Source organism: Streptomyces sp. NPDC056452, from assembly GCF_042796085.1.
Classification (GTDB): domain Bacteria; phylum Actinomycetota; class Actinomycetes; order Streptomycetales; family Streptomycetaceae; genus Streptomyces.
In genome coordinates, this window is sequence record NZ_JBHTRI010000030.1 from 1 (window position 1) to 56,192 (window position 56,192).

Genomic DNA, 56,192 nt, shown 5'->3' on the forward strand with positions numbered 1-56,192 from the left:
GCCCCCGGCAGCACATGCTGCCGGGGGCGCCTCCTCATGTCCGGGTTCAGCGGCCGCGCAGCCGTTCCGCGAGGTCGCGCACCGCGTCGGCGGCCCGTCGCTGGAGCAGGGGACCGAAGGTGATCCGTGCGGCGCCGAGCTCGCCCAGCCGACGGGCGTCGGACGGCCCGTCGGGTGTGCCGTTGGCGTTGAGCGGAACCGGGACGGCGGCGGCAAGACGGGGAAGGTCGCCGGCCGGGGCGGTGATCGGGTAGACGCAGTCCGCGCCGGCGGCCGCGTAGAGCCGGGCGCGGGCGATCGTCTCGGCGACCACGTCCGTACCGGCCGGAACACCCCTGATGTACGTGTCGACGCGGGCGTTGACGAAGAGACGGCCCTCCGCCGCGGAGCGCACCTCCGCGAGTCGGTCCGCGTGCCGCTGCGGGTCGAGGAGGATCCCGTCGGCCGAGTCCTCCAGGTTGCAGCCGACCGCACCCGTCTCCAGCAGGCGTTCCACGAGTTCCGCCGGGGCCAGACCGTAACCGGCCTCGATGTCCGCAGACACGGGAACGGACACGGCGCGCACGATCCGGGCCACCGCCGCGAACATCTCGGCGGCGGGCGTGTGCCCGTCCTCGTGTCCGAGTGAGGCGGCGACGCCGGCGCTCGGTGTCGCCAGCGCCGGAAAGCCGGCGTCGGCGAAGGCGCGGGCACTCGCGGCGTCCCACGGACCGGGGAGGACCAACGGGTCGCCCGGCGGGCGGTTGTGGTGCAGGGCGCGGAAGACGGACACCGGTTCGCTCATGGGGATCACCGCCGTCTCAGTGCTTGATGTCGCCGGGCGTGTAGTGGCCGGGTACCTGACGGGTGGACACCCCGAACCGGTTCCACGCGTTGATCACCGTGATGGCCGCGATCAGCTGGCTGAGCTCGGCCTCCTCGAACTGCTTGGCGGCCTTCGCGTACACCTCGTCCGGTACGAACCCGTCGGTCAGGACCGTCACGGCCTCCGTCAGTTCGATCGCCGCCAGCTCCTTCTCCGTGTAGAAGTGCTGCGACTCCTCCCAGGCGCTGAGCTGGAGGATCCGCTCGACGGACTCGCCCGCGGCGAGAGCGTCCTTCGAGTGCATGTCCAGGCAGAGGGCGCAGCGGTTGAGCTGCGAGGCCCGGATCTTCACCAGTTCGAGCAGCGTCGGGTCGAGCCCCTTACGCGAGGCGGCGTCCAGCCGGACCATGGCCTTGTAGACATCGGGGGAGAGTGTGGCCCACTGCAGTCGGGCGGGGTGCTCGGGGGCGTGGCTGTGTTCGTTCGTCGTCATGCCTACGACGCTACGGCTCCGGTGGCGCACCGGTATGGTCCATTTCCATGACGGATTCCTGGGCCGCTTTCGGGGCCGACCTGCACATCGAACCGGTCGGCGCGGGGTTGCGGAGCGGGCTGATGAACGCACTGCGGGAGGCTGTCCGCACGGGGCGGCTGGCCCCCGGCACGCGGCTGCCCTCGTCCCGTACGCTCGCCGTCGATCTCGGGATCGCCCGCAACACCGTCGCCGACGCCTATGCCGAACTCGTCGCCGAGGGCTGGCTCACCGCGAAGCAGGGTTCGGGGACGAGGGTCGCGCAGCGGGCCGCCCCGCGCCGCCCGACCGCGCGGACGGCGAGATCCCCGCAGGTACGGCGCCGGCCCGCCTACAACCTCATGCCCGGATCCCCCGATCTGTCGGCGTTCCCCCGCACCGAGTGGCTCAAGGCTTCCCGGCGCGCCCTGACCGCCGCGCCCAACGAGGCCTTCGGCTACGCGGATGCCCAGGGGCGCATCGAACTGCGCACCGTGCTGGCGGACTACCTGGCGCGGGTGCGCGGTGTGGACGCCGACCCGGAACGCATCGTGATCTGCTCCGGGTTCGTCCACGGGCTGATGCTGATGGGGAAGGTGCTGCGGAAGCGGCGGGTCAAGGAGACCGCGGTCGAGTCGTACGGTCTCGACATCCACTGGAACCTCCTGTCCGAAGCGGGACTGCGCACCCCGTGCCTGCCGGTGGACGGGCTCGGGGCCAGGACCGGGGAACTGGGCGGGATGCGAGGCGTCGGCGCTGTGCTGATGACGCCCGCGCACCAGTTCCCGACGGGGACGCCCCTCCACCCCGACCGGCGGGCCGCGGCGGTCGACTGGGCGCGGTCCGCGTCGGGCCTGATCCTGGAGGACGACTACGACGGGGAGTTCCGCTACGACCGCCAGCCGGTGGGCGCACTCCAGGGGCTGGACCCGGAACGGGTCGTCTATCTGGGGACGTCCAGCAAGTCCCTGGCACCGGGGCTGAGGCTGGCCTGGATGGTTCTGCCGGAGGGGCTCGTGGGAGAGGTGTGCGAGGCGAAGGGGGGCTTCGACTGGATGTCCGGGACGCTGGACCAGCTGACACTCGCCCAGTTCATGGAGTCGGGGGCCTACGACCGCCATGTGCGCGCGATGCGGCTGCGCTACCGGCGCCGCCGCGACCAGCTCGTCGAGGCGCTCGCCGAGCGCGCCCCGGACATCCGCGTGAGCGGCATCGCCGCCGGACTGCACGCGGTGCTCGAACTCCCCGAAGGCACCGAGCGGTCGGTGGTCCAGGCGGCGGCCTGGCAGGGACTCGCGATCGAGGGACTGTCGCGCTTCCGGCACCGGGACGCGGCGGCGGGCCGGGACGGACTGGTGATCGGCTACGGATCTCCGCCGGAGAGCGCCTGGGCCGGCTCGCTGGACGCGCTCTGCCGGGTGCTGCCGTAGGCGTGGATGTCCGGACAAACGGGAGTGCGTGAGCACCTGATTTCAGTCGAGCCGGTCGGGCATCTAATCTGACTGCGTCCAGTGGCTCGTGGGTACGACGGGGGAGAACAGAAAATGGTCAGGCGCAGGCTCAGGTCGGGCACCGTGGTGCTCGGCGGCATGGGGGTGCTCGCGGCGACGCTCACCTCCTGTGGTTCGGAACCGGACCGGCGGTGCGTCGACCCGGTGACCCAGGAAATACTGCCGAGTTACGAGTGCAGTGACAGCAACGGCAGCGGTTCGTACTACTACGGCGGCAGCAGCTCCCACAACAAGGTCTCCGGCGGCAGTTTCAACAAGTCCGCGGTCGAGCGCAGCGGATTCGGATCCTCCGGCTCCGGCGGCGGCTGAGCCGTCATGGAGCGCCGCACCATCGAGCCGCGTCCCGGCTGGCAGGAGACCGTGGAGGAGCAGGGGCTGATCTACCCCCTGACCCGCTACCCGGACGGATCCCTGCGCCCGTACTGGGACGAGAGCGCCTACTACGTCTTCTCGCTGCCCGAGGTCGAGGCGCTCGAAGAGGTCGTGGAGGAGCTGCACACGATGTGCCTGGCCGCCGCCGGGCACATCGTCGAACAGAACCGCTTCGCCGATCTGGGCATCACCGACCCGCGGCTGGCGGGCCTGATCGCCGAGTCGTGGCGCCGCCGCGCCGAACTCCCCTCCCTGTACGGCCGGTTCGACCTGCGGTACGACGGGACCGGTCCGGCGAAGATGCTCGAGTACAACGCGGACACCCCGACCTCGTTGGTGGAGGCCGCCAGCCCCCAGTGGTTCTGGATGGAGGACCGCTTCCCGGGCGCGGACCAGTGGAACTCCCTTCATGAGCGCCTCGTCGACGCGTGGAAGCGGCAGGCCCCGCTGCTGCCGCCCGGACCGCTGTACTTCGCCCACTCCGACGGGGACGAACTGGGCGAGGACCTGATGACGGTCGCCTATCTGCGGGAGACCGCCGCGCAGGCCGGGTTGGAGACCGAGGCACTCTCCGTAGAACAGATCGGCTGGGACCGGCTGGCCGGCCGGTTCGTGGACGAGCGGCTCCGCTTCATCCGCAGCTGCTTCAAGCTCTACCCGTGGGAGTGGCTGGCGACCGACCGGTTCGGGCCGCATGTGCTGGACACCCTCGACAACGGGGGCGGAACCGGCACCACCTGCTGGATCGAGCCCGCCTGGAAGATGCTCCTCTCCAACAAGGCGCTCCTGGCCGTCCTGTGGGAGCTGTACCCCGGTCACCCCAATCTGCTGCCCTCCTATCTCGACGGACCCCGCGAGCTGGCCGGGCCCGGGGGAGCGGGCTATGTCGCCAAGCCCCTGCTCGGCCGGGAGGGTGCCGGAGTCACCATCCACGAGCCGGGCAGCGAACCCGTGCTGCGCGACGAACCCTGCTGCTACCAGGAACTGGCGCCGCTGGCCGACTTCGCGGGCAACCGTGTCGTCCTCGGAGCCTGGGTGGTCGAGAACGAGGCAGCCGGGCTCGGCATCCGGGAATCGGCGGGGCTGGTCACGGACGAATACGCCCGCTTCCTGCCCCACGTCATCCTCTGACAGCCCACAAGCAGCCGACGGTCCCCGCTGACCGGAAGCCCCCCCCCGCTGAGCGGAAGCCCTCCCCGGGCGGCCGGGCCCCGCCCGACCGGAGCCTTCCCCGGGCGGCTGTGCCCCGGTCGGCTCGGTCGGGCGCTCAGCACACCGCAGACGCGGACGCGGACCTCAGGCGCTCAGCACGCCGCGGAGCTGGTCCAGGCCCCAGTTCAGATCCTCCTTGCTGATCACCAGGGGAGGGGCGATCCGGATCGTCGAACCATGGGTGTCCTTGACCAGCACCCCGCGATCCATCAGCTTCTCCGAGATCTCCCTGCCCGTCCCGAGCCTCGGGGAGATGTCGATCCCCGCCCACAGTCCGCGGCCCCGGACGGCTTCCACCGCCCCCTCGCCGGCCAGCAGCCCCAGCTCGTGGTGAAGGTGGTCACCCAGCTCCGCCGCCCGCTGCTGGAACTCACCGGTGCGCAGCATCGCCACCACCTCCAGCGCGACCGCGCAGGCCAGAGGATTCCCGCCGAACGTCGATCCGTGCTCACCCGGCCGAAAGACACCGAGCACCGCCGCCGACGAGACCACGGCCGACACCGGCACGACACCACCGCCCAGCGCCTTGCCCAGCACATACATGTCGGGTACCACGCCCTCGTGCTCACACGCGAAGGTCTTGCCGGTGCGGCCGAGCCCCGACTGGATCTCGTCCGCGATGAACAGAACGTTCCGCTCCCGGGTCAGCTCCCTGACCCCGGGCAGATAGCCCGGCGGCGGCACCAGCACCCCGGCCTCGCCCTGGATCGGCTCGATCAGCACCGCCACGGTGTTCTCGGTCATCGCCTCACTGAGCGCGGTCAGGTCCCCGTACGGCACGATCTCGAACCCCGGCGTGTACGGGCCGAAGTCCGCCCGCGCCTCCTGGTCCGTGGAGAAGCTGACGATCGTCGTCGTCCTGCCGTGGAAGTTGTCGGCGGCAACGATGATCTTCGCCATGCCGTCCGGGACACCCTTGACGCGGTATCCCCACTTGCGCGCGGTCTTCACCGCGGTCTCCACCGCCTCCGCTCCGGTGTTCATGGGCAGCACCATCTCCATGCCGCACAGCTCGGCGAGCTGCGTACAGAAGTCGGCGAACCTGTCGTGGTGGAAGGCGCGCGAGGTCAGGGTCACGCGCTCCAGCTGGGCCTTGGCCGCGTCGATGAGGCGCCTGTTGCCGTGTCCGAAGTTGAGGGCGGAGTAACCGGCGAGCATGTCGAGGTAGCGGCGGCCCTCGACATCGGTCATCCAGGCTCCGTCCGCGGAGGCGACGACGACCGGCAACGGGTGGTAGTTGTGCGCGCTGTGCGCCTCGGCGGAGGCGATGGCAGTTTCCGTGGTCGACACGGGATCTCCGTTCGTCGTGCGGCGTGGGCGGGGTGTGCCCACTTTGTATCGTCGGTCGGATCCGGGACGAGGAAACCTTTACTGCGCGGCGCGCCTTGGAACCCCGGTGCACCGCTTCCTGCCGCTGTCCACGCCGCTCAGCGGTCGAGCAGCTCCTGACGCCGCCCCGGCTCGCGTCGACCGCCCCTCGGACGCAGGGCCAGGGTGAGCACCGCGCCCGTCGCGAGCCCGGGTATCGCCCACCACCAGTGGTCGAGGCGCTCGTACGGCCCCGCGTCCCCTGCCGCGGCAGCGGCCGCGAGAGCCGTCCCGCCGGGGGAGGTCACGCCGTCCGGTGACGGCGCGTCGCCGGCCGGGGCCCCTGCGGCGGGCGCCTGGGCGCTCTCGCTCTCCCAGGGACGGGGATACAGCGCGGGTCCCGCCTTGTCCGGGCTCGTCCTGCCCATCAGACCGAGTGCGTCCAGGAGGGCGACCAGCTTCCTCGGCTCGGCGGCGCGGTGCCAGAGACCCCGGTAGGTGGCCGGCACCTGCGCGGCCGTGTGTATCCAGACGGTGTCGGGGTCGGCCCCGGGGAACACCCGGTCCGTCCGGGTCGGCTGCAGGTCGAGCGCCATCCATGTCACGTTGATCTGCCGGGTCGCCACGGAGCCGTCCAGCGACGGAGGCTGGAGACGGTCGCCCTTGTCCGGTGGGCCCAGCAGACCGGACAGCCGGCCGAACCTCGGATCCGATACGTAGAGGGCGGCGGCCTCGCCGCTCGACGGTGAGGTGACCAGCACGCTCGTCTGCCCGCCCGCCACCGCGCTCGGCGCGAGCAGCACGCCCAGCCCGAGGACCGTCACCAGAACGGCGAGACGCCGCACCCACCCCCGCCACTCCTGTCGCTGTCGCATGTGTCGTCCCCCTGCCTGTGGCCGGTGCGGACCCTCCGGACCGGACACTTCTGATACACCGCCGGGCCCTTCGAGGTTCCGTCCGGAAGCCGGTTGATTTTCCGGTCCGTCCAGAGGCCGTCCAGGGTTCAGAGCGTGGACTCGGCGACCGCGCGCGCCCGCTCCTGCGAGTCGACGCCTTCCAGCCGCAGCGTCATCCGACCGTCCCGCACCCACAACAGCGTCGGCCCTGCGGTCCGTTCGGACCGGACCCACCGCAGACCGTCCTTCCCGACCATCCCGAAGTCCAGCTGATGGGGCTGCGCAAACCACAGAGCCTTCGTCCGGGGACCGGTGTCGTCCGTGCCCAGCTCCAGCCACTTCGGCTGTATGCGGACCTGCTTGGTGAAGTACGGATCGAGACCGGACGCGAACTCGTCGAGCCGAACGGTCCGCCCCCGCTCGTGCCAGCACAGGGTGACCATCCACCGGCCCTCCGGCAGGCCTGTCACGGCCACCGCGTCCGGTGCGCCGAGCTCGCCGGGGACGACCGGCCGGAAGCCCGCTCGCCGGGCCGCCTCGGCGATCGGCACCGACGCGGTGCAGTCCGGGGCATCCGGCTCCCCGGCCGCATCCGGCGCGCCGCTGCTGCCGGCGTCCGGTGCCCGTGACGCCTCGGCCGGACCGGGGGGCTCAGCCGTCGGTGCGTACCGCACCTGGACCCCGCCGAAGTCGAACCACTCCACGACCGCCGCTCTGACGGGGGGCGTGAGCACCAGCACGACGAGCAGACCCGAGAGGGCGGCAGTCAGCATCCGTGCGTGCCTGCGGGCCCACGCCCCGGTCCGCTCCCGCAGACCCGGTGGCTCGCGCACCGGTGTGGGCGCCGCTTCGGCGACGATCTGCGCCAGCACGCGCTCGGCCATCGTGCGGCCGTCGGTCGCCGGCACGTCCAGGCCGCGGCCCAGGGCCAGCAGCTCCGCCCGCAGCCGCGCCCGGTCTCCGTCGGGCTCCGGCCCCGGGCGATCGCGCTCCGGCCCCGGGCGATCGCGCTCCGGCCCCGAGCGCACCGGATCGTCCATCTCAGCCATCCCTCTCACCTCCTTCGGTTCCCGGTCCCGGTCCCAGCTGCCCGCCGAGCCGCTGTTCCAGCTTCTTCAGTCCGCGGTTCAGACGGGACTTCACCGTCCCGCGCGGCCAGCCCAGCGCCAGCGCGGTCTCCGCCTCGTCCATTTCGAGCAGATAGCGGCAGGTCACCACCTGCCGCTGCTCCTCCGTGAGCTCTTCCAGCGCGGCCGACAGCAGGGTCCGCCGCTCCTCCGCCAGCGCCGCCACCGCGGGATCCGCCGCATCGGGTATCAACGGGTCGGCACCCTGAAATCTGGCCTCGCGCCCGGCCACCGCCCGTGCGCGCCCCGCCGACCGGACTGTGTTTCTCGTCTCATTCACCACGATCCGCAGCAGCCACGGACGGAAGGACGCACCGTCCCGGAAACGCCCGAGCGCTCGGTACGCCTTGAAGAACGCGGACTGCACCACGTCCTCCGCGTCGGCCCCCGCGCCGAAGGCCACGGCCGCCCGCAGTGCGACACCTGTGTGGGCGCGCACGAGCTGCGCGTATGCCTCCGCCTCGCCGGCGCGCACACGAGCGATCACCGCAGCCTCGCCGTCGGCCGTGTCCCCTGGCGGCCCACCGGACTGTCCTCCGGCACGCCCGACGACACCGCTCCCGGCCCTGTCGTCGACGGTGCGGCCCCCCTCCGGCCCTGGCTGCAGGGCCCCCTCCCGCGTCCTCACACCTTTCATACACCGGCTGCCGGAGATCGGTTCCATACCTGAGACAATGAGTTCATGGCCTCTGATCGACCCCGTGTGCTCTCCGGAATCCAGCCCACCGCAGGCTCGTTCCACCTCGGCAACTACCTCGGCGCGGTCCGCCAGTGGGTGGCGCTGCAGGAGTCCCACGACGCCTTCTACATGGTGGTGGACCTGCACGCGATCACCGTCCCGCAGGACCCCGCGGAGCTGCGTGCCAACACCCGGCTCGCCGCCGCCCAGCTGCTGGCGGCGGGGCTCGACCCCGAGCGGTGCACGCTCTTCGTCCAGAGCCATGTGCCCGAACACGCCCAGCTCGGCTGGATCATGAACTGCCTCACCGGCTTCGGCGAGGCGTCCCGCATGACGCAGTTCAAGGACAAGTCCGCCAAGCAGGGCGCCGACCGGGCGACCGTGGGCCTCTTCACCTACCCGGTGCTGCAGGTGGCCGACATCCTGCTCTACCAGGCCAACCAGGTCCCGGTCGGCGAGGACCAGCGCCAGCACATCGAGCTCACGCGCGACCTCGCCGAGCGCTTCAACGGCCGCTACGGACAGACGTTCACCATCCCGGCGCCGTACATCCTCAAGGAGACGGCGAAGATCTTCGACCTCCAGGACCCGGCGGTCAAGATGAGCAAGTCGGCGTCCACGCCGAAGGGCCTGATCAACCTGCTGGACGAGCCGAAGGTCACCGCCAAGAAGGTCAGGAGCGCGGTCACCGACACGGACACCGTCATCCGCTTCGACGCGGAGAAGAAGCCCGGCGTCAGCAACCTCCTGACCATCTACTCCACCCTCACCGGGACCGCCGTCGCCGACCTCGAACAGAAGTACGAGGGCAAGGGCTACGGCGCGCTGAAGACGGACCTCGCGGACGTCATGGTGGAGTTCGTCACCCCGTTCCGGACCCGCACCCAGGAATATCTGGACGACCCGGAGACGCTGGACTCCATCCTGGCCAAGGGCGCGGAGAAGGCCAGGGCCGTCGCCGCCGAGACGCTGGCGCAGACGTACGACCGTATGGGCCTTCTGCCGGCGAAGCACTGAGTCCAAGGACCCTGGCGAGATCACGGCCCGAGGGTTCACACTGGCGTCGGCACGACCGAAAACCGACCATCGACGATTGAGGAGAACGATGTGGGGACCGTAACGCTTGGCGTTTCGATCGCGGTCCCGGAGCCCTACGGCAGCCTGCTCCAGGAGCGGCGCGCGAGCTTCGGGGACCCTGCCGCGTACGGCATTCCCACCCACGTCACCCTTCTCCCGCCGACGGAGGCCGAGGCGGCCGACCTGTCGGCGATCGAGGCACACCTCGCCCAGATCGCCACGGCCGGCCGCGCCTTCCCGATGAGGCTGTCCGGTACGGGTACCTTCCGCCCGCTGTCACCGGTCGTCTTCGTCCAGGTCGTCGAAGGCGCCTCGGCCTGTTCCTGGCTCCAGAAGCGGATCCGGGAGGCCTCGGGGCCGCTGGTGCGCGAGCTCCAGTTCCCGTACCACCCGCATGTGACCGTGGCGCACGGTATCGCGGAGGACGCGATGGACCGCGCGTACGAGGAGCTCTCCTCGTACGAGGCGGCGTGGACCTGCGGTTCCTTCGCGCTGTACGAGCAGGGCGCGGACAGCGTCTGGCGCAAGATCAACGAGTTCCCGTTCGGGGCCGGCGGCGGCGCACCCGCCGTGCCGGCCCAGGGCGGCTGCTCCGTGGACCAGCCGTCCCTGCACCCCTGAGCGGCCGACCGCCGCGGTCCCCGCAGTCCTGACACAGCGCCGGTCCCGCCCCGCCGGACCGGCTGCCCCGGTGCGCTGTCAGACCGGCAGCCGCCGGAACAGCGGGCGCGGGACATGCCGCAGCGCCGACATCACCACCCGCAGGGCGCCGGGCACCCACACCGTCTCCGAGCGCCGCCTCAGGCCCGTCACGATCGCGTCGGCGACCGCGCCCGGAGTCGTCGCGAGCGGAGCCTCCTGACGGCCTGCGGTCATCTTCGACCGTACGAAGCCGGGGCGTACGACCATCACATGCACCCCCGTACCGTGCAGCGCGTCCCCGAGTCCCTGCGCGAAGGCGTCCAGGCCCGCCTTGCTCGACCCGTAGATGAAGTCGGCGCGCCGGGCGCGCTCGCCCGACACCGAGGAGAGCACCACCAGCGATCCGTGGCCCTGCGCCTGGAGTGCGCCGGCGCACACCAGGCCGGCGGAAACCGCCCCCGTGTAGTTGGTCTGGGCGACCCGGACCGCGGAGAGCGGATCCTCCTCGTCGCGCGCCTGATCGCCGAGGATGCCGAAAGCCAGCAGCACCGCGTCGATGTCACCCTCGGTGAAGAGCTTTCCGAGCACCTCCTCGTGCGACTCCGTGTCGAGCGCGTCGAAGGCGACGGTACGCACGTCCGCCCCCAGCTCCCGCAGATCGGCGGCGGCCCTCTCCAGGGCGGGGGAAGGCCGGCCGGCCAGCCGGACCGTGCGGGTACGGCGGGAGATCAGGCGGCGCGCGGTGGCCAGGCCGATCTCCGAGGTGCCGCCGAGGACGAGCAGGGACTGCGGGGCACCGAAGGCGTCCTTCACGAGAAATCTCCTAGCAACGGCAGAGCGGACGGCAGGGGGGCGGACGACGGAGCGGACGGCAGGGGGGCGGACGGCAGAGCGAGCGGCGGAACGGACTGTGCGGCAGACGTGCGGAGAGCGGTGGACGCGGCGAGAGCGACAGACGTGCAGAGCGGTAGACGGACAGGCAGCGGTCAGAGCGCGAGACGGCGGGACAGGTCCGACCGGAAAGCCCCCCGCGGGTCCAGCTCCGCCCGCAGGGCGCGGAATTCGGGCAGCCGGGGGTACATCGCGGCCAGCGTTTCCGGCCGCAGCCGTGCGTCCTTCGCCAGGCAGACCCGGCCGCCGGCCGCCGCCACCTCGTCGTCGAGGCCGTCCAGGAGGCGCGCCAGGCCGGGCAGCCCGGCGGGCAGGCCGAAGGAGAGCGTCCAGCCGGGTACGGGGAACGACAGCCAGCCCGGACCGCCTTCGCCGAACCGCCCGAGCACGGCGTCGAACGCGGGACACCGGCGCGCCGAGATCCGCCCGACGATGCGGTGCAGGGTCTCCTCCTGGCCGTACCCGACAGCGAACTGGTACTGCACGAAGCCGTTGCGGCCGTAGAGGCGGTTCCACTGCGGGACGGCGTCCATGGGGTGGAGGAAGGCGGAGATCTTCTGCAGCTCCCCGGAGCGGAACACCCGTGCGCTGCGGTAGCGGAGCTCGTTGAAGAGCGCTGCGGAGGTCCGGCCGAGCAGTCCATCCGGTACGAGGGCGGGCGGTGTGGCGGACAGCTGTCCCGGGCGGAACACCAGCGGTGTGCGCCGGGCGCGCGCCGGGAGCGCACTGAGTGGTGCGTGCTCCCCCCGGGTGATGATGGCGCGCCCCCTCGCCTTCCCGCGCGCCAGAAGGTCGATCCAGGCCGTCGCATACGGCGCGCTGTGTCCGCAGGACGCGAGGCGGGCCAGTGTCTCGTCCAGATCGGCGGCCCGCTCGGTGTCGACCGTCATGAGCGAGGTCGCGACGGGACGGAACCGGAGCGTCGCGGAGAGGATGACCCCGGTCAGGCCCAGGCCACCCGCTGTCGCGTCGAACAGCTCGGTGCCGGGCAGCACCGTGTGTACCTCGCCGTCGGCGGTCAGGAGTTCCAGCGAGCTCACATGCCGGGTGAAGGAGCCGGCGGCCGGGTGGTTGCTGCCGTGGATGTCTCCGCCGATCGCCCCGCCGACGGTGACATGGCGGGTCCGGGGGGTGACCGGCACGAACCGGCCGAGCGGCAGCAGGACGGTCATCAGCCGGTGCAGGCTCACCCCGGCATCGCAGACCACGGTGCCGGTGTCGGCGTCGAACGTGCGGATCCGGTCCAACGCGGTCATGTCGACGACCGAGCCGCCCGCATTCTGGGCCGCGTCGCCGTGGGCGCGGCCCAGCCCGCGGGCGACGACACCGCGGGGCCCGCAACCGCGCACGGCGGCGACGGCCTCTTCGTAGGTACGGGGGCGAAACCGCAGAGCGGTCGTCGGGGCGGTGCGGCCCCAGCCGGTCATGGACACCGTGTCGACGGACATGAGGGTGACCGTATCGCCCGAGAAAACCCATTTGAGGGATTTGTTACAGCGCTCACCGAAATGGGTGATTGGTGGCTCGGGAGGACCCTGACGCCGGTTTTCTCCGCCCAGGGGGGTACGCGTACGTCATGGACTGGCTGAAAAAACTCCCCGTCATCGGGCCGCTCGTCACACGGCTGATGATGACGCACGCCTGGCGCTCCTACGAGACGCTGGACCGGGTCCACTGGACGAGGCTGGCCGCGGCCATCACCTTCATCAGCTTCCTCGCGCTCTTCCCGCTCATCGCGGTCGGCGCGGCGATCGGTGCCGCGCTGCTCTCCGACGAGCAACTGGACAAGATCAAGGACAAGGTGGCCGAGCAGGTGCCGGGCATCTCGGACCAGCTCGGCATCGACAATCTGGTGGCCCACGCGGGCACGGTCGGGCTCGTCGCCGGTGTGCTGCTGCTCTTCACCGGCATCGGCTGGGTCGGCGCGATGCGGGACTGTCTGCGTGCCGTCTGGGAGAAGGACGACGTGGACGAGGGCAACCCGGTCGTCCGCAAGCTCAAGGACGCCGGCCTGCTGTTCGGCCTCGGAGGCGCTGCGCTCGTGACGCTCGCCGCCTCGACCGTCGGCTCGACGGCCATCGGCTGGACGGCCGATCTGCTGGGCATTCCCGAGGGCGGCGCCGGCGGCGTGCTGCTCCAGGTGGCCGCCGTGGCGGTCGCGGTGTTCGCGGACTTCCTGCTGCTGATCTACCTGCTGACCCTGCTGCCCGGCGTGGAGCCGCCGCGCCGTCGGCTGATCGTCGCGGGGCTCGTCGGAGCAATCGGCTTCGAGCTGCTCAAGCTGCTGCTGGGCAGCTACATGAAGGGCGTCGCGGCGAAGAGCATGTACGGCGCCTTCGGCGTGCCGGTCGCGCTCCTCCTCTGGATCAACTTCACGGCGAAGCTGCTCCTGCTCTGCGCCGCCTGGACGGCGACGCCGAGCAAGGACGAGGGCGCGACCCGTTCCGTCAGCGACGGGGGAGACGACGCACCAGATCGGGCAGCGGCCAGCGCCGGTTGACCAGGAACACGCCTGCCCCGAGGACCACCAGCAGCCCGCCGACGATCGACAGCGCCGTCCACACCCCGCTGGTGCCGGTGGCAGCGGTGGTCGCCGCGTGCTTCTTCCCGGCACCGGTCCCGGTCCCCGACCCGGCCTTGCCCGCGTCCGCGGCGCCTTCCTGCTGGGCTCCCTTGCCGGTCCCGGTGGCGGCGGACTTCGGAGGGACCAGTTCGCCGACCGGGGTCACCTTGCCGCTCGACGCGAAGCCCCAGTCGAGCAGACTCGCGGCCTCCTTGTAGACGGCGTGGCTCTCGTCGGACGACGGGTTCATGACGGTGACGAGCAGGACCTTGCCGTTGCGCTCGGCGACTCCGGTGAAGGTGTTGCCCGCGTGCGTGGTGTAGCCGTTCTTGACGCCCGCGATGCCCTTGTACGGCTCCACACCGATGTCACCGGTGATCAGCCGGTTGGTGTTCTGGATCTCGAAGGACTTCCGCTTCTTGCCCTTCTTCTGCTCACCGGGGAACTCGGCGGTCGCCGTCGCGCTGTACTCCCGGAAGTCGGCCTTCTGGAGACCGCTGCGGGCGAACAGCGTCAGGTCGTACGCGCTGGAGACCTGGTTCGGGGCGTCGTAGCCGTCCGGCGAGACGACCGTCGTGTCGAGCGCCTGCAGTTCTTCGGCGTGCCTCTGCATGGCCGCGACCGTCGCGGGCACGCCGCCGTACATCGAGGACAGCACGTGCACCGCGTCGTTGCCGGAGCGCAGGAACACGCCGAGCCACAGGTCGTGGACGGTGTAGGCGTGGTCCTCCTTGATGCCCACCAGGCTGCTGCCCTGGCCGACACCCGCGAGCTCCTCCTCCGTCACCATGTGCGTCATGGTCTTGGGCTGGAGCGCGGGCAGGACCGTGTCGGCGAAGAGCATCTTCAGGGTGGAGGCGGGCGGCAGCCGCCAGTGGGAGTTGTGGGCTGCGAGTACCTGGCCGTTCTCCGCGTCCGCGACGATCCACGAGCGTGCGGTGAGGTCCTTGGGCAGGACCGGCGCGCCGCCGCCCAGGTTGACCTGGGTACCGACCTCCCCGAGCTGCTTGCCGCCGACCGTCGACATCGGCCCGGTCGGCTTCGGCTGTTTGTCGTCGGTCTTGTCCTTATCGGCCGCGACCGCGGGACTGACGACACATACGGACAGCAACGCGGCGGAGAGGACCGTCAATACGGTCTTTTTCAGAGCAGGCACGGTCGGAAACGTACATGGCGAAGCTGAGGATGGGGACCCGGATGCTCTGACCCGCCGTGCATACCGCCGGGACAGCCCACCCCGGGCGACCGCGCCGGAGGGCGGCGGCGATACTGAATCCATGAAGCTCAGCCGCCCCGTCTCCTGGTTCCTGCTCGCGTTCGGGGTGTGGAGCTGGTTCATCTGGATCACTTTCGCCAAGAACTTGTGGAAGGACGGCAGCGGACTGGCGTTCGATGACGCGGGTGACCCGACTGCGTACTTCTGGGTCCATCTCCTGCTCACCATCACGTCGTTTCTTCTGGGGACGGCCGTCGGAGTCATCGGGTTCCGTGGTGTCAGGGCTTTGCGCCGCGAACGCACATGACAAGCCGGGCAAAGGCGAAGGTCCGGGCACGGTCGGGAGCGGGCACACAGGTGGGCGGGGGAGCGTAAGTGGTTCTGGTCTTCGCAGGGGTGGCCGTCGCGGTCCTCGCGCTGCTCGTAGGCGTGCACCGTTACGTGTGGCGCCGGTTCGTCGGTGACACGACGGCGAAGGGCGGTGCGGCGCGCCGCGTCGGCACGGTCGCACTGTTCGTGCTGCCGATGCTGAGCGTCGGCGCTCTGGTCTCGAGCCGTGCCGGCGTCCCCTTCTGGGTGCAGCAGGTGCTGGCCTGGCCGGGCTATCTGTGGCTGGCCGCGCTGCTGTATCTGACGCTGGCTCTGCTGGTGGGCGAGGCCGTACGTCCTGTCCTGCGCCGGGTGCTCGCTCGCCGGGACGCCAGGAGCGCGGCTGCGGAAGTCACTGCCGCGGGGACCGGCGATGCGCGTGCCGAGCCGGGCACGGCTTCCCGCACCGAAGCCGCCCCCGCCTCCGCCTCCTCCTCCGGTCCCGCTTCCACTTCCGCGTCCGGAACCCGTACGGAAGCCGAGCCCCGTACGGAAGCCGAGCCCCGCACCGAACCCGAACCCCGCACCGAACCCGAACCCCGCACCGAAGCCGAGGCTCCCGCCTCCCCGCCCGTCGCCGACCCCTCGCGGCGGCTGTTCGTCGCCCGCGCCGTCGGTGGCGCCGCCGCCCTCGCCGGGCTGGGCACCGTCGGATACGGGACCTACGGCGTGCTGCGCGGCCCCCGGGTCAAGCGGATCACCGTGCCCCTGGCCAAGCTGCCGCGCTCCGCCCACGGCTTCCGGATCGCCGTCGTCAGCGACATCCATCTCGGTCCCGTCCTGGGCCGGGCGCACACCCGGCGCATCGTCGACTCGATCAACGCGACCCGGCCCGATCTGGTCGCTGTCGTCGGCGACCTCGTTGACGGATCGGTCGCCGACCTGGGCCGCGCGGCCGAGCCGCTGGCCGGGCTCGAGGCACGGCACGGCAGCTACTTCGTCACCGGCAACCACGAGTACTTCTCCGGTGCCGCCGAGTGGGTCGACCACGTCCGTGAGCTGGGCCTGCACCCGCTCGAGAACGCCCGGGTCGAGATCGGCGGCTTCGACCTCGCCGGCGTCAACGACGTCGCGGGCGAAAGCGAGGGTCAGGGCCCCGACTTCGCCGCCGCGCTCGGTGACCGTGACCGCGGCCGCGCCTCCGTCCTGCTCGCACACCAGCCCGTCGTCATCCACGACGCCGTCGAGCACGGCGTCGACCTCCAGCTCTCCGGCCACACGCACGGTGGTCAGCTCTGGCCCGGCAATTTCCTCGCCGAGCTGGCCAATCCCACCGTTGCGGGGCTGGAGCGCTACGGCGACACCCAGCTCTACGTCTCGCGCGGTGCGGGCGCCTGGGGCCCGCCGGTACGCGTCGGCGCCCCCTCCGACATCACCGTGGTGGAGCTCGCTTCCAAGCAGGCCTGAGCGACGCACAGTCGGACGCGCAGGCCGACGCGCAGGCGGACGTACAGAACGACGCACAGGCCGACGACGTACAGAGCCGTGCCTCCGATCAACGGCCCCCGAGCCGTGCCTCCGAGCGGCGCCCCCGACCGACTTCCGGGGCGCCGCCCGAGCAACTGCCGTGCCCGAACACGGAAATCACACGGCACCCTCACGCGCAGCAACGAAAGTGCCTGATGGGAGGCTGTGGCGCGCCCCTTTCGGCCCGTATCTCGGCGTATATCGAGCAAGAGCCTGTGAGTGCACGATTTGCTCTTCCAGATGTGAAAATCGTGTGATTGGGTGGGTGCGAACATGCGGCAATGTGTACATCTATGCACATGGGTCGTGGCAGGGCTGTTAAGGGAGAGCACGGCACATGCGGTTGGTCCGTATACGGATACTCGCGATTCTCGCGGTACTGGTCATCGCAGGCTTCGGTGCCTGGCAACTGCTCCCCTCGGACGAGGTGAGCGATGCCCCGATCGTGGTCGGCACGTCGGACGAAGTCACCTCCCTCGACCCGGCCGGTGCGTACGACGCCGGTTCCTGGGCGATCTACAGCAACCTCTACCAGTCCCTGATGACCTTCAAGTCCGGGGCGATCGTGCCGGAGCCCGACGCCGCCGAGAGCTGCGCCTTCATCGGCCAGAAGCTCCAGACCTACCAGTGCAAGCTGCGGGGCGACCTGACCTTCTCCAGCGGCCGCAAGGTCACGGCTGCCGACGTCAAGTACTCCTTCGAGCGCATGCTCAAGATCGAGACGGACGTCGGCCCCGCGGTGCTCTTCCCCAGCCTCGACACCATCGTGACCGAGGGCCGCACCATCACCTTCAACCTTTCGGCCCGGGACGCGACCTTCCCGCAGAAGCTCGCCACGGGCGCCGGATCCATCGTCGACCCCACCCAGTACCCGAAGGACAAGCTCCGCACCGGGAACCAGGTCGACGGCTCGGGGCCGTACGTCCTGAAGTCGTACGAGCCCGGTGTCCGCGCCGAGTTGGTGCCCAACCCCAAGTACAGGGGTGCGCTGAAGAAGACCGGTGCCCCGGTCGACATCCGCTACTTCAAGGGATCCGACGAGCTCCAGACGGCCTGGACGGCCGGGGACGTCGACGTCACGCACCGTCAGCTGCCCGCGGACAGGCTCTCCGCGCTCGACCCGGGTGACCCCGAGCAGCGCGTCACCGAGGCCGAGAGCGCCGAGATCCGCAACCTCGTCTTCAACGTCCGGTCCGGTGCGCCGCTCGCCGACAAGAAGGTCCGCCAGGCCATCGCGTGGATCATCGACCGCGGCCCGCTGGTGTCCGACGTCTACAAGAGCACCGTCGATCCGCTCTACTCGCTGATTCCCCAGGGCTACATCGGGCACAGCACCCCCTTCTTCGACGCCTACCCGGAGCCCGATCCGGTCAGGGCGAGGAAGCTGATGGAGCAAGCCGGCGTGGAGATCCCGCTGCACATCACCTTCGCCCACCGCGACGACGACGCGAACAAGGAGGAGACCGCCGAGCTGGTCCGCCAGCTGGAGAAGGACGGACTGTTCAAGGTCACGGAGAAGGCGGTGGAGTGGCAGGCGTTCCAGAAGGGGTACGCGGCCGGTGCGTACGACGCGTACACCGTCGGCTGGCTCCCCGACTATCCGGACCCGGACACGTTCAGCCAGCCCCTGGTCGGCCGCGACAGCAGCCTCCACAACGGCTACGTCAGCACGAGGATGGACGCGCTGATCGCCGCCACCCAGCAGTTCGGCGACCGCAGCCGCACCTCTGCCGACTTCAAGGAGCTGCAGGAACTGGTCGGCGAGGACGTGCCGCTGGTCCCGCTGTGGCAGAAGAAGGACTACGTCGTCAGCAAGTCGACCGTGTCCGGCTCCCAGTACCTTTCGGACGGTACCGGGATCTGGCGCCTGTGGGAGCTCAGCCGGATTTGACGTCCGGTGCCGGGCGCGCCGCAGCGCCCGGCATGAACTCCACCAGCACGTCATGGAGTTGCCGCACGAGAGGCCGCAGCACCCGGAAGCGGGAGAGTGCGATCGCCCGTGCTGCGATCGGCGCGGTGCGCTCCACGAGCCGGCGGCTGCGCTCGGTGCCCTCGGTCCGGTCGTAGACCCAGAACAGCACCAGCCCCATCTGCATCAGCCACATCAGCTGCGGAAGCAGTTCGGCGAGTTCCGGGTCGTGCTTGGTGCTGGACCCGGCAAGGCACCGCTTGTGTACGGAGATGGCCGCCTCGCGTGCGGCGACGGACTCCTCCGAGAACGGGGACAGCGGACTGTCCGGGTCGGCGGCGTTCTTGAAGAACTGGGCGGCGAAGCGGTGGTACTGCTCCGCCACGTCCAGCCAGCAGAGCAGGACGCCCCTGATCCGTACGGCGAGATCAGGGTCCCCTTCGAGGACCGGCCGGACCGCCGCCTCGTGTTCGGCGGCGATCCGGTCGTAGAAACCCTGGACCAGGTGTTCCTTGGAGGAGAAGTAGTAGTAGGCGTTCCCGACGGAGACGCCGGCCTCCTGGGCGATGGCCCGCATCGTCGTCTTGTCGTAACCGCGCTCCTCGAAGAGTCTGAGTGCGGTCTCGAGAATCAGAGTGCGGGTCTGCTCACTCTTCTGGGCCTTGACCGCCTTGGCGGCCTTGCCCTCTCCGGCCGGCTTCGCCGCGTTCGCGTCAGCCACGTTCTTCTCTTCCTTCACCACGGTCCCAAGGCTAACCGGGAGATCCGTCCGCCGGATCCGGCACCGCACAGCGGCCGTCGCCCTCGCCGCACGGCTGTGCCGTCACGGACCGGTACTTCGCCGCGGCGAGCACGGTCGCACGGGCGAACGGGCGGCCCATGGGCGTGGCCAGCCAGTGGGCCTTCGGGCGGTGTTCGGCCAGGGCCCAGAGGCAGACGATCCAGGCGTCGGTGGAGCGGTAGATCTGTCCCCGGTCGCCGACCACCGTGATCTCGTCGAGCGTGCCCGCGTGGTCGAGCCCGGGGAAGCGGCGCTGCGCCTCCTGCGAACCCGCCGGGACGAGATCGAGCGGAACGAGCTGGCGCCGGCTCCGCAGCCAGTGCCGCAGATGGAGGCAGAGCGAACACCGGTCGTCGTAGAGCACCGTGAGCCGGGTCACCGGGACCGGCACGGCCGGGTTCTCCGCGTACCGGGTCGGTTCGGCCGGGGTGGGCGTGACCGGGATGTGCGTCACGGCCCGCTCACTTCCCGGCGGCTGGTGCGGCCCACGGCCCCTGGCCGCCCGGGCCCGCCCAGCCCTGCGGCGGCACGGGCGGTGTCTGCTCCCGCTCCATGAGGCCGCGGCGGCGGATCTTGTTCAGTACGTAGACGTTCCCGAGGTGCATCACGCCCAGGACCAGCAGGACGACGCCGACCTTCACCGACAGTGCCTCGAAGAGCTGGCGGGCGTCGGTGACCCCGTCGGCGTTCTTCAGGTAGAGGGTCACGAAGCCGAGGTTGACGAGGTAGAAGCCGACCACCAGCAGGTGGTTCACGGCCTCGGCGAGCTTCTCGTTCCCCTGGAGCACATCGGCGAGGAAGACCTTGCCGTTGCGGCTGAGCGTGCGGGCGACCCAGATGGTGAGCGCCACGCTGATGAGTAGGTAGATGACGTACGCGAGCACAGTGAGGTCCATGCCCCACCCTCCCTTGAACGCGTTCAAAAAGCTGATGACATGACTGTAGACCTGTCTTTGAACATGTTCAAGTGATGCTCCGAGGGCATGCCGGAGCTCGGTGTGCCCGACAGTCCGGGAAGGGTGAGGGGGAATCAGGAACTCAGGGCCCCGGCCATGGCGTGCCACCCGCCGTCGGCGGGCGCCGCGTTGCGAGGGGAGACGTGCGCGCGCTCGGGCCGGTGCCCGCGCGGCCGCTGCCGGATCCGGGCTGCCGGTGCCGGGCGCGGCCACCACCGGAACCCGTTCGGCTGCCGGGGGCGAGCCGGGCAGACCGCCGCAGCCGCCCACCGGGCGGGGAGGACGGGCGCTCATGCGGCCCTGCGTGCGCTGCAGGGGCCTTTGGCGGGTCTGCGCAGGGGGCCGGGGGCTTCATATGCCCAACGACCGCCCGGGGCCGCGCAGCCGCGCCGACGGCCGGCCCGCAGGCCGGCCGGATACGGGGAACCGGCCGCCCGTCGTAGTTACGGGGCAGCCATCCCGCGTCTGTCGACCTCGACCTGGGTCAGGCGCTCATCGAACGGGCGGTGTTGACCTGGGCCATCACCATCTGGAAGGTCTGGGGGCCCGTCGCCGGAATCATCGTCGAGTGGTGCCGGCCCCCGCTGGTGACGGTGACCTGGACGAAGCCGGTCGTCTTCTTCTCCTTCATCAGGAGGAAGAGCAGACCGATCAGGCACAGCAGCGCGAAGATGATCGCCAGCACGATCGCCACGGTCGGAATCTTCTCCTCCGTGCGCGACATGTCGGTCGCCGTCCACACCGCGCCCTTGAGGGGCATCGTGCCGGACGGCGTCACGATCGAGTCGTTCATGACGGTGATGTCACCGAACGACAGCATCGGGACCCCGCCGCCCCCGGGCTGCATCCCGTGCTGCACCGGCAGGTTGAAGCCGGGCTGGGTGGGCTGAGCGGCGGCCGGATAGCCGTACCCGGGACCGGGCTGCGCCGCCGAATCGGGCAGCGGCTGCGGATAGCCGTACGCCGGAGTGGCACCCGGCGCCGCCGGGTAGCCGTAGCCCTGTCCGTCCGGCATCGTGGGCGGGTTGCCCGGTTGCTGGGGCGGGCCCCACTTGTATGAGTCGTCCGCGTACGGATTCGGATCGCTCACAACGTTCCCCGTTCTCCATCAAGACTTCTTCTCCCGTGCTGTGCTGCGCCGGGAGTGGCGAGCCGGTCACCGACTCCGCATGACCGTACCGTCCATGCTCCGGTGACGCACCAAGAGGCCCCGCTTCCCGCACAGTCCGTGCGCAAAACGGGGCCTCTTGATGACAACCTTCGGAGCCGGAGGGGCTCTTGGGTCAGAAGCGACGCGTGATCAGCGCGCGCTTCACTTCCTGGATCGCCTTGGTGACCTCGATGCCACGCGGGCAGGCGTCCGTGCAGTTGAACGTCGTGCGGCAACGCCACACACCGTCACGGTCGTTGAGGATCTCCAGGCGCTGCTCGCCGCCCTCGTCACGCGAGTCGAAGATGAAGCGGTGCGCGTTGACGATGGCCGCCGGGCCGAAGTACTGGCCGTCGTTCCAGAACACCGGGCACGAGGACGTGCACGCGGCGCACAGGATGCACTTGGTGGTGTCGTCGAAGCGCTCGCGGTCCTCGGAGGACTGCAGGCGCTCACGGGTCGGCTCGTTCCCCTTGGTGATGAGGAAGGGCATGACATCGCGGTAGGCCTGGAAGAACGGGTCCATGTCGACCACGAGGTCCTTGAGGACCGTGAGGCCCTTGATGGCCTCGACCGTGATCGGCTTGTCCGGGTTGATGTCCTTGATCAGCGTCTTGCAGGCGAGCCTGTTCTTGCCGTTGATCCGCATCGCGTCGGAGCCGCAGATACCGTGCGCGCAGGAGCGCCGGAACGTCAGCGTGCCGTCCAGCTCCCACTTGATCTTGTGAAGGGCGTCGAGGACACGCTCCTTCGGGTCGATCAGGATCTGGAAGTCCTGCCACTGCGCCTCGTCGGAGACCTCCGGGTTGAAGCGGCGGATCCGGAACGTGGCCGTGATGTACGGGGTGTCGGCGAAGCCGGCCTCGGGCTCGGGAGCCTTGTCCGACTTCTCCAGGGTGGGGGTAGCCATCAGTACTTACGCTCCATCGGCTGGTAGCGGGTCGTGACGACCGGCTTGTAGTCGAGCCTGATCGACTCGGTGCCGTCGGCGGTGACCTCGCGGTACGCCATGGTGTGGCGCATGAAGTTGACGTCGTCGCGGTTCGGGTAGTCCTCGCGGTAGTGACCGCCGCGGGACTCCTTGCGGGCCAGCGCGGAGGTCGCCATGACCTCGGCCAGGTCGAGCAGGTTGCCCAGCTCGACGGCTTCCAGCAGGTCGGTGTTGAACCGCTTGCCCTTGTCCTGGATGGACACGCTGAGGTAGCGCTTGCGCAGCTCGGCGATCTTGTCGACCGCCGTCTTGATCGTCTGCTCGGTGCGGAACACCATCACGTTGGCGTCCATGCACTCCTGCAGCTCGAGGCGGAGCGCGGCGACGCGCTCGGTGCCCGTCGAGTTGCGCAGCCGCTCGACCTGGTCGATGACCTGCTGCGCCGGGTTCTCGGGAAGCTCGACGTAGTCGTTCTTCGCGGAGTACTCGGCGGCGGCGATGCCCGACCGGCGTCCGAAGACGTTGATGTCGAGGAGCGAGTTGGTACCGAGGCGGTTGGCGCCGTGCACGGAGACACAGGCGACCTCGCCGGCGGCGTACAGGCCCGGCACGACGGTCGTGTTGTCGGCGAGCACCTCGCCCTCGACGTTGGTCGGGATGCCGCCCATGGCGTAGTGCGCGGTCGGCTGGATCGGGATCGGGTCCGTGTAGGGCTCGATGCCGAGGTACGTACGCGCGAACTCGGTGATGTCCGGGAGCTTGGCGTCCAGCTGCTCCGGCGGGAGGTGCGTGAGGTCGAGGTAGACGTGGTCGCCCTCGGGTCCGCAGCCGCGGCCCTCGCGGATCTCCGTGTAGATGGAGCGGGACACGACGTCACGGGACGCGAGGTCCTTCATGACGGGCGCGTACTTCTCCATGAAGCGCTCGCCGTCCTTGTTGCGGAGGATGCCGCCCTCACCACGGGCGCCCTCCGTCAGCAGGATGCCCATGCGCCAGATGCCCGTCGGGTGGAACTGGAAGAACTCCATGTCCTCCAGCGGCAGACCGCGGCGGTACGCGGCGGCCTGGCCGTCACCCGTCAGGGTGTGGGCGTTGGAGGTCACCTTGAAGAACTTGCCGGTGCCGCCGGAGGCGAAGATGACCGACTTCGCCTGGAAGACGTGGATCTCGCCGGTGGCCAGCTCGTACGCGACGACGCCGGCGGACTTCTTGACGCCGTCGACCTCCTGGAGCAGGAGGTCCAGGACGTAGAACTCGTTGAAGAACTCCACGCCCTCCTTGACGCAGTTCTGGTACAGCGTCTGGAGGATCATGTGGCCGGTGCGGTCCGAGGCGTAGCAGGACCGGCGGACGGGGGCCTCGCCGTGGTTACGGCTGTGGCCGCCGAAGCGTCGCTGGTCGATCTTGCCCTCGGGCGTGCGGTTGAACGGCAGGCCCATCTTCTCCAGGTCGAGAACGGAGTCGATGGCCTCCTTCGCCAGGATCTCGGCGGCGTCCTGGTCGACCAGGTAGTCGCCGCCCTTGATCGTGTCGAAGGTGTGCCACTCCCAGTTGTCCTCTTCCACGTTGGCGAGCGCGGCGGCCATGCCGCCCTGCGCCGCGCCCGTGTGGGAGCGGGTGGGGTAGAGCTTCGTCAGCACGGCGGTACGGCTGCGCTTGGTCGACTCGATGGCCGCGCGCATGCCGGCGCCGCCGGCGCCGACGATGACGGTGTCGTACTTGTGGATCTGCATGGTTTCCTCTGGTCCCTCTGTCCCGGCGCCTAGCGGATGTTCGGGTCGAAGGTGAAGATCACCAGCGTGCCCAGCAGGACGGTGAACACCGTGGCGGTGTACAGGAGCATCTTCAGCCAGAAGCGGGTGTTGTCCCGTTCGGCGTAGTCGTTGATGACCGTACGGAGGCCGTTGGCGCCGTGGAGCATGGCGAGCCACAGCATCGCCAGGTCCCAGACCTGCCAGAACGGCGAGGCCCAGCGGCCCGCCACGAAGGCGAAGCCGATCTTGGAGACGCCGCCGTCCAGCACCAGCTGGATCAGCAGGTGGCCGATGACCAGAACGACCAGCACGATGCCCGACAGGCGCATGAAGAGCCAGGCGTACATCTCGAAGTTGGTGCGTGAACCCTTGGGGGTCTTGCCCGTGCGCTTGCGCGGGGGCTCGATCACCGGAGCGGGGTTGTCGACGTCGTACAGGCTTACCGCCTCGACGTCACCGATCGCGGAGGAAGAGGTCTCGATGGACATTGGCCTCAGCTCCCGAAGACTTCGCGTACGGCGTGACCGAGGACGGGGTACAGGGCCCCGACCATCAGCACGACCCAGATACCCAGGACGGCCCAGAGCATCTGCTTCTGAACGCGCGGGCCCTTGGACCAGAAGTCCACGGCGACGATACGAAGACCGTTCAGCGCGTGGAAGAGAATCGCGGCCACCAGGCCGTATTCGAGAAGCGCGACGAGCGGTGTCTTGTATGTGGCCACGACGTCGTCGTACGCCTCGGGGGAGACACGCACGAGAGCGGTGTCCAGGACGTGTACGAACAGGAAGAAGAAAATGAGGACACCGGTGACTCGATGAGCCACCCAGGACCACATGCCTTCCCGGCCGCGGTACAGCGTTCCAGCCGGCACGGAAGAACCCTCCGGGAGCGGGGATTGGGGTCGGCCGGCTTGACTGTCGGTCTGACCCGGCCGGGTACGGTCCACCGGCCCTGGCCATCGTAGCGACGCTTTGTCGGTTCCATGGCGGCGGGGCCTCTGGTGTGATCAAAGTGGCAATCAAACAGGCACGGACGGCCTACCGCAGTCCATATGCCACCTTTCAGAACGGGCTCCGTGCCCGGCCCGCCTCCGTCACCAGCTCGATGATGCGGCCCCGGGCGAGTCGCCGCATTTCCTCCGCCGTCAGGGAACGCTCCTCGTCGGGGTCGTGCGCCAGCCGGGTACGGATCGCGGCCAGCACCTGGTCGACGTGCTGCGAGGGCCGCAGTCCGTCCAGGCAGATCACGAACGCATGTCCGAAACGACTCTCGTACGCGGCATGCGCCGCCCGGAGCGCGAGATGGGCGGCGCGGGGCGCGGCGTGGTGCAGGCAGGGGGCGCTCTCGGCCGCGAGTGCTTCCGCGATGTCGGAGGAAGAGAGGTCGTAGCCCGCCTCGTCGGACGCGGCGAGAACCGCGCCGAGGTCCGGGTAGGGCCGGTGGGCAGTCATGCGAACGGCCCAACGCCGGCTGCCGCAGCACTCCAGCAGGGCGGCCTCGGCCAGCTCGCGGGGCCATGTGTTGAAGACGTCGAGCCCGCTCGAGTGGGCACTCTCGCGCGTACTCGCCGAGACTGGATCCGGAACCGGGGCCTCCGCCTGGGCGGCACCGCGGCTCTGGGCGGGTATGGCTGTCCGCCCGGCCTGCTGCGGCGGTTTCGGCAGGCCGGCGTGGGACTCGCTGGACCTGGACAGCGGGACTCCTCGGTTGAACGACGACTTCGACCCTGGAGAGGGACCGGAGAGCAACGAGGTTGCGTGGGGGGAGAGAGCGAAGAGTGAGACGTATGTGCCGCCACGCTAGCGAGGCAGGGCAGCGGGTACCCGAGGCATGCGCGAAGTTCACCCGGACGGGAGAGTTTCGGAACGCCTGATGGACGAATCACTGAGGAGAATGCCCGACTATCTCCCCATCTTTGATCTGTTTCTCCCCCGATCCGGAGGATTCTGACCGATGTCGCCCTCACGCGGAGCCCTGGTGGCCGGAGCCGCCGTCACGGCGGCAGCCGCCGTCACCCTCACCGTCATCGTCTGGCCCGAGAGCTCCGGCCCCGGGAACCAGGGCGGCGCGCAGGCCTCCTCCCGCACATCCGCCTCCCCCTCGCCGAGCCGGAGCTACCCGCTCTCCACGGCGCCCGAGACCGTACCCGCGGTGCGTTCGCACACCGCCGCCCGCGGGCCCGGCTGGAAGCCGGCCGAGAACAGCACGGTCGTCGTCGCCGACGGCGACGACGAGCTCGCCGACGAGGCGAAGCTGCTCGCCAAGGAGCTGAAGATCCGCTATCGGGGTGAGGCCGCGGCCCGCGCCGGTGACGTCGAGCTGGCGCTCGGGGCGAAGGGCGCCCCGGAGTCGTACACGCTGAGGACGGCGGGCGACCGGGTCACGATCAGCGGCCACGACCAGGCGGGTGTCTTCTACGGGACCCGCACCCTCAAGCAGTCGCTGAACGCCGCCGGGACCATGCCGGAGGGCGTGGTGCGCGACACCCCGGACCGGCCGCAGCGCGGTCTCAACCTCGACATCGCGCGCAAGCACTACAGCGCCGAATGGATCGAGGCCCGGCTGCGCGAGATGGCCGACATCAAACTCAACCAGCTCGGCCTGCACTTCTCCGACGACCAGGCCTTCCGGATCGAGTCCGAGTCGCACCCGGAGGTGGTTTCCGAGCAGCACCTCACCAAGGCCGAGGTCCGCCGGATCGTGAAGCTCGCGCGGAGCCTCCACATCACGATCGTCGGCGAGATCGACTCCCCGGGACACCTGGGCGCGGTCCTGCGTGCCCACCCCGACCTCCAGCTGCGCAACACCCAGGGGGTGGCACGTCAGGGAGCCATCGACATCTCCGATCCCGAAGCGGCGCAGATCGTCGACGACCTGCTGAACGAGTACGCGGAGCTCTTCCCCGGCGACTGGTTCCACGTCGGTGCGGACGAGTACCAGGCGCTGACGGTGAGCAGCCCGCAGGCCTCGTACCCGCAGCTCGCCGCGGCCGCGCGGGAGAAGTACGGCGACGACGCCACCATCCAGGACCTGGCGGAGGGCTGGCTGAACGACCGAGCCGCGGTCATCCGCAAGGCGGACAAGATCCCCAAGGCCTGGAACGACGGCTTCTTCAGCGGAGGGACCGTCACCGCCCACAAGGGCATCGAGGTCGAGTACTGGACGGGCAAGGAGATCGGCGCCAGGCCGCCCGAGGAGTACCTGGCCGAGGGTCGCGACGTGATCAACCTCAACGACGAGTACCTCTACTACGTACTCGGCCAGCCCAACGACTTCGTCTATCCGACGGGGCAGCGGATCTACGAGCAGTGGACCCCGTTCGTCCTGCGCGGCACCGAGCCGGTGCCCGAGCGCTACTCGAAGCAGATCCTCGGCGGCCGGTTCGCGGTCTGGGGCGACCTGCCGAACGCGCAGACCCCCCAACAGGTCGCCGACGGCATCCGGATGCCGCTCAACGCGGTCTCCCAGAAGCTGTGGGATCCACGCAAACCGGCGTTGACCTGGGCACAGTTCCAGCAGCTGGCGGACGAGGTCGACGCGTCGAACTGATCGGCAACCCCGTGGACAGCGACGCCGCGGGAGGTTAGGTTCCGCTAGCCGCGCGCCCTGGGGAGGGGCGCGCGGCTCATGCGTTCCTGACGAATCCTGGGGGGTTCCGCTTCATGCTGTGCACCAAATGCCGTACGAGACCCGTCGCGTCCACCGACGGTCGCTGCACCCGCTGTGCGGCGCTGTATCCCTCGCCACCGCACGGACTGATGGCCGCGACCCCGGCTCCGGCGCCGGAGACATGGCACCTGTTGCGTTCACCCGTCGCGCTCGCCAGGGCAGTCGTCGTCCTGCTCGGGATCGTCATCGCCACGGACCTCCTGGCGGTGGTCGCCGGGCTGAACGTCCGCAGCGGATACGCCACGTCCCTCTCCACCGACCGGATGTACGTCACCGACGCGCAGGCCCACGCGAGCCTGTTGTACGGCTTCGCCGGGAGTCTGCAGACCTTCGCCATGCTGGCCACCGCAGTCGTCTTCATCATCTGGTTCCGCCGGGTCCGGCTCAATGCCGAGGTGTTCGACGCGAGTCAGCAGCGCATGAAGCCCGGCTGGGCGATCGGCGCCTGGTTCGTCCCCATCGGCAACTTCTGGCTGCCGCGCCGGATCGCCGCCGGGATCTGGGCGGCGAGCGTCCGTACCAACACGGACGGCAGTTGGCGCACGGTCTCGCAGACACCGCTGAACCTCTGGTGGACGGCCTGGGTTCTGTCGGCGATCCTCGGCCGCTCAGCCGATCGGAACTACGCGCAGTCCCTGATGCCACAGGAGGTGGCGAATGCCGTGGTGGCGGTCATGGCCTCCGACATGCTCGACATCGTCGCCGCCGTCCTCGCGATCCTCTTCGTGCGCAAGCTGACCGCGATGCAGGGGGAGCGGGCGGCCCTCGGCGCGTACCCGCTGCGGCAACGGCAGGCAGCCGGTCCTGTCCCGTCCTGAGTTGACCCGATTTCGCGCTTCCCCGTCGCGTGCGCCGGGAAGAATGGCACCCCGGACCGCGGGGGGAGCGCGATGTGGGTTTCTGGGGCTATTACTTGGTGGGGCGCAGCGGTGAGCCGCTTTCCGGCCACCCCGCACTGCGGTACGTGGCGGACCGGCTGACCCTGCGGCAGTACCGGGCGGACGGCTGGCAGGTCTGGTCCCACCCGAGTGAGCCTGCCCTCGGCTCCATGGCCGCACTCGCCGAATCCTTACGGGCGCCCGTCCTCTTCGGGTTCGTCATGAACAGTGCCTGCGTGGCCGTGGAGGCGGCGGCGCCGCAGAGCGGATCCTGGTACGCCTGTCTGGGCCGGGCACCCATGGCGGCGCATCTCGGTCCGGAGGGCATCATGCTCGAGGACCTGTTCCTGCCCCCCGAGGACGCGGCGGCCAGGGCCGTCCGGTGGGCGTCGGAATCCGGCCGTGGCGTCCTCGAAGGGCCTTTGCTCGAGCTCCTGCGCGTCGAACATCCCGAGTCGCTCGCCGAGCCGCTTTTCTTCGCTTTTCTGGACCGTCTGGGCATCGAGAGCCCGTCTGACTGAGCCTCAGCGTGTTCTCCCGTGTCGCGAGAGTGACGCTTTTCAGCCATCTGGCGCAGTACGCGGTAACAGGGAGCACAGCGTCCTGCTGTGTCCTGACCGAGGGGAGACGCCGATGAGCCTGCTGGAGCTGATCGCTCTTGCCGACGAGCGAGGGCTGGCGGCGAGCGGGCTCGCATGCCTGGACCGCTGCCTGCCGCCCCCGGCCGAAGGCGAGGAACCGGAGCCGCTGCGCCCGCTGTGGGCGAGTTGCGGGAGCGGCGAGGAGTGGGCCACGCGGCTCGCGGCCGTCCGTGCGGCGCTGGGCAGCGATGCCACCGGGGCGGGGGACGACTCCGCGGCCGGAGACACACCCGCGATCCGTGTCCGCGCGATGCTCGCCGCCGCGCCCGGCGAGTTCGCCGTGGCGCCGCTGCGTGCGTGGGCCGACGCCTGCTCGCTCGTCGCGCTGGACATCCACCGGGGGTTCGACTTCCCGGCCGCCGGCGGCGCCGAGCAGCTGGACCGCTGCCGGAGCGGTGACCTGGAAGGCAGCGGGCCGCTCGTCACGGGTGAGGTCCGCCGGCAGATCGAGATCCTGGAGACCCTCGCGGAGAGCGCGGGAACCGTGGGCGGCGGAGCGGGCCTGCGTCGCGCGCTCGATCTGTCGACCGAGGGTCAGCGGGTGCTGCGTGCGGTGATGTCACGCAGGGCGCGCGGGCGGGTCTGACTCTGCGGCGCCTCGCGGACAGGAACGAAGAGAGGGGACGACGACCGGGGCCGCCACCCCCCACAGGAGAGGCCCCGGTCGTCTTCCACGGGGCCGCAGTGCGACCCCGTACTCATCTCAGCGCCGTGGGTGCGTTTTCTGTCACACCGCGCTGCGTCAGGAGACAGTTGCGGGTTGTACAAGTCATGGACGTGGCACCGTCCGACCACGTAGCGTGCTGAGTCGCGCAGAGTGGCGCAGCAGTGGTGACCAGCTGCGATTCAGATCAGCAGGGCGGGTTGAGGGAGTGCTGGGGGACGACGCGGAGCTGACTGCCGCGGTGCTCGCGGCACAGGACGGGGACGAGGACGCCTTCCGTACTGTGTACCGCGCTGTGCAGCCGCGCCTGTTGGGCTACATACGGACGCTGGTGGGGGAGCCGGACGCCGAGGACGTCGCGTCGGAGTCCTGGCTGCAGATAGCGCGTGACCTCGACCGTTTCAGCGGGGATGCCGACCGGTTCCGCGGCTGGGCCGCCCGGATCGCGCGCAACCGGTCGCTGGACCACATCCGGATGCGTGGCCGGCGGCCGGCCATCGGCGGCGACGAGACCGAGCTGGCCGGGAAGGCCGCCGAGTCCGATACGGCGGGCGAGGCGCTGGAGTCGCTGGGCACCGGCCGTACTCTTTCGCTCATCGCGCAGCTTCCGCAGGACCAGGCCGAGGCCGTCGTGCTCCGTGTGGTGGTCGGGCTGGACGCGAAGAGCGCCGCGCAGACTCTGGGCAAGCGCCCCGGTGCGGTACGCACTGCGGCGCACCGGGGACTGAAGAGGCTGGCGGAGCTGGTCGGCGCGGACAACGGCCCGGACGACGAGATTCCGGCGGCGGGTACCGGACTCGGTGCCGTGCCCGCGCAGCGCCCCGCCCGCAACGGTGTGGCGGCGCCCGCCGGTGTGACGCATTCGCGTCCGTGGACGCAGAAGGACATGTGATGGCCGACGAGCGGTACCAGTGGCTTGACGCGGACGCGGCGGAGATGTTGCTCCGTGGCGAATCCGTCGAGCCCGTCGACGATCACGCCCGCGACGAGGCCCGGCGGCTGGAGGCCGCGCTGCGGTCCGCGCGTACCCCGCGCCCTTCCGGTGCCGAACTGCCCGGTGAGGCCACCGCGCTGGCCGCCTTCCGCGAGACCTCCCGCGCCAGGGAGCGGGACGGTGCGGTGAGAGCCGGAATCGCGGGGGAGCCGGACGCCCTGCACACCGTACGGATCGGTGCCACGCGCTCCGCCCCGTCCCGGCGCCCGCGCTGGAGCCGCCCCGTGCGCTACGGCCTCGCCGTGTCGCTCGCCGGGTGCGCGCTCGGCGGGGTGGCGGTCGCCGCGGGCACCGGCATGCTTCCGGCGCCGTTCGGAGGCCAGGGCTTCCCGGTCCCCGCCACGTCCGTATCGGCGGCGGCCTCCCCGGAGGAGCTGGGGGCCGAGATGCCCGACGGCGGCCGGCCCTCGCCCCTGCCGTCCGGTTCGCCCGCCTCCCCGGACGCCTCCGGGACACCCGGCGGAGCGGTCACGGATACGGACCCGGGTGCCGGGCGGACCGGCAAGGACGGCAGCGGAACGGGCAGCGGCGCGGACCGGGGCGACAGCGACCGGGACGGCGGCGCGGACCAGGACGGTTCCCAGGGCGGCACGGACGGCCGGGAGACGCCCGACAGTTCGGGCGGCCCGACCGGTTCCGACGGCACCGGCACCGAGAGCGCCCGTGAGATGTACGAGAGGTCCGTCCGGGCCTGCCGTGACTACCGCGACGGCACCCTCAGCGACGCGAGCGAGCGCCGGCTCATCCGGCTGGCCAAGGGCGAACGCAACCTCGACCGTTTCTGCGACCGCCTCCTCGACGGGGACGGCGGGAGCGGCGGCAGCGGTGGGGACGGTCCGGACGGCACCGATGGCGGCACGGACCCGGGGGACGGTGCCGAGGGCGGCCTGCCGTCGATCTCCTTCCGCACGCCCCCCGCCCAGGGCGAGCCGGATGGTGCGGACGCGCAGTCCTCGGCCGAAACCGCCTCATCCACCCGCTGACCTGCGCGGACAAGGCCTGTGAGTGCCCCTCGGCTGACAAGTGTGACGTTTTTCGAAGCGCTGACGCAGTAGTAAGTGAGCCGACTGGTCATCGGCCGCGCATTGAGCCGGGGTTCCCCCCGTACCTTCGGCTCGGCGCATCCGGCGCGGGCGGGACACGTTCCCCCGGTCCCGTCCGCGCCCTTTTTTTGGTTGAAGGCGTTACCAATAAATGACGACCTTGTCGCCGTTCCTCACCTGGGCGAAGAGCGAGGCGATCTTCCCCTCGTCCCGGACGTTCACACAGCCGTGCGAGGCGCCGCTGTAGCCGCGGGCCGCGAAGTCCGACGAGTAGTGCACCGCCTGGCCCCCGCTGAAGAACATCGCGTACGGCATGGGCGAGTCGTAGATGGTCGACACGTGGTGACGGGACTTCCAGTACACCGAGAACGTGCCCTCACGGGTGGGCGTGTACTGCGAGCCGAACCGCACGTCCATCGACGAGACGACCCGGCCGTCGATCATCCACGACAGGGTGCGGCTGTTCTTGCTGATGCACAGGACCCGGCCCGTCATGCAGCGCGCGTCCGGCGTGGCCGCCGGCCTGTCGGTCGGCGGATCCAGCTCCTGTGCAGTCGGCTTGCGCGTCATCCCGAGCAGCCGCTGCCAGGTGACCGTGTCGGTCCTGCCCGTACGCGACAGGGCCCGCTTGCCCTGGAAGGACCGCACGGACGCGACGGTCGCGGTGCCGTAGTACCCGGTGGGGCTGCGGTCGAAGTGGCCGATCTGGCGCAGCCGGGCCTGCAGCTCCCGTACCTGCTTGCTCCGGTCCCCGACGGACATCAGGGTCTTCGGCCGCGGTGCCGGCTTCCTGCTCGGCTTCGCCGCGGGGGAGGACGGAGTCGCCGGGCTGCTCGGCTTGGCGTCGTCCGTGGGGCTCCCGGCCGTGGAAGGGGCCTTCGGTGTGGCCGTGGGCTCGGCGGCGCCCACCGTCTCCGCCCTGCAGCCCGCCGTCAGGGTGGCGAGGGCGAGGACGCCGACACATGCCGTTGCCGCCGTGCGCGTTCTGCCTGCACGGCTGTTCGTACCTGTGCGTCTCATCCTCGTCCCCCTGGTTCGCCCACTGTTTCCCGGTGTCTCATGGCGCGGATATCTCATGAGACGGATTCCCGTCCTGCCCGGTTGCCGAATCCTGCGCATGATGGGGAAGGTGAGTCCAGGCCCCGGGGCGTGCTGTGAGCAAGGTCCCGGCGCCCGGACCTCGCCGGGACGTCGGTGGCGACGCCGGTGGCCGAACAGTGGCTTGAGCGGAGGCGCAGGACATGACGCGTGAGTCCGAGTCGGGGTTCCCCATCGAGCCGGTGTACGGGCCGGACGCACTCGACGGCTGGCAGGCCCCGGAGAAGCTGGGCGAGCCGGGCGCGTACCCCTTCACGCGTGGTGTCTACCCGACGATGTACACCGGCCGGCCGTGGACGATGCGGCAGTACGCCGGATTCGGCACGGCCACCGAGTCGAACGCCCGCTACCAGCAGTTGATCGCCCACGGCACGACGGGCCTGTCGGTCGCCTTCGACCTCCCCACCCAGATGGGGCACGACTCGGACGCCCCGATCTCCTCCGGTGAGGTCGGCAAGGTCGGAGTGGCGATCGACTCCATCGACGACATGCGCGTCCTGTTCGGCGGCATCCCGCTGGACAAGGTCTCCACCTCGATGACCATCAACGCGCCCGCCGCCCTCCTCCTGCTGCTCTACCAGCTGGTCGGTGAGGAGCAGGGCGTCCCGGCGGACGCGCTGACCGGCACGATCCAGAACGATGTCCTCAAGGAGTACATCGCCCGAGGCACCTACATCTTCCCGCCGAAGCCCTCGCTGCGGCTGATCGCCGACATCTTCAAGTACTGCCGGGCCGAGATCCCGAAGTGGAACACCATCTCGATCTCCGGCTACCACATGGCGGAGGCGGGTGCCTCGCCCGCGCAGGAGATCGCGTTCACCCTGGCCGACGGCATCGAGTACGTCCGTACCGCTGTGGCGGCCGGCATGGACGTGGACGACTTCGCCCCGCGTCTCTCCTTCTTCTTCGTCGCCCGCACGACGATCCTGGAGGAGGTCGCCAAGTTCCGTGCCGCGCGCCGGATCTGGGCGAAGGTGATGAGGGAGGAGTTCGGCGCGAAGAACCCCAAGTCGCTGATGCTGCGCTTCCACACACAGACCGCGGGCGTGCAGCTCACCGCCCAGCAGCCCGAGGTCAACCTGGTCAGGGTCGCCGTGCAGGGCCTGGGCGCGGTGCTGGGCGGCACCCAGTCGCTGCACACCAACTCCTTCGACGAGGCCCTCGCCCTGCCCACCGACAAGTCGGCCCGCCTGGCCCTGCGCACCCAGCAGGTCCTGGCGTACGAGACGGATGTGACGGCGACGGTGGACCCCTTCGCGGGTTCGTACGTCGTGGAGAGGATGACCGACGACGTCGAGGCCGCGGCCCTGGAACTGATGCTCAAGGTCGAGGACATGGGCGGCGCGGTCAACGCCATCGAGCGCGGCTTCCAGAAGGGCGAGATCGAGCGCAGCGCCTACCGGATCGCGCAGGAGACCGACAGCGGCGAACGTGTCGTCGTCGGCGTCAACCGCTTCCGCCTCGACGAGGAGGAGCCGTACGAACCCCTCCGCGTCGACCCGGCCATCGAGGCCCAGCAGGCTGCCCGGCTTGCGAGGCTCCGGGCCGAACGCGACCAGGGGGCGGTGGACGCGGCGCTGGCCGAGCTGAAACAGGCGGCGGGGAGCGACGCGGGCACGGCCAACGTCCTCTATCCGATGAAGGACGCCCTGCGGGCACGGGCGACCGTGGGCGAGGTCTGCAACGCCCTTCGGGAGGTCTGGGGGACGTACGTCCCGACGGACGCGTTCTGAGGACCTCGCCCCTTCCGCCGTGAGTTCACCGGGTCCTTCGCCGCCGGTTCGCCGGGTGGCCGTGTGAGGGATGTGGCGGCTGTCACAGAGTGGTGACACGGAGTGGACACCTCCGTTGAAGGAGATCGTTACCTTCGGACCAGCAGCCCGCCACACCTCTCGGCCCCACCCGACCGAGGAAGCGGCATGCGACTCTCCCATTTCTCCCGCAGGCCCACGAGGCCGCCTTTCTTCACGGAGTCGTCCATGTCTCTCACCACCTCGCGCCGTCGCCTCGCCCTTCGCACCGCCGTAGCCACGGCAGCACTCGCCGGCATGGTCCTGGCCCCCGCAGCCACGGCGTTCGCCGACACCGCTCCGAAGACCGATTCGGCCGCCTCGACCACCGCCGAGGGCACCCTCGTCCGCACCGACCAGCTCAAGGGCGGACTCACCGCCAAGATCTACCGGCACGGGGACACGGACACCTACTACACGGCGGTCGTCCTCAAGGGCGACCAGCAGCTCGGCACCCTCACCGCAGGTGCGGGACACGCCGCGCAGGAGAGCCGGGTCTTCGAAGGCATCCAGGTCACCCTCACCGGCACAGGTGCCGTCACCTCCGTCAGCGACCACGGCAGCGACGGCCAGGGGCCGGAAACCCCGGCAGGCGTCCTGGTCCACAAGGACACGCTCAAGGGCGGGCTGAGCGCCGCGGTCTACCGCCACGGCGAGAAGGACGAGGTCTTCTACTCGGCCACGATCCGCTCCGGCAGCACGTTCCTCGGCACCCTCGCGGCCGGCCATGGCTTCGAGAAGGAGGAGACCAAGCTCTTCGGCGACATCTCGGTGACCCTGTTCTCCGACGGGCGGGTCACCTCGGTGAACGACCACGGCAGCGACGGCCAGGGCCCGGAGACCCCCGTCAAGTGCGTGGCCACGGACCAGAAGGACATCGGAGCGGGACTCGAGGCCCTTCTGACCATCAGCCCGTCCGGTCCGTCCGTCGTCTTCCGCAGCTTCGGCGACGGAAAGGTGTTCGAGACGCTGGACCGCAAGCGCCCCAAGCTTCCCGCGAGCGCGGGAATCATCGGGGAGATCCTCAACCCGGAGAGCCACACGCCGCAGCTGCGCACCATCGTCGAGGGCGGCGGCCACCCGGCAAGCGTCACGGACTTCCCGAAGCTTCCCAAGGGCTGCAGCTTCCTCTACGGGAACACCCCGGACGGCGGCACCAAGGAGAACGGCACGCAGACCACGGTGATCCCCAAGGGTGGCGTCGCCGCCGGTGCCGAGTACGGGCAGGGCAACGACCACATGCTGGTGACCGCGGGAGGCGCCGCCGCGGCGCTCAGTGCCGCGGGCATCGGCTTCGTCGCCCTGCGCCGCCGCCGGGCCGCCGCCGGCCGCTGAGGCCGGACCGGCCGCCCGGCCGGACACCCGCTCAGCCGCCCACGTCGCCCGGACGGGCCGCCGCAGGAAGCGACGGCCCGTCCGGGCTCGCCCTGCCGGGAGCCAGTTCATGTACGCACATCAGGTTCGCCGCTCCACCCGATCCGCCGGTCAGCGCCTCACGGCGGCCGTGCTCACGGTCCTCGCACTCGGTGCGCTCACCGGCTGCGGCGCCGACGACGGCCGCGCGGACACCCCGCCCGCACGGATATCCACCACCGCCCCGGCTTCGGCGTCCCCTGCGGTGGTCGTCCCCGCGGAGCCGATGGCCGCCTCCGAGCCCGTCAGGGTCCGCGTCCCGTCCGCAGACGTCGACACCGGTCCCGTGCTGAGGCTCGGGCTGGCCGCGGACGGCACCGTCGAGGTCCCGTCCGTCGGACAGGCGGACCGGATCGGCTGGTACACCAAGGGGGTGACGCCCGGTGAGCTCGGCCCCGCCGTCCTCATCGGCCACTTCGACACGGCCGAGGGACCGGCGGTGCTGAAGAACGTTTCGAGGATCAGGGCGGGTGACCGCATCACCGTGTCGCGCGCGGACGGCTCCGACGCGGTCTTCGCGGTCCGGGCGCTGGAGCAGGTCGACAAGGACAGCTTCCCGACCGACAAGGTCTACGGGGAGACGGCCCGCCCCGAACTACGCCTGATCACCTGCGGTGGCGAACTCGAGAACGGTCACCGGCCGGACAACATCATCGTGTACGCCGACCTCGTGCGGTAGGCGACGACCGGCGGCAGTCCGGCATCCGGGCCACCCGGACAGAGTGTCGTACCCGCATGCGACACTCCGTTCATGCTGGGTGTCACCGATCTTCCGACCTATCTCGCCGGCCTGGTGCTGATCATTCTGCTGCCGGGGCCGAACTCGCTGTACGTGCTGTCCGTCGCCGCCCGGCGCGGTGTGCGGACCGGATATGTGGCCGCCGCGGGTGTGTGGACCGGGGACACGGTCCTGATGACGCTGTCCGCCATGGGGGCCGCGTCCCTGCTGCAGACGACGCCGCTGCTGTTCGCCGTCGTCAAGTACGCGGGTGCGGGATATCTGACCTGGCTGGCCATCGGGATGCTGAGGGCCGCCGTGTCGACGTGGCGTGAGCGGCACCAGCGGGTCGCCGAGCTGACCGAGGGGGACCCGACGCCGGCCACGGCCGTCGAGCGCCCCTACCGGCGGGCGCTCGTGGTCAGCCTGTTCAACCCGAAGGCCATCCTGTTCCTGATCTCCTTCTTCGTGCAGTTCGTCGACCCGGGCTACGCCTACCCGGCGCTGTCCTTCCTGCTGCTGGGCGTCCTGCTGCAGATCGGCAGCTTCCTGTACCTCTCGATGCTCATATTCGGCGGCACCCGCCTGGCCACCGCGTTCCGCCGCCGCAAGCGGCTGTCGGCGGGGGCCACTTCGCTGGCGGGGGTGCTGTTCCTCGGCTTCGCGGCGAAGCTCACCGTCAGCGGCGTCTGAGCGGGCCGCGTCCGCCCGGGTGTTCAGTGGTGCCAGGCCTTGCCGCCCACGTTGTGGATCATGCGCTGGAGCACCTTGAGGGCGGCGACGAACTCCTCGTCCGGGATGCCGGCGTGGATCTCCGCGCTCGCCCGGCCGACCCGTTCGTAGGCCTTTTCGCGCAGTGCGTGCCCCTCGGCGGTCAGCCGCAGGCGGGTGGTGGCGTCCTGGGTGACCAGGCCCCGTGCGATGAGGGTGTCGATCTCGGGCTCCAGTCCGTCCCCGACGTGCAGGTAGCCGCGGAGCATCGCGACCACCTCCGCGCGGGGGCGGCCCTTGTCGTCCGCGTCGACGAGCTGGTTGATGACCCACCAGGGCGGCTGGGTGAGACCGTGCTCGGCGAGGGCGGCGCGGATGTGGGTCACGGTCGCTTCGTGGGCGGCCCAGCTCCAGTAGCCGATGGGCTGCCGTGCGAGTCCTGCGTCGTCATGTGAGTAGTCCATGTCCCCGAACGTAGGAGCTCAACCAAGCTTGAGGTCAAGGCCCAGCGTCGCGGCGTACTCCGTGAGCCCCGAGGTGTCGTCGCCGGCCCAGCCGATGTAGCCGTCGGGGCGGACGAGGAACAGGCCCTTGCCGTAGGCCTCGCAGGCCGCCGCCCGGTGGCTGCGCAGCAACGCGCCTCCGCCTGCGGGCAGTGCGGTGTCGGTGCCGACGGCGAGCAGGGTGAAGTGCGGCCCCCGGTAGACGTCGAAGAGTCGCTGCCCGTCGCCCGCCGGCCCGTCCGGTGCCCGGTCGCCGGCTTCGAGCAGGCCCGCCCGGCCGCGGGACAGGGGGCCTTCGCGGTAGCCGAGCCCCAGCTGCTGGGTGGCGGCGCCGCGTTCCTGCTCGCCGCGGTGGATCCGGGTCGACAGTCCCAGCATGTCGGCGGCCACGGGGCGCCGCTCCTCCTCGTAACTGTCGAGCAGCGCGGGCGGCGCGCCCTGCCGCAGGACCTGGCCGAGCTTCCAGCCGAGGTTGTAGGCGTCCTGGACGCTGGTGTTCAGGCCCTGCCCGCCGGCCGGGGAGTGGACATGGGCGGCGTCGCCCGTGAGGAAGACGCGGCCCGCGCGGAAGCGCTCGGCCAGTGCGGCGCGCGGCCGGAAGTCCGAGCTCCAGCGCACCTCGGTGACGTCCTGCGGGTTCAGGTGGGTGCGGGCGGCGACGAGCTCCCGTACGGCCTCCGGTGAGGTGTCCGGCTCGCCGTCCTTGAACTGGGCGACGAGCTGGAAGTCGGCCGTGCCGGGCAGCGGGCACAGGGTGGTGTAGCCCGCGTCGCCGGTGAAGATGTGCCAGTTCAGCCGGTCGAGGGCCGTTTCCGTGACCCGGACGTCGGCGACCAGCATGGGTGCGGGGTCGACGCTCTCGCCGTCCATCGTGATGCCGAGTGTGCGCCGGACCGTGGAGCGCCCGCCGTCCGCGGCGACCAGGTAGGACGCGCGCACCGGGCCCGTGGACAGTTCGGCGGTGACCCCGCCGGGGTCCTGGGAGAGGCCGGTCAGGGCGGTGGAGAAGGTGACGTCGCCGCCCAGCTCACGCAACCGGGCGAGCAGGATCTCCTGGGTCCGCCACTGCGGCATCGTCCACGGCTCCCCGTACGGTTCCGCGTCCGTCGGTGCCGCGCGGCGGAACATGTCGTACGGGCCCTGCCGCTCCCCGTCGCGCCAGGTCATACCGACGGGGGCGGCCCCGCCGTACGTGCGCACCGCGTCGCCCACCCCGAGGTCGTCGAGCACCTCCCTCGTACGCGGCTGGATGCCCTTGCCCCGAGAGCCCGGGAAGAGTGCGGCGGCCTGCTCGACGACGAGGGCGCGCACCCCTCTGCGTGCCAGGTCGCAGGCGAGGGCCAGGCCGCTGGGGCCCGCTCCGACGATCACTACCCCGGTTTCCTTAACGCTGTTAAGTTCCATGGTTCGGAGTTTGCGCTTAACGCTGTTAAATTGTCAAGGTGGGTACGACGAAGATCGACAGGGCGCGGGTCGCCGACACGGCACTGCGCCTGCTCAACGAGGTGGGCCTGGACGGGCTGACCCTGCGCGCCATCGCCAGGGAGCTGGACGTCAAGGCGCCCGCTCTGTACTGGCACTTCAAGGACAAGCAGGCACTGCTCGACGAGATGGCGACCGTGATGTACCGCCGGATGCTCGACGAGGAACTGCCCGCCCCCACCGAGGACACCTGGCAGCGGCAGCTCGTCGCGTACAACAGCGGACTGCGTGCCGCGCTGCTGCGCTACCGGGACGGCGCGAAGGTCTACAGCGGAGCCAGGTTCACCGGAACCGACCACGCCGAAGGGCTCGAAACCCATCTGCGGACCATGGTCGGCGCGGGCTTCGAGCTGCGGCAGGCGGTACGGGCCGGCATCACCGCGTACTCGTACACGATGGGCTTCGTCACCGAGGAGCAGGGCGTCCAGCCGATGCCGGACGAGCGCCGGGAGGGCTTCGACATCGCCGAACGGGCCCAGCGGATGGAGCGGTTCCCGCTCGCCGCGGCAGCCGGCGCCGAGATCTTCGCCGGCTACGACGACCGCTTCGAGGACGGCCTGTGGACCATCGTCGCGGGCATCGAGGCGCGGTACGGGGTGCGATGAGGCGCGGCGCCCCCGCCGGGCACGGCGCCCCCGGGGCAGGTCATCGCGCGGATGCCCAGAGTTCACCACTCGTCGGGCCGGAGGACACCCGCTCCTCCGCGTGACTCATTAGCGTGTGTGGACCAAGATCGAAGGTGAGTCCCCGCGTGCCGAAACTGTCCGTCGTCGTTCCCTTCCACAATGTCGCGGCCTTCGCCGACGCGGCGCTGAGCAGCCTGGCCCGCAACGCGGGCCCGGATGTGGAGTTCCTGCTGGTCGACGACTGCTCGACGGACGACACGCCGTCCGTCATCGACCGGTGGGCGGAGAGACTTCCGCAGGCCGAGGTCATCCGGCACGGCACGAACGTGGGCATCGCGGCAGCCCGCAACAGCGGCATCGACGCGGCCCGCGGCGACTTCGTCACCTTCCTCGACGGCGACGACTGGTACGCGCCCGGCCATCTGGCCCGCCTCCTGCACGCCGCGCAGGAACTCGACTGCGACTTCGCCCGCACCGACCACGTGCAGTCCACCGGCACCAGCCGCGTGGTGCGCCGCGCGCCGGCCCGGCTCCGCGACACCGTGCTCGACCCGCGGGAGGGCATCGCGGCACCCGAGCGGGAGACGATGGTCGACTACCCGTTCGTATGGGCGGGGATCTACCACCGGCGGCTCTTCGAGGACGGCACACTGCGGTTCGCCACCGAACTGCGCACCGCCGAGGACCGGTTGTTCATCTGGCGGCTCCACCTGCACGCCCGCACCTACGCGGCCCTGGGCCTCTACGGCATCTTCTACCGGCGCGGAGTCACCACGTCCCTCACCCAGATCAAGGACTCCCGGCAGCTCGACTTCTTCCCCGCCTACGACACGCTCGTCGAGGAGATCGGCCGGGACCGGGACGCGGAACTCCTTCTGCCCAAGGCGGTCCGCACCTACTGCGCGATGATCGCGTTCCACAACGAGAAGGCGGACGTGTACGACCCCGCCACCGCCCGGCGGCTGCGCCACGAGTCGACCGCCGCACTGCACCGCATGCCGCAGCCGGTGCTCGACAGGACCCTGACGATGATGGACAACAAGCGCAGCACCCTGCTCAACCGCCTGCGTGACAAGCAGAAGGCCGCCTGACCCATGCCCACGCGCACCCAGATCTTCCAGGTCTCCACCCTGTACGGGGCGGCCACGCTCGCGGCGGCCCTGGACGCCGGCCAGTTCGGACCCGGCCAGGACAGCCACCGCATCCTGCTCGTCTCCAACAACGCGGAGATCCCCGAAACCGCCCTCCGGCTGGAGGAGATGAGGGGGTACGGAGACATCGCCGCCCGCTTCGACTCCGTCGTCGACTGGAACGAGGCGATCAGCCCCCACCACCCGAGCGGCTGGGGCCCCCGCCCGGAGGAGACCGAGCTGTGGCAGCGCGCCTTCCGGCTCGCCTGGGGGATCCCTCCGGAGAACCCTGTCGACCTGGCCGTCGAATCCATCCAGGTCAACCCGGCCCGCGCACTGGCGGCGATCTTCGCCGAGAGCGCCCTGCACGTGTACGCGGACGGCCTGATGAGCTACGGCCCCACCCGGAACAAGGTCCCGGTGTCGATCGCCTGCCGCATCCAGCGCGTGCTCCACCTGGACCTGGTGACCGGCCTGAAGCCGCTGCTGCTGGCGGAGGCGGGCGTCGAGCCCGAACTCGTCCCGGACGATGCCTTCCGCAAGGTCCTCGGCGAGATCGCCCGCGCAGCCGACGGCGACCACAGGCTCGCGGCGGTCGAGGCCGAGGCGCCCACCGCCGTACTCCTCGGGCAGTACCTCGCCGCCCTGAACATCCTCACGCCCGAGGAGGAGGAGGACCTGCACATCCGCATGCTGCACGGTGCGGCACGCGCGGGCCACACCTCCCTCCTCTTCAAACCGCACCCCACCGCACCGGCCCGCTACTCCCGGGCCCTGGACGACGCGGCCGCCGCCGCGGGGGTGCGCCTGAGCACACTGGACAGCCCGCTGCTCGCCGAGACGCTCTACGAACGGTGCGCACCCACGCTCGTCGTCGGCTGCTTCTCCACCGCGATGTTCACGGCCGCCGCGTACTACGGCATCCCCGTCGCCCGGGTCGGCACCCGACTCGTCCTGGACCGCATCACCCCGTACGAGAACAGCAACCGCATCCCGCTGACCATCGTCGACCACCTCGTACCCGACCTGGACGAGCAGGGGAGCGGGCCCGTCCCGGAGCTGTCGCCCACCGCCCCGGACAGCCTCGCACCGCTGGTCCGGACGGTCGGCTACTGCATGCAGTCCGGCCTCCACCCCGCACTGCGCGGCGAGGCCGAGACCTGGCTGCGCGGCGGGCTCGACGCGACGACCCAGCACTACTTCAAGCGCCGCCGTCTGCAGAAGCTCATCCTGCCCGGCGGCGGCGGACCCGGCGGAGCGGCGGTCCGGCTGCGCCGCACCGTACGGCGCACGCGCAGCAGCCTCGGACTCTGACTGGCCCCGGGGCGCTTCCCCGGCCGGCCACCGATCACAGAACGGCGGGAACGAGCATGGGCCAGACCTTCACGGGGCTGCTCAAGGCCGTACGGACCAGGACCGCGCCGGGCGGCCCCGCGCACCAGGCGCCTGCCGCACCGGCCGTGCTGCGCCTGTGCGGCGACCACCTCGCGGCCCTCGCCGCGTCCGGCCCCATGGACCCCGCCAGGAAGAACCGCCTGGTCGCCTCCATCGGCACGCTCACCACGGCCTGTTCCCCCGGGGAGGACGGCCTCTTCGACGCGTTGCTGCGGACCGGGCAGCACGCCCTGGAGGCGGGCGGCGACGCGCAGGCGCGGTTCGCCCTCGGCATCGCCGTCGAGGCGACCGGCATGCGGGACAGGTCCAAGGGGGCATGGCGGCTGCGCGGACGTGCGCTGGACGCCCTCGGCCGGAGCGAGGAGGCCGTACAGGCCTACGAGCGCCACCTGACGCTGCAGCAGGAACCGTCCTCGTCCCAGGACATCGCACGGCGCATCGCGACCCTCCGCGCTCTCCGCCGCTGCCTGGACGACGCCGCCGGACTCCTGCCCGACGGGGAGGACGCCGCCCGGCTGCGGGCCCTGCGCGACGTGCCGGCCGCGGAGGCGGGGGCAGGCTTCGCCGACGTCGTACGCCGGCGGACCGCCGGCCGGGGCATGGCCGACCCGGCCGTCCGAAAGCTCACCGGGGCGTACGCCGCCCACCGCCGGCTGCTGGACCGCGACAGGATGGCCGACCCGCTGCTCGGCGGCACCGAGCCGATCGGGGTCCCGGCCCTGCGCCGTCTCGTCGAGGGCCGCACCGTATGCCTGGTCGCCGGCGCGCCCCGGGTCCTGGAGGAGGAGCGGACCGCGGGCAGTGCGCTCGGGAAGCTGATCGACGGGTACGACCTCGTGGTGCGCTGCGACACCCTGCCCACGGGCGGGGACTCCGCGCTCGTGCGCACCGATCTGCACGCCCTCACCCTGCGCGGCGACGCCCCTTGGACCGGACCCGGCTGGGGCCGCCCGGCCGGCACCCGCCTGGTCTTCGGCGACCGGCTCGCCGACTGGCGCCGGGCGCTGCGCGCACGGCTCGTCCCCGATGCGCAGGACCACATCGGCGACGCCTCGTTGCGCCGGCCGCTGAGCGATCCGGCGCTGATCGGGGAGGACGGCTGGGGGACCCGTACCACCACGGCCTTCACCGTGCTGCGGCTCCTGGACTTCCTGGACGCCGACCGCCTGGACCTCATCGGGTTCGGCCTGCCGGGACAGCTGCTGCCGCGGGAGCACGCGTGGGTCACCGCCCGCGCGACCCATGAGGACGAGACCGACCTGAGGACCCAGCTGAGATGAACGCTCCCGCCGATTGCGCCGCCGCGGACGCCGACGACAGACGCGCCGTCACCGGAAAGCGGAGGATTGCCTTCGCCGCCTACACCGACGGGGCCAGCATGCCCGGCCTCCTGGTGCTGCTGCGCAGCCTCGTCCTGACCAACCCGGCCGTCTGCGAGGACTTCCTCGTCCTGCACCCGGGCCTGCCCGACGCCGCCTTCGACGCCGCGCGCCGACTGCACCCCCGGATAGTCCCGTACGAGGCCGCAGACCGCCTAGACGTCTTCCGGGCGGACGCCTACGACACCGTCGTCGCCCTCGGTCCCGGCACGGTCGTGCTCGGATCGCTGCTGCCTCTGCTGCAGTTGCGCACCGGGGTGGGCGCGGTGCCGCAGCCCGGCCCCGACGGCCGGCGGACCGTACGGGACGACGGCCTGCTGGTCATCCAGGGCCAGGACACCGACGGCACGTTCCTCGCCGGCCTCGCCGGCCCGGAGCACCGCGGCGACGAGCGCGTGCACCGCGCGCTGGGACGGGCACCCGGGCTGCTCACGCCCGTCGATTCCCGGTACGACTTCCTCGTCGGCCGGCTCTACGACGACACGCCCGTGCCCGACAGCACCGCCGTCCTGCGCTTCACGGACACCGACCGTGCCGGGTACGCCCCGGCGTACGAGGCCCGCGACCGCTACGAGCTGGACGACGACGCGTTCCGCGCCGCGTACTGCGCCCTGTCCGGCCCCAAGCACCCCGAACTGCTCCTGCACCACGCCCTGCCGTTCCCGGCCGGGGGGAGCGGCCCGGTGGAGCTGGTCCGCCAGGTCGCCGACGTCCTGCGGCAGCAGGGCCGCTACGAGGAGGCGGTCACGCTCCTGACCGCCGCCGTGGACGACCGGCCCGACCTGCCGCGCTGCCACGAGACGCTGGGCATCTGCCTGATGGCCCTGTCCAGGTACGCGGAGGCCGAGGCCCACCTCCTGCTGGCCACCGTGTCACCGGACTTCGCCGCCCGCGCGTACGGGCAGCTCGCCCGGCTTGCCTGGCTGCTCGGCCGGACGCGCGACGCACACGGCTACGCCCGCGACGGCCTGGACGCCGACCCCACCGACGCCAACTGCCGTGCCTGGTACGTGCGCACCCGGGATCCCCGCACGCCCGCACGCGCCGCCCCTGCCGCCGCCCCGGCCGAGCAGCTCGCGCACGTCGCACTGTTCGCCGACGGCCAGGAGAACGCGGGCGACAAGGTGCTGCCCGAAGCCGTCCGCATGTGCTTCGACGCCGACACCGGTCCGCGCCGCTGGCACCAGCAGTCCGTCCACCGGCTGGTGGACGAGCCGGTCCTGGAGGAGCTCAACGCCCGTCGCGGGGTGATCGTCGGCGGCGGCGGGCTCTTCCTCCCCGATACGGCGCCCAACAGCAACAGCGGCTGGCAGTGGAACATCGCGGACGACGTCCTGGGACGGATCACCGCGCCGCTGGCCGTCTTCGCGGTCGGCTACAACGTGTTCGACGGCCAGCGCTACCGCCGTGACAGATTCGCGGCGAGTCTGCGCGTCCTGGTCGAACGGTCGGCCTTCTTCGGACTGCGCAACCAGGGTTCCGCCGCCCGGGTCAGGGAACTCCTGCCCGACGACCTGCGCGACCGGGTGCGCTACCAGCCCTGCCCGACCACGGTCGCCCGCCACCTCGACCCCGACTGGACCGATCCGGTGCGACGCGACGACACCGTCCTGGTCAACTGCGCCTACGACCGGGCCAATCTGCGCTTCGGGCACGACTACGGGCACTTCCTGGCCGAGATGGACGCCGCCATACGCGCGACAGGGAAACGCGCCGAGGTCCGCTACGCGGCCCACATGCCGGCGGACGAGAAGTTCGTGCACGACCTGCGCCGCGAGCACGGGACCTCCCTGCCGGTGGAGCCGCTGTACCTGCGCTCCAACGAACAGATCCGCGACCTCTACCGGCGTACCCGTCTGGTGATCGGGATGCGCGGACATGCGGGCATGATCCCGTTCGGCTGCGGCACACCCGTCATCAGCCTGGTCTCGCACCCCAAACTCGCCTACTTCCTCACCGACATCGAGCGCCCCGAGTGGGGTGTGTCCGTCCACGACCGGGCCCTGGGCGCCCGCCTCGCCGAGCGGGCGACGGCGGTGCTGGAGGATCACCGGGCCGCCGTGGCCGATGTGCACGGCAGGCAGGAACACCTCTGGTCGGTGACCCGGGCCAACCTCACCGGACTGCGCGAGGTCTTCGGTCTGCCCCTGCCCGCCCCGCGCGTTCCGGGCCCCCGGAGCGCCGAGGGAGCACAGGGCCTTCACCTGCCCGACACCCGGACGAAGTGACTGTTCACCTGCCCGGAGTTCACCCCGGGCGAGTGCGTTCATAGCCTTCGATGACCATGCCATCCTCTGTTTCCCCGGCCGGAGCACCGGCCACCGAACCGGCCACCGCACCGTCCCCGGAGCCCGCCCCGGGGACGGCGCCTGAGCCCCGCCCGGTCCGCGAGCACCGCTACGACATCGATCTGATCCGATTGCTCTGCTCGGTCGGCGTGATCCTGTGCCACACAGGCTCCGCGTTCGTGAACACGGCGGGCCGCGAGGCCTCCAACGGCCCCGGTACGTACTGGGCCGGCCTCGTGGCGGACTCGGCGGGCCGCTTCGCGGTGCCCCTGTTCTTCGCGATCGCCGGCTGGGTGGTGCTGGTGGGAGCCCCGGTCGGGGACGGCCGCCGGCTGTGGAAGCGCATCGTACGGATCGTGGTGCCGCTCGCCGTGTGGACGGCGCTGTACCTGGCGTGGGGCCGGCTGCGCTCCACCAACGACGACCCGATCGGCGACCTGGCACTCGACTCGCTGTTCGCCTCAGTGCGCCCGGCGTACCACCTCTGGTACCTGTACGCCTACATCCCCGTCATCATGCTGCTGGCCTTCGCCGCCCTGGTGAAGGCGGGCGGACGCCCCTGGGGACTCGGCGCCGCCCTGCTCGTCCTCGGTGCGGCCCCGTCCCTGTCCGGCGACATCGCCCGGGTCACGGACCTGGAACTGCCGCGGTTCGGCTGGGGCTTCGGCCCGTACCAGCTGATCTACGCGGTGCTCGGCGCCCTGCTCCTCGCGGTGCCCGCCGGTACGTTCGGCAGGCGCCGCCTGTGGTGGCTCCTCCCGACGGGCGCGGCGCTGGCCGCGACCGTCGCGTACCAGCACGAGGTGCACTACGCGATCCCGTACGCGAGTGTCCTGGTCGCCCTGTTCAGTGCCGGAGTGCTGCTCTCCCTGCACCGACTGAACATCCCGGACCGGCTGCGGCCGGCCCTGGCCCGGCTGTCCGACGCCTCGTTCGGCGCGTACATGATCCATGTCCTCGTCCTGGGCGTTCTCACCGACGCCCTGGTCACGGCGGACCTCGCCTGGGTGGCGGCAGCGGCCCTCATGGTCGGCGTGACGGCCGCCACCACCGTGCTCTCCTTCGGGGCCGCCCTCCTGTGGACCCGTCTCGGCCTGACCCGGCTGCTCGGCTGAGAGCCGGTGGTCACCTGCCGCGGACGCGTCGGGCGAGGCGGCGCAGCGTCGGGTTGCGGCGGATGAAGGCGAGGCGGGCGGGCACCACGCCCGGGAGCGCGAGCGAGGCCAGCCGGCGGCGCTTGAAGTAGCGCCAGGTGCGCCCGTCCAGGTGCTCGGAGAGGTAGCGCTCGGCGGCCGGGCGGAGGTCCGGGCGCACCCGGGGCTGCATGGCGAAGCCGACCGCGTGCAGCAGGCCGTCCAGTTTCCGGGCCACGGCCGCCTGGGTGGGCGGCGACTGGAGGGTGACGGCGGCGGCGTCCGTGAGTTCGGGGAGCAGCGCGTCGGTGATCGTGACCGGCACCCTGGCTGTGTTCTCGTACGGGGTCAGGCGCTCCAGGAGCGTTCCGGTGCCGGTCCTTGCCACGGGGAGCTCGTACAGGGTGGCTGCCGTGAGCAGTTCGGTCGCCGAACAGCCGACGACGAGCGCGGGGCGTATCCGCCGGTACAGCACTTCCGGGAGGACGGGGGCGTCGAGCGGTCCGCTGTCGAGCACCGTCAGTTCGGCGCCGAGGCGGGAAGCCTCACGGGCCAGCGCGGCCGACCACGGGACCGGCGCGTGGGCGTGGGGTACGAGGAGGAGCCGGGTGTGGCCGAGGGCGACGGCGCCGCGCACCATCTCCAGGTGCAGCTCCCTCGTCCCGGCCGGGGAGAGGAGCCCGGACTCGGCGAGGCGCTCGCCCAGGAGCAGCGCGGGGCCATCGGCGAACGGGAACTCCGGTGCGGCATCGGCCAGTTCGGCGAACACCTTCAGCAGGGCGGCAGCGGGCAGGGGAACGGGCTCCACACCGAACTCGGCCAGCAGCAGCGGCCGCAGGCCGGGTAGCAGGTCCGGGTGGAGCAGGCGCCGGACCCGGGTGCCGATCAGCGGCGGGATCTTGCTCCCGGTCGGGCCGTAGCCGGCCAGATCGTCCACGTACACCGTGATGGGTCCGCCACCGAGGATCTGGGCGAGCGCCAGGGCGGGGGCGGCGTGCGGCGACGCGAACGCCAGCTCGACCTCGTCGTCCCCGAGGTGCCAGGCCCGCCTCAGATGGCGTTCCCACAGGGGCGCGTCGTCGGCGCGCGGGGTCCATTCGGCCGGGTGCTGGGGGGAGATGGTGTCGTTCCAGGAGAGCACCTCGTCGAAACGGGTGCGCAGCAGGCCGAAACCGGGCATCGAGCCGGCGGGGGGAGCCGCCTCCGGGACCGCCGAGGTGTCGCAGAGCAGCAGGATGCGGCGGTCGGCGTCGTCGAAGCAGTGCGCGTCGAGGGCGGCGGCGAGCGTCGCCGTGCCCTGCGGGGTCGAGGCGACGAAGATCTGGGTGGTCACGCGGCAGCCGCTTCCTTCGCGGCGACCGGCCGGCGACGCAGTCTGCGCAGCAAGGTCGCCCGTTGTACGTCCATGGCGTCGAGGGCGTCGTCGAGGACCGGCTGGGGCATGTCCCCGAGTGCTGCCGAACTGAGTGATTTCAGTTTCTGTGCCACGGACGGTTCGAATTTCCCGATGGCGCCGACATGGTGGGCGATGACAGCGCAGTACGTACGCACCGCTTTCGGCAGAAGGGTGTCGGCGTCGCGGTCCGCCGCCGTTTCACCCACGACCTGGTTGTAGGCGCGGATGAAATCGAGCTGACGCTCGTCGCTGATCTGTGTGAGTGATGACGCCACACCCCGGCGGTAGAAATGGCCCAGTGTTCCCAGGACCGCGAAGGAATCCGCTTCGCGGTGCAGCCGCCAGATCCACGGCCGGTCCTCGGCGGTGCGCAGCCCGTCTGCGAAATGCAGCAGCCCCCGGTCCAGGAGGCTCCGGTGGTAGAGCCCGGCCCAGGCGTACGCGTAGTCCACCGAGGTGGTCCGGGAGGCCGGCAGGATCGCGTCCCGGGGGGAGCTCACCGCGCCGCGCCGGCCGTGCGGGACGCGGTGCACCGTGCGGGACCTGCCGGTGACCTGGACGTGGTCCGTGCGGACGAAGGAGCAGCCCAGGGCCTCCGTCCGCGCGAGCAGCCGGGCGTAGTGGCCCGGTGCGAGCCAGTCGTCGCCGTCCAGGAAGGCGATGTACTGCCCGCGGGCCGCTTCCAGGCCGGTGTTGCGGGCCGTCGCCAGACCCGCGTTCCGCTCGTGTCTGTGGACGACCACCCCCTCGATGTCGTCCTGGGCCCGGCGCAGGAGCTCCGCCGTACCGTCGGTCGAACCGTCGTCGACCAGGATGAACTCGAAGTCCTCGCGGGCGTTGGCGCGCAGGCTTCGCAACGTATCGGGGGCGTATGTCCGCACGTTGTAGAACGGCACGATGACGGAGAGCTTGACCACCCGCATCACGCTAAGGGCGGGCCCGGCATTTCCCTTGTCCCCGAAGAGGACTGAGGGTGAACGACGCATGTCGGATCAGTGAATCGGCGCCAATTCACGGCTCTTTGAGGTGCTCCCGAGGTCATATCCCCAACCGTCGGCGGGCTGTTAACCATTTGTTGCCCCCGCGTTGGGCCGCCCATAGAAATGCCTTCCTAGCTTTTAGGACGTGCCTCCACGTACCAGTAATTCGGCTGATCCGGCCGACACCGCAGCAGCAGCCTCCCCGGCGCTCAGGGTTGCCGTACTCGCCGACTCCGACACCCGGTGGAAGTGGGGTGCGCTCACCGCGCGCCGCCTGACCGCAGGTGCCGGCGGGACCTCCCGGACCGGCGCGGGTGAACGCCCCGTCGAGGTCACCGGACTACTGCTGCGCGGCCGTGCCACCCCGACCCCCCGGCAGCTCGCCGAAGTCGGAGAGGTGGGCGTGGACGCCGGCCGGGTGCGCGAGGTGACGGCCGTCGAATTCCTGCACGCGGTGCGGGACGAGGCGTACGACGTCGTCGTGCTCTCCCTCGTCGGCGGCGCCGTCCAGGCCATGCTGCACGGCCTGGCCGCCCTGGGCCTGCCCCGCAGGCCCGTGATCGTCACCGGGTACGTGGGAGTCGTCTACGAGAAGCTCGCCGACGGACTCCTGCTGCGGCACGGGGCGGACATCGTCCTCGCCAACTCCCGTCACGACGCGGAGCGATTCCGCGCGGTGTACGAGGGAGTGGGCGCCGACGCCTCGTCCGTCACTGAGGCCGCGCTGCCGTTCCTCGGCGGGGCGCCGCACCGCCCGGAAGAGGGCCGCGACACCGTCGTGTTCGCCGCCCAGCCCTCCGTGCCGGCCTCCCGCGCGGACCGTACGTACCTGCTGCGCAGGCTCGTCGAACACGCGAGGCTGCACCCGGGCCGCGAGGTGCTGCTGAAGCTGCGCTCGAAGCCGGGTGAGCACACGACCCACATCGAGGAACTGCCCTACCAGCGGCTCGCGGAGCGCCTCCCGGGCGGCCTGCCGCCCAACTTCCGTCTGGTGTACGGGCACATGGGCGAGGTCCTGGACCGCACCGACCTGCTGGTCACGGTCTCCTCGACGGCGGCGCTGGAGTCCCTGCACCGCCGTATCCCGACCGCGATCCTCTCCGACCTCGGCGTACGGGAAACCCTCGGCAACCACCACTTCATCGGCTCCGGGCTGATCACGTCCTGGGACCGGCTCGACGGCGGACACCGCCCGCGGCCCGACGAGGAATGGGTGTCCGGCCAGGGGGTCGCCGCGGACGGCTCGTACGACACGGCCTACGACACCGCGCGGGCCAAGGTCGCCGTCCTGCTCGAACGCGGCTCCCTTCCCGACCTCGCGCCCTACTACACCCCTGCCACCGCCCCCGGTTACCTCCCCGGCATCCTCGCCCGCCACCACCTGGCCACCGACGGCCGCCCGCTGCCGGGCGCCGCGACGCCCAAGGAGACCGGCCGGGTCAGAGGGGCGGTACGCGAGACCGTCCGCAACGCGGCGCGCGGCGCCTACCGCCACGGCGTCCAGCGGGTCGCCCCGGTGATCCGCCGGATGGGCGAGCTGTGACCGCCGACCCCGCCGCCATGTCCACCGCTTCAGGAGCAGCCATGACCCCGCCACCGGCCCCGACCGTGCTCGCCGTGATCCCCGCCCGCGGCGGATCCAAGGGCGTGCCCGCCAAGAACCTCGCCCAGGTCGGCGGCATCCCCCTGGTGGCCCGTGCGGTCCACGCCTGCCTCGCCTCCCCGGAGGTCACGGACGTCGTCGTCACCACGGACGACCCGGCCATCGCGGACGCGGCGCGGGCCGCGGGCCGGGCGCTCGGCGAGTCGGACCGGCTGCACTGCGTGCAACGCCCCGCCGCCATCGCCGGCGACACCGCGACCAGCGAGGCCGCGGTCCTGCACGCCCTCGACGCGTACGAGGCGATGCAGCCCGGCAGGACCGCCGACGTGGTGCTCCTGGTGCAGTGCACCAGCCCCTTCATCACCCGCGAGGACATCGACGGCGTCGCCGCCGCGGTCGCTCGCGAAGGCGCCGACACGGCCGTCACCGTCGCCCCGTTCCACGGGTTCGTCTGGCGCGACGGCAGCGCGGTGGAGGACGACACGTACGGCGTCAACCACGACAAGGCCGTACGCCCCCGCCGCCAGGACCGTCCGCAGGACCTGTTGGAGACGGGCGCCGCGTACGCCATGGACGTCGAAGGCTTCCGCACCCACCGCCACCGCTTCTTCGGCCGCACCGCGCTCGTACGGACCGACCCGGCGCGGGTGCTGGAGATCGACGACCCGCACGACCTGGCCCGTGCCCGCGCCCTCGCGCCGCTCCTGGACCCCTCACCGCTGCCGACCCGCGAGGACATCGACGCAGTCGTCCTCGACTTCGACGGCACGCAGACCGACGACCGTGTCCTCATCGACTCCGACGGACACGAGATCGTCGCCGTGCACCGCGGCGACGGCCTCGGCATCGCCGCCCTGCGCAAGGCCGGCGTCCCGCTCCTGATCCTGTCCACGGAGCAGAACCCGGTCGTCGCCGCCCGCGCCCGCAAGCTCCAGGTCCCCGTCCTGCACGGCATCGACCGCAAGGACCTGGCGCTCAAGCAGTGGTGCGAGGAACAGGGCTTCGACCCCGACCGCGTGCTCTACGTCGGCAACGACGTCAACGACCTGCCCTGCTTCGGACTGGCGGGCTGGCCCGTCGCCGTGGCGAGCGCCCACGACTCGGTACGCGCCGCCGCGCGGGCCGTGACCACAACCCCCGGTGGCTTCGGCGCCATCCGCGAGATCGCGGCCTGGCTCCTGGGCCCGACCCTCACCACCGGCTCCACCCCTGCCAACACCACCCCCACCACGTAAGGAAGCACCACCATGAGCAGCACCTCCCGCCTGCGCACCATCGGCACCCGCACCGCCGGCCCCGGCCACCCCGTCTACATCACGGGTGAGATCGGCATCAACCACAACGGCGACCTCGACAACGCCCTCGCGCTGATCGACGTGGCCGCCGAAGCCGGCTGCGACGCCGTCAAGTTCCAGAAGCGCACCCCGGAGATCTGCACCCCGCGCGACCAGTGGGACATCGAGCGCGACACCCCCTGGGGCCGGATGACGTACATCGACTACCGCCACCGCGTCGAGTTCGGCGAGGCCGAGTACCGGGCCATCTCCGACCACTGCGCCAAGCGCGGCATCGACTGGTTCGCCTCCCCGTGGGACACCGAGGCCGTCGCCTTCCTCGAGAAGTTCGACGTCCCGGCGCACAAGGTCGCCTCCGCGTCCCTCACCGACGACGAGCTCCTGCGTGCGCTGCGCTCCACCGGCCGCACGGTCATCCTCTCCACCGGCATGTCGACCCCGCGCCAGATCCGGCACGCGGTCGAGGTGCTCGGCAGCGACAACATCCTTCTCTGCCACGCCACCTCGACGTACCCGGCCAAGGCCGACGAGCTCAACCTGCGCGTCATCAACACCCTGCAGGGCGAGTTCCCGAACGTCCCGATCGGCTACAGCGGCCACGAGACGGGCCTGCAGACGACCCTCGCCGCCGTCGCGCTCGGCGCCGCGTTCGTCGAGCGCCACATCACGCTCGACCGCGCCATGTGGGGCTCCGACCAGGCCGCCTCCGTCGAGCCGCAGGGTCTCACCCGCCTCGTCCGCGACATCCGCACCATCGAGGCCTCCCTCGGTGACGGCGTCAAGAAGGTGTACGAGTCGGAGCTCGGCCCGATGAAGAAGCTCCGCCGGGTCACGGGCGTCGTCGCCGAGACCGAGAACGCGCCGGCCGCCGAGCCGGTCGCGGTCTGACGGGCAGACCGGTGAACCTCGCCTTCGTCGAGAGCCCGGTCCAGCTCCTGAACGTCCTGGAGTGGACCCACACCCGGGGAGGCTCCGCCGACACCACGGTCGTCGTCCTCCCCCCGGTCGACCCGATGTCGCGCGGCCAGCTGCGCAGGATGGCGGAGCTGGCCCGCGACGAGGGCATATCGGTCCGCTGGCAGGAGGCGCGCGGGGAGACCGGCGCGCCTCTGAAGGCCCTGCGCGCCCTGACAGGGCTGATCCGCAGGGCGGACCGCATCGTCATCGGGGACCCGTTCTCCCGATACGTGCAACTGCTCCTCTCCCTGGTCCGCACGCGCCGGATCACGGTCGTCGACGACGGCACGGCCACCATGGAGTTCGTCGCCCAACTCGCGCGCGGCGAACGCCTGGTGCGCTGGCACCGCCGCGGCAGCCGGGGCCCGCGCGAACTGCTCCTGGCCCCGGTGACCTCAGCGGCCCGCCGCAGCTTCACACCGTCGGCGACCCGCACGGTCGAGGTGTTCACCGCGATGCCGGTGGATGCGCCGCAGGGCGTCGAGGTCACCCCCAACACATTCGCCTGGACCCGCGACCGCTTCGGCCCGCCCCTGATCACCAAGGGAGCCGACCTGGTCGGCACGTCCCTGGTCGAAACGGGCGTGATCGACCCGGTCCCGTACCAGGAGGCGGTGACCGCACTGGCCCGCGCCCACGGAGCGACCCGCTACTTCGCCCACCGCCGTGAATCCGCGGACAAGCTCCACGCCCTGGAAGCCGCCACCGGCCTGGAGATCGTCCGCCCGGACCTCCCCCTGGAACTCATCGCCCGCAGAGGCCCCATCGGCCACACGGTCCTGAGCTTCCCGTCGACGGTCGTCCACACCCTGCCGCTGGCCCTGGTCGGCACCGGGGTGAAGGTCGCCGTGTGCGACATAGCGCCGGAATGGCTCCGCGACTCGGCCTCCCCGCGCGCCCAGGGCTTCCTGAGCGGGGTCACGGAGACGGCCCGGGACGTGCAGCGGCTCTCCCCCTGGAGAGTCACGGCGGTGACGGCGGAGGGCTGAGGGACCGGTCGCACACGGTGTGTTGCGCATGGGATCCGGAGGACGGTGTGCAACTGCCTCCCGTAGGTTGGGCGTCGACCGTTCTACCCGGACACGCGTGAAGGAGCCCGTCGGGTGCCCAGTACTCTCACCCTGCACACCCTGGGGAAGCTGAGGACCGCACCTGGCGGCCTGTTCGACTGCAGGGTCGACCTCACGGACGGCCCGGGAGCCTCACGGCCCGTTGCCCACGTGGAACGCATGCTGCCTCCCGACGGCATCCCCGCCTACCTCGCGGCCCGGAACAGCGGCGCCCGCTCCTTCGTCCTGTGGGCCGACGAGTCCCGTCAGGCACGGGTCGCCACCCTCGTCACCCTCTCCACGAGCGGAGGACGGGCACAGTTCCAGGTGCTCGGCCCGCAAGGTGAACCGCTCGGTGTGCTCACGCGCGACAAGGCGTTCAGCCGGGGGCTGCGCACCCGCTGGACCGTGAGCCGCGCCGGTGCCCCCGACGCGGTCGGATACAAGGGCCGGCTCTTCTGGTGGTGCGTGTGGTGGCTCTGCACACCCCTGCTGCCGCTTCTGCTCGTGGCTCTCCTCTTCGGCGGCGGCGGTGGCGGGGACTTCCCCCGCGGCCCCCGCCGCATCAAGTGGCGCTCGGGAGGCCAGGTCCCGCTGGAGTTCACGTCGTCCGGCAACTCGGTGCGCCTGTACGCGCCGGACCTGGACCGGCGGCTCGGAGCCGCCCTCACCGCCTTGATCCCCTCCTTCGACGGCTGGATCGGCAATGCCTGGGACGCGCGGAAGGACTGACGGCCCGGGCCGGGTGGTGCGCCCGACGCGGACGGCGTGGGCGCCTGCCCGGCAAGCAGACTGCGGGAGTTCAGTCCACCCGGGGCGCCCAGGCACGGGCAGAGGTGTCGTACGCGTAGGACGTCAGGCCCCCGATGGCGCTGGTGCGGAACGGGCGGCCGCGGTCATCGATGCGGGCGGTGCCCGTGCGGCCCTGGGACGACCAGTCCAGCTCCAGGTACCAACTGCAGTCGCAGGCAGCGGTCCTGGCCGTGACCAGCAGCACCTCGGGGTCCTCGGCGGACACCCGGTAGGGCATGCTCACCGCCGGGATCGGCGTGCCGGCGTCGTTGCCGGCGGTCGCGCGGGCGACGGGCCGGTTCCTGTCCAGGTCCACGGCGAAGGACCGCGGGGTGAGGGAGCCGCCGCAACCCTGGTCCATGGAGTACGCGTTGCCCGGAGCGGGAGCGGAGCGGCCGGTCACGCGCACCCGTAGCGCTTCGAGGACCACGGCGG

At 71.1% G+C, this 56,192-nt stretch carries 54 protein-coding genes (1 of these 54 running past the window's edge); 30 read left to right on the forward strand and 24 right to left on the reverse strand.

What is annotated here, in order from left to right; translation table 11 throughout:
- Positions 1-46: 46 nt before the first annotated feature.
- Both ACFQ6X_RS26270 and ACFQ6X_RS26275 read right to left on the reverse strand, forming a co-directional pair.
- Positions 47-784: an isocitrate lyase/phosphoenolpyruvate mutase family protein gene (locus tag ACFQ6X_RS26270; protein WP_383184879.1), complete on the reverse strand. Its 738-nt coding sequence runs from the start codon at positions 782-784 to the stop codon at positions 47-49.
- 16 nt (positions 785-800) lie between these two features.
- The gene (locus ACFQ6X_RS26275; RefSeq protein ID WP_383184880.1) at positions 801-1,298 is read right to left on the reverse strand and encodes a carboxymuconolactone decarboxylase family protein; all 498 of its coding nucleotides are present in this window, start codon (positions 1,296-1,298) and stop codon (positions 801-803) included.
- A 47-nt stretch (positions 1,299-1,345) separates the two neighbouring features.
- Between ACFQ6X_RS26275 and ACFQ6X_RS26280 the strand changes: the two genes are divergently transcribed.
- From ACFQ6X_RS26280 to ACFQ6X_RS26290, 3 genes are all read left to right on the forward strand, one after another.
- Complete coding sequence (locus ACFQ6X_RS26280) at positions 1,346-2,746, forward strand: PLP-dependent aminotransferase family protein (protein ID WP_383184881.1); 1,401 nt, start codon at positions 1,346-1,348, stop codon at positions 2,744-2,746.
- A 114-nt stretch (positions 2,747-2,860) separates the two neighbouring features.
- Positions 2,861-3,136, forward strand: a complete 276-nt coding sequence (locus tag ACFQ6X_RS26285; protein ID WP_383184882.1) for a hypothetical protein — start codon at positions 2,861-2,863, stop codon at positions 3,134-3,136.
- Between the two features lie 6 nt (positions 3,137-3,142).
- A complete protein-coding gene (locus ACFQ6X_RS26290; protein ID WP_383184884.1) occupies positions 3,143-4,330 on the forward strand; it encodes a glutathionylspermidine synthase family protein in 1,188 nt (395 codons plus the stop codon).
- 165 nt (positions 4,331-4,495) lie between these two features.
- On the opposite strand, the gene rocD is transcribed toward ACFQ6X_RS26290, so the two are convergent.
- The 4 genes from rocD to ACFQ6X_RS26310 form a co-directional block, all read right to left on the reverse strand.
- Entirely contained in the window at positions 4,496-5,701 is a 1,206-nt protein-coding gene (rocD, locus tag ACFQ6X_RS26295) for an ornithine--oxo-acid transaminase (protein WP_383184885.1), read from the reverse strand.
- A gap of 137 nt (positions 5,702-5,838) precedes the next feature.
- Positions 5,839-6,594 carry a hypothetical protein gene (locus tag ACFQ6X_RS26300; protein ID WP_383184887.1) on the reverse strand — a complete coding sequence of 252 codons (756 nt, stop codon included), beginning with the start codon at positions 6,592-6,594 and terminating at the stop codon, positions 5,839-5,841.
- Positions 6,595-6,722: 128 nt separating this feature from the next.
- Positions 6,723-7,655: a hypothetical protein gene (locus ACFQ6X_RS26305; RefSeq protein ID WP_383185023.1), complete on the reverse strand. Its 933-nt coding sequence runs from the start codon at positions 7,653-7,655 to the stop codon at positions 6,723-6,725.
- A gap of 1 nt (position 7,656) precedes the next feature.
- Positions 7,657-8,406, reverse strand: a complete 750-nt coding sequence (locus ACFQ6X_RS26310; RefSeq protein WP_383184888.1) for an RNA polymerase sigma factor — start codon at positions 8,404-8,406, stop codon at positions 7,657-7,659.
- An 18-nt stretch (positions 8,407-8,424) separates the two neighbouring features.
- On the opposite strand from ACFQ6X_RS26310, the gene trpS reads away from it, so the two are divergent.
- Positions 8,425-9,438: a tryptophan--tRNA ligase gene (gene trpS / locus ACFQ6X_RS26315; protein WP_329208132.1), complete on the forward strand. Its 1,014-nt coding sequence runs from the start codon at positions 8,425-8,427 to the stop codon at positions 9,436-9,438.
- Positions 9,439-9,528: 90 nt separating this feature from the next.
- The gene (locus ACFQ6X_RS26320) at positions 9,529-10,119 is read left to right on the forward strand and encodes a 2'-5' RNA ligase family protein (protein ID WP_383184890.1); all 591 of its coding nucleotides are present in this window, start codon (positions 9,529-9,531) and stop codon (positions 10,117-10,119) included.
- 78 nt (positions 10,120-10,197) lie between these two features.
- Here ACFQ6X_RS26320 and ACFQ6X_RS26325 read toward each other — a convergent pair whose 3' ends face one another.
- Both ACFQ6X_RS26325 and ACFQ6X_RS26330 read right to left on the reverse strand, forming a co-directional pair.
- Positions 10,198-10,953: a decaprenylphospho-beta-D-erythro-pentofuranosid-2-ulose 2-reductase gene (locus ACFQ6X_RS26325; RefSeq protein WP_383184891.1), complete on the reverse strand. Its 756-nt coding sequence runs from the start codon at positions 10,951-10,953 to the stop codon at positions 10,198-10,200.
- Positions 10,954-11,126: 173 nt separating this feature from the next.
- Entirely contained in the window at positions 11,127-12,479 is a 1,353-nt protein-coding gene (locus ACFQ6X_RS26330; protein WP_383184893.1) for an FAD-binding protein, read from the reverse strand.
- A 128-nt stretch (positions 12,480-12,607) separates the two neighbouring features.
- Here ACFQ6X_RS26330 and ACFQ6X_RS26335 point away from each other — a divergent pair, with 128 nt between their 5' ends.
- Positions 12,608-13,531 carry a YihY/virulence factor BrkB family protein gene (locus tag ACFQ6X_RS26335; RefSeq protein ID WP_383184894.1) on the forward strand — a complete coding sequence of 308 codons (924 nt, stop codon included), beginning with the start codon at positions 12,608-12,610 and terminating at the stop codon, positions 13,529-13,531.
- Here ACFQ6X_RS26335 and ACFQ6X_RS26340 read toward each other — a convergent pair.
- Positions 13,479-14,750, reverse strand: coding sequence for a D-alanyl-D-alanine carboxypeptidase family protein (locus ACFQ6X_RS26340; RefSeq protein WP_383184896.1), 1,272 nt, complete (start codon positions 14,748-14,750; stop codon positions 13,479-13,481). The genes ACFQ6X_RS26335 and ACFQ6X_RS26340 overlap by 53 nt on opposite strands.
- Before the next feature lie 121 nt (positions 14,751-14,871).
- Between ACFQ6X_RS26340 and ACFQ6X_RS26345 the strand changes: the two genes are divergently transcribed.
- The 3 genes from ACFQ6X_RS26345 (at position 14,872) to ACFQ6X_RS26355 (ending at position 18,537) form a co-directional block, all read left to right on the forward strand.
- Positions 14,872-15,117, forward strand: coding sequence for an SCO4848 family membrane protein (locus ACFQ6X_RS26345; protein ID WP_329208122.1), 246 nt, complete (start codon positions 14,872-14,874; stop codon positions 15,115-15,117).
- Between the two features lie 74 nt (positions 15,118-15,191).
- A complete protein-coding gene (locus ACFQ6X_RS26350) occupies positions 15,192-16,586 on the forward strand; it encodes a metallophosphoesterase (RefSeq protein WP_383185025.1) in 1,395 nt (464 codons plus the stop codon).
- Positions 16,587-16,983: 397 nt separating this feature from the next.
- Positions 16,984-18,537 (forward strand): ABC transporter substrate-binding protein, encoded by a 1,554-nt coding sequence (locus ACFQ6X_RS26355; RefSeq protein WP_383184897.1) that lies wholly within the window; start codon positions 16,984-16,986, stop codon positions 18,535-18,537.
- On the opposite strand, the gene ACFQ6X_RS26360 is transcribed toward ACFQ6X_RS26355, so the two are convergent.
- From ACFQ6X_RS26360 to ACFQ6X_RS26400, 9 genes are all read right to left on the reverse strand, one after another.
- Positions 18,524-19,297 carry a TetR family transcriptional regulator gene (locus ACFQ6X_RS26360; RefSeq protein ID WP_383184899.1) on the reverse strand — a complete coding sequence of 258 codons (774 nt, stop codon included), beginning with the start codon at positions 19,295-19,297 and terminating at the stop codon, positions 18,524-18,526. The two genes, ACFQ6X_RS26355 and ACFQ6X_RS26360, sit on opposite strands and share 14 nt — an antisense overlap.
- Before the next feature lie 10 nt (positions 19,298-19,307).
- A complete protein-coding gene (locus ACFQ6X_RS26365; RefSeq protein ID WP_383185027.1) occupies positions 19,308-19,715 on the reverse strand; it encodes a thiol-disulfide oxidoreductase DCC family protein in 408 nt (135 codons plus the stop codon).
- Between the two features lie 82 nt (positions 19,716-19,797).
- Positions 19,798-20,232, reverse strand: a complete 435-nt coding sequence (locus ACFQ6X_RS26370) for a hypothetical protein (RefSeq protein WP_329208119.1) — start codon at positions 20,230-20,232, stop codon at positions 19,798-19,800.
- Between the two features lie 544 nt (positions 20,233-20,776).
- Complete coding sequence (locus ACFQ6X_RS26375; RefSeq protein WP_383184901.1) at positions 20,777-21,382, reverse strand: hypothetical protein; 606 nt, start codon at positions 21,380-21,382, stop codon at positions 20,777-20,779.
- Positions 21,383-21,575: 193 nt separating this feature from the next.
- Positions 21,576-22,352: a succinate dehydrogenase iron-sulfur subunit gene (locus ACFQ6X_RS26380; RefSeq protein ID WP_329208115.1), complete on the reverse strand. Its 777-nt coding sequence runs from the start codon at positions 22,350-22,352 to the stop codon at positions 21,576-21,578.
- Complete coding sequence (gene sdhA / locus ACFQ6X_RS26385; protein WP_329208114.1) at positions 22,352-24,106, reverse strand: succinate dehydrogenase flavoprotein subunit; 1,755 nt, start codon at positions 24,104-24,106, stop codon at positions 22,352-22,354. The genes ACFQ6X_RS26380 and sdhA overlap by 1 nt, the downstream gene beginning before the upstream one ends.
- 29 nt (positions 24,107-24,135) lie before the next feature.
- Positions 24,136-24,615 carry a succinate dehydrogenase hydrophobic membrane anchor subunit gene (locus tag ACFQ6X_RS26390; protein WP_329208113.1) on the reverse strand — a complete coding sequence of 160 codons (480 nt, stop codon included), beginning with the start codon at positions 24,613-24,615 and terminating at the stop codon, positions 24,136-24,138.
- 5 nt (positions 24,616-24,620) lie between these two features.
- Entirely contained in the window at positions 24,621-25,001 is a 381-nt protein-coding gene (gene sdhC, locus ACFQ6X_RS26395) for a succinate dehydrogenase, cytochrome b556 subunit (RefSeq protein WP_329208111.1), read from the reverse strand.
- Between the two features lie 190 nt (positions 25,002-25,191).
- Positions 25,192-25,758 carry a 2-oxo-4-hydroxy-4-carboxy-5-ureidoimidazoline decarboxylase gene (locus ACFQ6X_RS26400; protein ID WP_383185029.1) on the reverse strand — a complete coding sequence of 189 codons (567 nt, stop codon included), beginning with the start codon at positions 25,756-25,758 and terminating at the stop codon, positions 25,192-25,194.
- Between the two features lie 325 nt (positions 25,759-26,083).
- Between ACFQ6X_RS26400 and ACFQ6X_RS26405 the strand changes: the two genes are divergently transcribed.
- The 6 genes from ACFQ6X_RS26405 (at position 26,084) to ACFQ6X_RS26430 (ending at position 31,959) form a co-directional block, all read left to right on the forward strand.
- Positions 26,084-27,679 carry a glycoside hydrolase family 20 protein gene (locus ACFQ6X_RS26405; protein ID WP_383184904.1) on the forward strand — a complete coding sequence of 532 codons (1,596 nt, stop codon included), beginning with the start codon at positions 26,084-26,086 and terminating at the stop codon, positions 27,677-27,679.
- Between the two features lie 209 nt (positions 27,680-27,888).
- On the forward strand, positions 27,889-28,617 hold the full coding sequence (locus ACFQ6X_RS26410; protein WP_383184905.1) for a DUF4328 domain-containing protein: 729 nt from the start codon (positions 27,889-27,891) through the stop codon (positions 28,615-28,617).
- Between the two features lie 74 nt (positions 28,618-28,691).
- Positions 28,692-29,198 (forward strand): hypothetical protein, encoded by a 507-nt coding sequence (locus ACFQ6X_RS26415; protein WP_383184907.1) that lies wholly within the window; start codon positions 28,692-28,694, stop codon positions 29,196-29,198.
- 112 nt (positions 29,199-29,310) lie between these two features.
- Entirely contained in the window at positions 29,311-29,904 is a 594-nt protein-coding gene (locus ACFQ6X_RS26420) for a hypothetical protein (RefSeq protein WP_383184908.1), read from the forward strand.
- A gap of 286 nt (positions 29,905-30,190) precedes the next feature.
- Positions 30,191-30,874, forward strand: coding sequence for an RNA polymerase sigma factor (locus tag ACFQ6X_RS26425; protein ID WP_329208103.1), 684 nt, complete (start codon positions 30,191-30,193; stop codon positions 30,872-30,874).
- Complete coding sequence (locus tag ACFQ6X_RS26430; protein ID WP_383184910.1) at positions 30,874-31,959, forward strand: hypothetical protein; 1,086 nt, start codon at positions 30,874-30,876, stop codon at positions 31,957-31,959. The genes ACFQ6X_RS26425 and ACFQ6X_RS26430 overlap by 1 nt, the downstream gene beginning before the upstream one ends.
- 201 nt (positions 31,960-32,160) lie before the next feature.
- Here ACFQ6X_RS26430 and ACFQ6X_RS26435 read toward each other — a convergent pair whose 3' ends face one another.
- Complete coding sequence (locus ACFQ6X_RS26435; RefSeq protein WP_383184912.1) at positions 32,161-33,039, reverse strand: L,D-transpeptidase family protein; 879 nt, start codon at positions 33,037-33,039, stop codon at positions 32,161-32,163.
- A gap of 221 nt (positions 33,040-33,260) precedes the next feature.
- Between ACFQ6X_RS26435 and ACFQ6X_RS26440 the strand changes: the two genes are divergently transcribed.
- The 4 genes from ACFQ6X_RS26440 (at position 33,261) to leuE (ending at position 37,731) form a co-directional block, all read left to right on the forward strand.
- Positions 33,261-34,850 carry a methylmalonyl-CoA mutase gene (locus ACFQ6X_RS26440; RefSeq protein WP_383184914.1) on the forward strand — a complete coding sequence of 530 codons (1,590 nt, stop codon included), beginning with the start codon at positions 33,261-33,263 and terminating at the stop codon, positions 34,848-34,850.
- A gap of 246 nt (positions 34,851-35,096) precedes the next feature.
- Positions 35,097-36,242 carry a hypothetical protein gene (locus ACFQ6X_RS26445; RefSeq protein ID WP_383184916.1) on the forward strand — a complete coding sequence of 382 codons (1,146 nt, stop codon included), beginning with the start codon at positions 35,097-35,099 and terminating at the stop codon, positions 36,240-36,242.
- Between the two features lie 109 nt (positions 36,243-36,351).
- Positions 36,352-36,999, forward strand: coding sequence for a class F sortase (locus ACFQ6X_RS26450; protein WP_383184917.1), 648 nt, complete (start codon positions 36,352-36,354; stop codon positions 36,997-36,999).
- 72 nt (positions 37,000-37,071) lie between these two features.
- Positions 37,072-37,731: a leucine efflux protein LeuE gene (gene leuE, locus ACFQ6X_RS26455; protein ID WP_351169867.1), complete on the forward strand. Its 660-nt coding sequence runs from the start codon at positions 37,072-37,074 to the stop codon at positions 37,729-37,731.
- Positions 37,732-37,754: 23 nt separating this feature from the next.
- On the opposite strand, the gene ACFQ6X_RS26460 is transcribed toward leuE, so the two are convergent.
- The gene (locus tag ACFQ6X_RS26460) at positions 37,755-38,213 is read right to left on the reverse strand and encodes a MarR family winged helix-turn-helix transcriptional regulator (RefSeq protein WP_383184919.1); all 459 of its coding nucleotides are present in this window, start codon (positions 38,211-38,213) and stop codon (positions 37,755-37,757) included.
- An 18-nt stretch (positions 38,214-38,231) separates the two neighbouring features.
- On the reverse strand, positions 38,232-39,656 hold the full coding sequence (locus ACFQ6X_RS26465) for an FAD-dependent monooxygenase (protein WP_383184920.1): 1,425 nt from the start codon (positions 39,654-39,656) through the stop codon (positions 38,232-38,234).
- Between the two features lie 38 nt (positions 39,657-39,694).
- On the opposite strand from ACFQ6X_RS26465, the gene ACFQ6X_RS26470 reads away from it, so the two are divergent.
- The 6 genes from ACFQ6X_RS26470 (at position 39,695) to ACFQ6X_RS26495 (ending at position 47,667) form a co-directional block, all read left to right on the forward strand.
- Entirely contained in the window at positions 39,695-40,339 is a 645-nt protein-coding gene (locus tag ACFQ6X_RS26470; protein ID WP_383184921.1) for a TetR/AcrR family transcriptional regulator C-terminal domain-containing protein, read from the forward strand.
- 146 nt (positions 40,340-40,485) lie between these two features.
- Complete coding sequence (locus ACFQ6X_RS26475; protein ID WP_383184922.1) at positions 40,486-41,451, forward strand: glycosyltransferase family 2 protein; 966 nt, start codon at positions 40,486-40,488, stop codon at positions 41,449-41,451.
- Between the two features lie 3 nt (positions 41,452-41,454).
- The gene (locus tag ACFQ6X_RS26480; RefSeq protein WP_383184924.1) at positions 41,455-42,804 is read left to right on the forward strand and encodes a polysialyltransferase family glycosyltransferase; all 1,350 of its coding nucleotides are present in this window, start codon (positions 41,455-41,457) and stop codon (positions 42,802-42,804) included.
- Between the two features lie 56 nt (positions 42,805-42,860).
- Positions 42,861-44,165, forward strand: coding sequence for a tetratricopeptide repeat protein (locus ACFQ6X_RS26485; protein WP_383184926.1), 1,305 nt, complete (start codon positions 42,861-42,863; stop codon positions 44,163-44,165).
- Positions 44,162-46,492, forward strand: coding sequence for a polysaccharide pyruvyl transferase family protein (locus ACFQ6X_RS26490; protein ID WP_383184928.1), 2,331 nt, complete (start codon positions 44,162-44,164; stop codon positions 46,490-46,492). Before ACFQ6X_RS26485 ends, ACFQ6X_RS26490 begins: the two co-directional genes overlap by 4 nt.
- A 50-nt stretch (positions 46,493-46,542) precedes the next feature.
- Positions 46,543-47,667 (forward strand): acyltransferase, encoded by a 1,125-nt coding sequence (locus ACFQ6X_RS26495; RefSeq protein WP_383184930.1) that lies wholly within the window; start codon positions 46,543-46,545, stop codon positions 47,665-47,667.
- A gap of 10 nt (positions 47,668-47,677) precedes the next feature.
- Here the strand turns inward: ACFQ6X_RS26495 and ACFQ6X_RS26500 are convergent, their stop codons facing one another.
- Both ACFQ6X_RS26500 and ACFQ6X_RS26505 read right to left on the reverse strand, forming a co-directional pair.
- The gene (locus tag ACFQ6X_RS26500) at positions 47,678-49,018 is read right to left on the reverse strand and encodes a polysialyltransferase family glycosyltransferase (RefSeq protein WP_383184932.1); all 1,341 of its coding nucleotides are present in this window, start codon (positions 49,016-49,018) and stop codon (positions 47,678-47,680) included.
- Positions 49,015-49,998, reverse strand: a complete 984-nt coding sequence (locus ACFQ6X_RS26505) for a glycosyltransferase family 2 protein (protein ID WP_383184934.1) — start codon at positions 49,996-49,998, stop codon at positions 49,015-49,017. The genes ACFQ6X_RS26500 and ACFQ6X_RS26505 overlap by 4 nt, the downstream gene beginning before the upstream one ends.
- Positions 49,999-50,206: 208 nt before the next feature.
- On the opposite strand from ACFQ6X_RS26505, the gene ACFQ6X_RS26510 reads away from it, so the two are divergent.
- The 5 genes from ACFQ6X_RS26510 (at position 50,207) to ACFQ6X_RS26530 (ending at position 55,697) form a co-directional block, all read left to right on the forward strand.
- Entirely contained in the window at positions 50,207-51,604 is a 1,398-nt protein-coding gene (locus ACFQ6X_RS26510) for a DUF6716 putative glycosyltransferase (RefSeq protein ID WP_383184936.1), read from the forward strand.
- Between the two features lie 41 nt (positions 51,605-51,645).
- On the forward strand, positions 51,646-52,899 hold the full coding sequence (locus tag ACFQ6X_RS26515; protein WP_383184938.1) for a cytidylyltransferase domain-containing protein: 1,254 nt from the start codon (positions 51,646-51,648) through the stop codon (positions 52,897-52,899).
- Positions 52,900-52,911: 12 nt separating this feature from the next.
- The gene (locus ACFQ6X_RS26520; RefSeq protein ID WP_383184940.1) at positions 52,912-53,847 is read left to right on the forward strand and encodes an N-acetylneuraminate synthase family protein; all 936 of its coding nucleotides are present in this window, start codon (positions 52,912-52,914) and stop codon (positions 53,845-53,847) included.
- Between the two features lie 11 nt (positions 53,848-53,858).
- Positions 53,859-54,905, forward strand: a complete 1,047-nt coding sequence (locus tag ACFQ6X_RS26525) for a hypothetical protein (protein WP_383184942.1) — start codon at positions 53,859-53,861, stop codon at positions 54,903-54,905.
- 114 nt (positions 54,906-55,019) lie between these two features.
- Complete coding sequence (locus tag ACFQ6X_RS26530) at positions 55,020-55,697, forward strand: hypothetical protein (RefSeq protein ID WP_383184944.1); 678 nt, start codon at positions 55,020-55,022, stop codon at positions 55,695-55,697.
- Positions 55,698-55,767: 70 nt separating this feature from the next.
- Here ACFQ6X_RS26530 and ACFQ6X_RS26535 read toward each other — a convergent pair whose 3' ends face one another.
- Positions 55,768-56,192, reverse strand: partial view of a helix-turn-helix domain-containing protein gene (locus ACFQ6X_RS26535; RefSeq protein ID WP_383184946.1) — the 3' portion only. The gene runs 919 nt beyond the window's last position; 425 of the gene's 1,344 nt are visible here — the last part of the coding sequence; its start codon lies beyond the right edge, outside the window — the gene reads right to left on this strand; its stop codon occupies positions 55,768-55,770.

What these genes read in the sequence shown, in the direction of transcription:
- ACFQ6X_RS26270 (WP_383184879.1), bottom strand. Translation starts at nt 784, where the DNA reads ATGAGCGAACCGGTGTCCGTCTTCCGCGCCCTGCACCACAACCGCCCG.
- ACFQ6X_RS26275 (WP_383184880.1), bottom strand. Translation starts at nt 1,298, where the DNA reads ATGACGACGAACGAACACAGCCACGCCCCCGAGCACCCCGCCCGACTG.
- ACFQ6X_RS26280 (WP_383184881.1), top strand. Translation starts at nt 1,346, where the DNA reads ATGACGGATTCCTGGGCCGCTTTCGGGGCCGACCTGCACATCGAACCG.
- ACFQ6X_RS26285 (WP_383184882.1), top strand. Translation starts at nt 2,861, where the DNA reads ATGGTCAGGCGCAGGCTCAGGTCGGGCACCGTGGTGCTCGGCGGCATG.
- ACFQ6X_RS26290 (WP_383184884.1), top strand. Translation starts at nt 3,143, where the DNA reads ATGGAGCGCCGCACCATCGAGCCGCGTCCCGGCTGGCAGGAGACCGTG.
- ACFQ6X_RS26300 (WP_383184887.1), bottom strand. Translation starts at nt 6,594, where the DNA reads ATGCGACAGCGACAGGAGTGGCGGGGGTGGGTGCGGCGTCTCGCCGTT.
- ACFQ6X_RS26305 (WP_383185023.1), bottom strand. Translation starts at nt 7,655, where the DNA reads ATGGACGATCCGGTGCGCTCGGGGCCGGAGCGCGATCGCCCGGGGCCG.
- ACFQ6X_RS26310 (WP_383184888.1), bottom strand. Translation starts at nt 8,406, where the DNA reads ATGGAACCGATCTCCGGCAGCCGGTGTATGAAAGGTGTGAGGACGCGG.
- trpS (WP_329208132.1), top strand. Translation starts at nt 8,425, where the DNA reads ATGGCCTCTGATCGACCCCGTGTGCTCTCCGGAATCCAGCCCACCGCA.
- ACFQ6X_RS26330 (WP_383184893.1), bottom strand. Translation starts at nt 12,479, where the DNA reads ATGTCCGTCGACACGGTGTCCATGACCGGCTGGGGCCGCACCGCCCCG.
- ACFQ6X_RS26335 (WP_383184894.1), top strand. Translation starts at nt 12,608, where the DNA reads ATGGACTGGCTGAAAAAACTCCCCGTCATCGGGCCGCTCGTCACACGG.
- ACFQ6X_RS26345 (WP_329208122.1), top strand. Translation starts at nt 14,872, where the DNA reads ATGAAGCTCAGCCGCCCCGTCTCCTGGTTCCTGCTCGCGTTCGGGGTG.
- ACFQ6X_RS26355 (WP_383184897.1), top strand. Translation starts at nt 16,984, where the DNA reads ATGCGGTTGGTCCGTATACGGATACTCGCGATTCTCGCGGTACTGGTC.
- ACFQ6X_RS26370 (WP_329208119.1), bottom strand. Translation starts at nt 20,232, where the DNA reads ATGGACCTCACTGTGCTCGCGTACGTCATCTACCTACTCATCAGCGTG.
- ACFQ6X_RS26380 (WP_329208115.1), bottom strand. Translation starts at nt 22,352, where the DNA reads ATGGCTACCCCCACCCTGGAGAAGTCGGACAAGGCTCCCGAGCCCGAG.
- sdhA (WP_329208114.1), bottom strand. Translation starts at nt 24,106, where the DNA reads ATGCAGATCCACAAGTACGACACCGTCATCGTCGGCGCCGGCGGCGCC.
- ACFQ6X_RS26390 (WP_329208113.1), bottom strand. Translation starts at nt 24,615, where the DNA reads ATGTCCATCGAGACCTCTTCCTCCGCGATCGGTGACGTCGAGGCGGTA.
- ACFQ6X_RS26405 (WP_383184904.1), top strand. Translation starts at nt 26,084, where the DNA reads ATGTCGCCCTCACGCGGAGCCCTGGTGGCCGGAGCCGCCGTCACGGCG.
- ACFQ6X_RS26410 (WP_383184905.1), top strand. Translation starts at nt 27,889, where the DNA reads ATGGCCGCGACCCCGGCTCCGGCGCCGGAGACATGGCACCTGTTGCGT.
- ACFQ6X_RS26420 (WP_383184908.1), top strand. Translation starts at nt 29,311, where the DNA reads ATGAGCCTGCTGGAGCTGATCGCTCTTGCCGACGAGCGAGGGCTGGCG.
- ACFQ6X_RS26430 (WP_383184910.1), top strand. Translation starts at nt 30,874, where the DNA reads ATGGCCGACGAGCGGTACCAGTGGCTTGACGCGGACGCGGCGGAGATG.
- ACFQ6X_RS26435 (WP_383184912.1), bottom strand. Translation starts at nt 33,039, where the DNA reads ATGAGACGCACAGGTACGAACAGCCGTGCAGGCAGAACGCGCACGGCG.
- ACFQ6X_RS26440 (WP_383184914.1), top strand. Translation starts at nt 33,261, where the DNA reads ATGACGCGTGAGTCCGAGTCGGGGTTCCCCATCGAGCCGGTGTACGGG.
- ACFQ6X_RS26445 (WP_383184916.1), top strand. Translation starts at nt 35,097, where the DNA reads ATGTCTCTCACCACCTCGCGCCGTCGCCTCGCCCTTCGCACCGCCGTA.
- ACFQ6X_RS26450 (WP_383184917.1), top strand. Translation starts at nt 36,352, where the DNA reads ATGTACGCACATCAGGTTCGCCGCTCCACCCGATCCGCCGGTCAGCGC.
- leuE (WP_351169867.1), top strand. Translation starts at nt 37,072, where the DNA reads ATGCTGGGTGTCACCGATCTTCCGACCTATCTCGCCGGCCTGGTGCTG.
- ACFQ6X_RS26460 (WP_383184919.1), bottom strand. Translation starts at nt 38,213, where the DNA reads ATGGACTACTCACATGACGACGCAGGACTCGCACGGCAGCCCATCGGC.
- ACFQ6X_RS26465 (WP_383184920.1), bottom strand. Translation starts at nt 39,656, where the DNA reads ATGGAACTTAACAGCGTTAAGGAAACCGGGGTAGTGATCGTCGGAGCG.
- ACFQ6X_RS26480 (WP_383184924.1), top strand. Translation starts at nt 41,455, where the DNA reads ATGCCCACGCGCACCCAGATCTTCCAGGTCTCCACCCTGTACGGGGCG.
- ACFQ6X_RS26485 (WP_383184926.1), top strand. Translation starts at nt 42,861, where the DNA reads ATGGGCCAGACCTTCACGGGGCTGCTCAAGGCCGTACGGACCAGGACC.
- ACFQ6X_RS26490 (WP_383184928.1), top strand. Translation starts at nt 44,162, where the DNA reads ATGAACGCTCCCGCCGATTGCGCCGCCGCGGACGCCGACGACAGACGC.
- ACFQ6X_RS26495 (WP_383184930.1), top strand. Translation starts at nt 46,543, where the DNA reads ATGACCATGCCATCCTCTGTTTCCCCGGCCGGAGCACCGGCCACCGAA.
- ACFQ6X_RS26515 (WP_383184938.1), top strand. Translation starts at nt 51,646, where the DNA reads ATGACCCCGCCACCGGCCCCGACCGTGCTCGCCGTGATCCCCGCCCGC.
- ACFQ6X_RS26520 (WP_383184940.1), top strand. Translation starts at nt 52,912, where the DNA reads ATGAGCAGCACCTCCCGCCTGCGCACCATCGGCACCCGCACCGCCGGC.